The sequence below is a fragment of the Pantoea sp. GD03673 genome (genome assembly GCF_029844725.1).
In the GTDB taxonomy this organism is placed as follows: domain Bacteria; phylum Pseudomonadota; class Gammaproteobacteria; order Enterobacterales; family Enterobacteriaceae; genus Pantoea.
The window spans coordinates 400,506-456,854 of sequence record NZ_JAOCKJ010000004.1 but is presented as its reverse complement, the minus strand read 5'-3'; the positions used below and the strand labels follow the sequence as shown (position 1 = coordinate 456,854).

The 56,349-nt window shown below is 57.5% G+C and carries 56 protein-coding genes and 1 CRISPR repeat array (2 of these 57 running past the window's edge); of the genes, 35 read left to right on the top strand and 21 right to left on the bottom strand.

What is annotated here, in order from left to right:
• Positions 1-842 carry the 5' portion of an NCS1 family nucleobase:cation symporter-1 gene (locus N5J69_RS10390; protein ID WP_279770083.1) on the bottom strand. Its footprint begins 667 nt before the window's first position, so 842 of the gene's 1,509 nt are visible here — the first part of the coding sequence; the start codon lies at positions 840-842; its stop codon lies off the left edge, out of view.
• Positions 843-987: 145 nt separating this feature from the next.
• On the opposite strand from N5J69_RS10390, the gene N5J69_RS10385 reads away from it, so the two are divergent.
• The 3 genes from N5J69_RS10385 to puuE are packed head-to-tail and all read left to right on the top strand — an operon-like array spanning position 988 to position 3,424.
• Positions 988-1,710 carry a GntR family transcriptional regulator gene (locus tag N5J69_RS10385; RefSeq protein ID WP_279770082.1) on the top strand — a complete coding sequence of 241 codons (723 nt, stop codon included), beginning with the start codon at positions 988-990 and terminating at the stop codon, positions 1,708-1,710.
• Entirely contained in the window at positions 1,707-2,438 is a 732-nt protein-coding gene (gene hpxA / locus N5J69_RS10380) for an allantoin racemase (RefSeq protein ID WP_279770081.1), read from the top strand. Before N5J69_RS10385 ends, hpxA begins: the two co-directional genes overlap by 4 nt.
• A 32-nt stretch (positions 2,439-2,470) precedes the next feature.
• Complete coding sequence (puuE, locus tag N5J69_RS10375) at positions 2,471-3,424, top strand: allantoinase PuuE (protein WP_279770079.1); 954 nt, start codon at positions 2,471-2,473, stop codon at positions 3,422-3,424.
• A 51-nt stretch (positions 3,425-3,475) separates the two neighbouring features.
• On the opposite strand, the gene hpxZ is transcribed toward puuE, so the two are convergent.
• The 4 genes from hpxZ to N5J69_RS10355 are packed head-to-tail and all read right to left on the bottom strand — an operon-like array spanning position 3,476 to position 7,031.
• Positions 3,476-3,856 (bottom strand): oxalurate catabolism protein HpxZ, encoded by a 381-nt coding sequence (gene hpxZ / locus N5J69_RS10370; protein ID WP_279770077.1) that lies wholly within the window; start codon positions 3,854-3,856, stop codon positions 3,476-3,478.
• Complete coding sequence (locus N5J69_RS10365) at positions 3,856-5,253, bottom strand: AtzE family amidohydrolase (protein WP_279770075.1); 1,398 nt, start codon at positions 5,251-5,253, stop codon at positions 3,856-3,858. The genes hpxZ and N5J69_RS10365 overlap by 1 nt, the downstream gene beginning before the upstream one ends.
• Positions 5,250-5,432, bottom strand: a complete 183-nt coding sequence (hpxX, locus tag N5J69_RS10360; protein ID WP_033731661.1) for an oxalurate catabolism protein HpxX — start codon at positions 5,430-5,432, stop codon at positions 5,250-5,252. Before hpxX ends, N5J69_RS10365 begins: the two co-directional genes overlap by 4 nt.
• 12 nt (positions 5,433-5,444) lie before the next feature.
• The gene (locus tag N5J69_RS10355) at positions 5,445-7,031 is read right to left on the bottom strand and encodes a gamma-glutamyltransferase family protein (RefSeq protein WP_279770074.1); all 1,587 of its coding nucleotides are present in this window, start codon (positions 7,029-7,031) and stop codon (positions 5,445-5,447) included.
• Between the two features lie 138 nt (positions 7,032-7,169).
• Here N5J69_RS10355 and hpxU point away from each other — a divergent pair, with 138 nt between their 5' ends.
• The 9 genes from hpxU (at position 7,170) to uraH (ending at position 14,437) form a co-directional block, all read left to right on the top strand.
• Entirely contained in the window at positions 7,170-8,009 is an 840-nt protein-coding gene (hpxU, locus tag N5J69_RS10350; RefSeq protein ID WP_279770073.1) for a MurR/RpiR family transcriptional regulator HpxU, read from the top strand.
• A gap of 191 nt (positions 8,010-8,200) precedes the next feature.
• Positions 8,201-8,986: a transporter substrate-binding domain-containing protein gene (locus N5J69_RS10345; RefSeq protein WP_279770071.1), complete on the top strand. Its 786-nt coding sequence runs from the start codon at positions 8,201-8,203 to the stop codon at positions 8,984-8,986.
• 10 nt (positions 8,987-8,996) lie between these two features.
• Positions 8,997-9,665 (top strand): amino acid ABC transporter permease, encoded by a 669-nt coding sequence (locus N5J69_RS10340; protein WP_279770069.1) that lies wholly within the window; start codon positions 8,997-8,999, stop codon positions 9,663-9,665.
• A complete protein-coding gene (locus N5J69_RS10335) occupies positions 9,665-10,321 on the top strand; it encodes an amino acid ABC transporter permease (protein ID WP_279770111.1) in 657 nt (218 codons plus the stop codon). The genes N5J69_RS10340 and N5J69_RS10335 overlap by 1 nt, the downstream gene beginning before the upstream one ends.
• Positions 10,302-11,033 (top strand): amino acid ABC transporter ATP-binding protein, encoded by a 732-nt coding sequence (locus tag N5J69_RS10330; protein ID WP_279770067.1) that lies wholly within the window; start codon positions 10,302-10,304, stop codon positions 11,031-11,033. Before N5J69_RS10335 ends, N5J69_RS10330 begins: the two co-directional genes overlap by 20 nt.
• A gap of 89 nt (positions 11,034-11,122) precedes the next feature.
• Complete coding sequence (locus tag N5J69_RS10325; protein ID WP_279770109.1) at positions 11,123-12,358, top strand: alanine--glyoxylate aminotransferase family protein; 1,236 nt, start codon at positions 11,123-11,125, stop codon at positions 12,356-12,358.
• Positions 12,355-13,608, top strand: a complete 1,254-nt coding sequence (gene hpxK, locus N5J69_RS10320; RefSeq protein WP_279770064.1) for an allantoate amidohydrolase — start codon at positions 12,355-12,357, stop codon at positions 13,606-13,608. The genes N5J69_RS10325 and hpxK overlap by 4 nt, the downstream gene beginning before the upstream one ends.
• A gap of 2 nt (positions 13,609-13,610) precedes the next feature.
• On the top strand, positions 13,611-14,105 hold the full coding sequence (uraD, locus tag N5J69_RS10315; RefSeq protein WP_279770062.1) for a 2-oxo-4-hydroxy-4-carboxy-5-ureidoimidazoline decarboxylase: 495 nt from the start codon (positions 13,611-13,613) through the stop codon (positions 14,103-14,105).
• Positions 14,102-14,437 carry a hydroxyisourate hydrolase gene (gene uraH, locus N5J69_RS10310; protein WP_279770060.1) on the top strand — a complete coding sequence of 112 codons (336 nt, stop codon included), beginning with the start codon at positions 14,102-14,104 and terminating at the stop codon, positions 14,435-14,437. Before uraD ends, uraH begins: the two co-directional genes overlap by 4 nt.
• 22 nt (positions 14,438-14,459) lie before the next feature.
• On the opposite strand, the gene N5J69_RS10305 is transcribed toward uraH, so the two are convergent.
• Positions 14,460-15,227, bottom strand: coding sequence for an amidohydrolase (locus tag N5J69_RS10305; protein WP_279770059.1), 768 nt, complete (start codon positions 15,225-15,227; stop codon positions 14,460-14,462).
• Positions 15,215-16,375: a pyridoxal phosphate-dependent aminotransferase gene (locus tag N5J69_RS10300; RefSeq protein ID WP_279770058.1), complete on the bottom strand. Its 1,161-nt coding sequence runs from the start codon at positions 16,373-16,375 to the stop codon at positions 15,215-15,217. Before N5J69_RS10300 ends, N5J69_RS10305 begins: the two co-directional genes overlap by 13 nt.
• Positions 16,376-16,923: 548 nt before the next feature.
• On the opposite strand from N5J69_RS10300, the gene N5J69_RS10295 reads away from it, so the two are divergent.
• From N5J69_RS10295 to N5J69_RS10285, 3 genes are read left to right on the top strand one after another with little or no spacing between them, the layout of a single operon-like run.
• On the top strand, positions 16,924-17,538 hold the full coding sequence (locus N5J69_RS10295; protein WP_279770057.1) for a methylthioribulose 1-phosphate dehydratase: 615 nt from the start codon (positions 16,924-16,926) through the stop codon (positions 17,536-17,538).
• Positions 17,535-18,218, top strand: coding sequence for an acireductone synthase (gene mtnC, locus N5J69_RS10290; RefSeq protein WP_279770055.1), 684 nt, complete (start codon positions 17,535-17,537; stop codon positions 18,216-18,218). Before N5J69_RS10295 ends, mtnC begins: the two co-directional genes overlap by 4 nt.
• 1 nt (position 18,219) lies before the next feature.
• Positions 18,220-18,762 carry an acireductone dioxygenase gene (locus N5J69_RS10285; RefSeq protein ID WP_279770053.1) on the top strand — a complete coding sequence of 181 codons (543 nt, stop codon included), beginning with the start codon at positions 18,220-18,222 and terminating at the stop codon, positions 18,760-18,762.
• Positions 18,763-18,818: 56 nt separating this feature from the next.
• Here the strand turns inward: N5J69_RS10285 and mtnA are convergent, their stop codons facing one another.
• On the bottom strand, positions 18,819-19,841 hold the full coding sequence (gene mtnA, locus N5J69_RS10280; protein WP_279770051.1) for an S-methyl-5-thioribose-1-phosphate isomerase: 1,023 nt from the start codon (positions 19,839-19,841) through the stop codon (positions 18,819-18,821).
• A gap of 121 nt (positions 19,842-19,962) precedes the next feature.
• On the opposite strand from mtnA, the gene mtnK reads away from it, so the two are divergent.
• Positions 19,963-21,162 (top strand): S-methyl-5-thioribose kinase, encoded by a 1,200-nt coding sequence (gene mtnK / locus N5J69_RS10275; protein ID WP_279770049.1) that lies wholly within the window; start codon positions 19,963-19,965, stop codon positions 21,160-21,162.
• A gap of 171 nt (positions 21,163-21,333) precedes the next feature.
• Here the strand turns inward: mtnK and fadE are convergent, their stop codons facing one another.
• A complete protein-coding gene (fadE, locus tag N5J69_RS10270; protein WP_279770048.1) occupies positions 21,334-23,784 on the bottom strand; it encodes an acyl-CoA dehydrogenase FadE in 2,451 nt (816 codons plus the stop codon).
• Between the two features lie 253 nt (positions 23,785-24,037).
• Here fadE and lpcA point away from each other — a divergent pair, with 253 nt between their 5' ends.
• Both lpcA and N5J69_RS10260 read left to right on the top strand, forming a co-directional pair.
• The gene (lpcA, locus tag N5J69_RS10265) at positions 24,038-24,616 is read left to right on the top strand and encodes a D-sedoheptulose 7-phosphate isomerase (RefSeq protein WP_013356896.1); all 579 of its coding nucleotides are present in this window, start codon (positions 24,038-24,040) and stop codon (positions 24,614-24,616) included.
• Between the two features lie 51 nt (positions 24,617-24,667).
• Positions 24,668-25,435 (top strand): class II glutamine amidotransferase, encoded by a 768-nt coding sequence (locus tag N5J69_RS10260; protein ID WP_279770046.1) that lies wholly within the window; start codon positions 24,668-24,670, stop codon positions 25,433-25,435.
• Here the strand turns inward: N5J69_RS10260 and dpaA are convergent.
• Positions 25,406-26,149, bottom strand: coding sequence for a peptidoglycan meso-diaminopimelic acid protein amidase (gene dpaA, locus N5J69_RS10255; RefSeq protein ID WP_279770045.1), 744 nt, complete (start codon positions 26,147-26,149; stop codon positions 25,406-25,408). The genes N5J69_RS10260 and dpaA overlap by 30 nt on opposite strands.
• A gap of 244 nt (positions 26,150-26,393) precedes the next feature.
• Here dpaA and dinB point away from each other — a divergent pair, with 244 nt between their 5' ends.
• Complete coding sequence (gene dinB / locus N5J69_RS10250) at positions 26,394-27,449, top strand: DNA polymerase IV (RefSeq protein WP_279770043.1); 1,056 nt, start codon at positions 26,394-26,396, stop codon at positions 27,447-27,449.
• Positions 27,450-27,485: 36 nt separating this feature from the next.
• Here dinB and N5J69_RS10245 read toward each other — a convergent pair whose 3' ends face one another.
• The 4 genes from N5J69_RS10245 to pepD all read right to left on the bottom strand — a co-directional run bounded on the left by N5J69_RS10245 (position 27,486) and on the right by pepD (position 32,799).
• Positions 27,486-28,553, bottom strand: coding sequence for a sugar ABC transporter substrate-binding protein (locus N5J69_RS10245; protein ID WP_279770042.1), 1,068 nt, complete (start codon positions 28,551-28,553; stop codon positions 27,486-27,488).
• A gap of 25 nt (positions 28,554-28,578) precedes the next feature.
• The gene (locus N5J69_RS10240; protein ID WP_279770041.1) at positions 28,579-29,580 is read right to left on the bottom strand and encodes an ABC transporter permease; all 1,002 of its coding nucleotides are present in this window, start codon (positions 29,578-29,580) and stop codon (positions 28,579-28,581) included.
• Positions 29,577-31,082, bottom strand: a complete 1,506-nt coding sequence (locus N5J69_RS10235) for a sugar ABC transporter ATP-binding protein (protein WP_279770040.1) — start codon at positions 31,080-31,082, stop codon at positions 29,577-29,579. The genes N5J69_RS10240 and N5J69_RS10235 overlap by 4 nt, the downstream gene beginning before the upstream one ends.
• 259 nt (positions 31,083-31,341) lie before the next feature.
• The gene (pepD, locus tag N5J69_RS10230) at positions 31,342-32,799 is read right to left on the bottom strand and encodes a beta-Ala-His dipeptidase (RefSeq protein WP_279770039.1); all 1,458 of its coding nucleotides are present in this window, start codon (positions 32,797-32,799) and stop codon (positions 31,342-31,344) included.
• A 254-nt stretch (positions 32,800-33,053) separates the two neighbouring features.
• Here pepD and gpt point away from each other — a divergent pair, with 254 nt between their 5' ends.
• The 3 genes from gpt to crl all read left to right on the top strand — a co-directional run bounded on the left by gpt (position 33,054) and on the right by crl (position 35,433).
• The gene (gene gpt / locus N5J69_RS10225) at positions 33,054-33,512 is read left to right on the top strand and encodes a xanthine phosphoribosyltransferase (protein WP_031590376.1); all 459 of its coding nucleotides are present in this window, start codon (positions 33,054-33,056) and stop codon (positions 33,510-33,512) included.
• 115 nt (positions 33,513-33,627) lie between these two features.
• Positions 33,628-34,875, top strand: a complete 1,248-nt coding sequence (gene frsA, locus N5J69_RS10220; RefSeq protein WP_279770037.1) for an esterase FrsA — start codon at positions 33,628-33,630, stop codon at positions 34,873-34,875.
• A 156-nt stretch (positions 34,876-35,031) separates the two neighbouring features.
• Positions 35,032-35,433: a sigma factor-binding protein Crl gene (gene crl, locus N5J69_RS10215; protein WP_009091890.1), complete on the top strand. Its 402-nt coding sequence runs from the start codon at positions 35,032-35,034 to the stop codon at positions 35,431-35,433.
• Between the two features lie 428 nt (positions 35,434-35,861).
• Positions 35,862-36,866: direct repeats of the CRISPR family, unit length 30 nt; unit sequence GTGTTCCCCGCGCGAGCGGGGATAAACCGC.
• 124 nt (positions 36,867-36,990) lie between these two features.
• Here the strand turns inward: crl and ompC are convergent.
• Positions 36,991-38,103 carry a porin OmpC gene (gene ompC, locus N5J69_RS10210; RefSeq protein ID WP_279770035.1) on the bottom strand — a complete coding sequence of 371 codons (1,113 nt, stop codon included), beginning with the start codon at positions 38,101-38,103 and terminating at the stop codon, positions 36,991-36,993.
• Between the two features lie 238 nt (positions 38,104-38,341).
• Here ompC and proB point away from each other — a divergent pair, with 238 nt between their 5' ends.
• From proB to N5J69_RS10155, 11 genes are all read left to right on the top strand, one after another.
• Positions 38,342-39,445 (top strand): glutamate 5-kinase, encoded by a 1,104-nt coding sequence (gene proB / locus N5J69_RS10205; RefSeq protein ID WP_115758900.1) that lies wholly within the window; start codon positions 38,342-38,344, stop codon positions 39,443-39,445.
• A gap of 10 nt (positions 39,446-39,455) precedes the next feature.
• The gene (gene proA, locus N5J69_RS10200) at positions 39,456-40,709 is read left to right on the top strand and encodes a glutamate-5-semialdehyde dehydrogenase (protein ID WP_279770034.1); all 1,254 of its coding nucleotides are present in this window, start codon (positions 39,456-39,458) and stop codon (positions 40,707-40,709) included.
• 360 nt (positions 40,710-41,069) lie between these two features.
• Positions 41,070-41,801, top strand: a complete 732-nt coding sequence (locus N5J69_RS10195; protein WP_279770032.1) for a S24 family peptidase — start codon at positions 41,070-41,072, stop codon at positions 41,799-41,801.
• Between the two features lie 422 nt (positions 41,802-42,223).
• Entirely contained in the window at positions 42,224-42,502 is a 279-nt protein-coding gene (locus N5J69_RS10190; RefSeq protein ID WP_279770030.1) for a hypothetical protein, read from the top strand.
• 203 nt (positions 42,503-42,705) lie between these two features.
• A complete protein-coding gene (locus N5J69_RS10185; protein WP_279770028.1) occupies positions 42,706-43,173 on the top strand; it encodes a glycoside hydrolase family protein in 468 nt (155 codons plus the stop codon).
• Entirely contained in the window at positions 43,170-43,517 is a 348-nt protein-coding gene (locus tag N5J69_RS10180) for a hypothetical protein (protein ID WP_279770026.1), read from the top strand. The genes N5J69_RS10185 and N5J69_RS10180 overlap by 4 nt, the downstream gene beginning before the upstream one ends.
• Complete coding sequence (locus N5J69_RS10175; protein ID WP_279770025.1) at positions 43,514-43,807, top strand: hypothetical protein; 294 nt, start codon at positions 43,514-43,516, stop codon at positions 43,805-43,807. Before N5J69_RS10180 ends, N5J69_RS10175 begins: the two co-directional genes overlap by 4 nt.
• A 204-nt stretch (positions 43,808-44,011) precedes the next feature.
• Positions 44,012-45,766, top strand: a complete 1,755-nt coding sequence (locus N5J69_RS10170; protein WP_279770024.1) for a glycosyl hydrolase family 28-related protein — start codon at positions 44,012-44,014, stop codon at positions 45,764-45,766.
• 153 nt (positions 45,767-45,919) lie between these two features.
• Entirely contained in the window at positions 45,920-46,333 is a 414-nt protein-coding gene (locus tag N5J69_RS10165; RefSeq protein ID WP_279770023.1) for an Ivy family c-type lysozyme inhibitor, read from the top strand.
• Between the two features lie 304 nt (positions 46,334-46,637).
• Positions 46,638-46,850 (top strand): cold-shock protein, encoded by a 213-nt coding sequence (locus N5J69_RS10160; protein ID WP_003854408.1) that lies wholly within the window; start codon positions 46,638-46,640, stop codon positions 46,848-46,850.
• A 3-nt stretch (positions 46,851-46,853) separates the two neighbouring features.
• The gene (locus tag N5J69_RS10155; protein WP_279770107.1) at positions 46,854-47,024 is read left to right on the top strand and encodes a cold-shock protein; all 171 of its coding nucleotides are present in this window, start codon (positions 46,854-46,856) and stop codon (positions 47,022-47,024) included.
• Between the two features lie 297 nt (positions 47,025-47,321).
• Here the strand turns inward: N5J69_RS10155 and N5J69_RS10150 are convergent, their stop codons facing one another.
• From N5J69_RS10150 to N5J69_RS10140, 3 genes are all read right to left on the bottom strand, one after another.
• Positions 47,322-48,899 carry a methyl-accepting chemotaxis protein gene (locus N5J69_RS10150; protein ID WP_279770022.1) on the bottom strand — a complete coding sequence of 526 codons (1,578 nt, stop codon included), beginning with the start codon at positions 48,897-48,899 and terminating at the stop codon, positions 47,322-47,324.
• A 301-nt stretch (positions 48,900-49,200) separates the two neighbouring features.
• Positions 49,201-49,350 carry a hypothetical protein gene (locus N5J69_RS10145; RefSeq protein WP_279770019.1) on the bottom strand — a complete coding sequence of 50 codons (150 nt, stop codon included), beginning with the start codon at positions 49,348-49,350 and terminating at the stop codon, positions 49,201-49,203.
• Between the two features lie 78 nt (positions 49,351-49,428).
• Complete coding sequence (locus N5J69_RS10140) at positions 49,429-50,391, bottom strand: chemotaxis protein (protein WP_279770017.1); 963 nt, start codon at positions 50,389-50,391, stop codon at positions 49,429-49,431.
• 167 nt (positions 50,392-50,558) lie between these two features.
• Between N5J69_RS10140 and N5J69_RS10135 the strand changes: the two genes are divergently transcribed.
• Positions 50,559-50,951, top strand: coding sequence for a NirD/YgiW/YdeI family stress tolerance protein (locus N5J69_RS10135; protein WP_279770015.1), 393 nt, complete (start codon positions 50,559-50,561; stop codon positions 50,949-50,951).
• 36 nt (positions 50,952-50,987) lie between these two features.
• Here N5J69_RS10135 and dbpA read toward each other — a convergent pair whose 3' ends face one another.
• From dbpA to N5J69_RS10120, 3 genes are all read right to left on the bottom strand, one after another.
• Entirely contained in the window at positions 50,988-52,370 is a 1,383-nt protein-coding gene (gene dbpA / locus N5J69_RS10130) for an ATP-dependent RNA helicase DbpA (protein ID WP_279770014.1), read from the bottom strand.
• A gap of 737 nt (positions 52,371-53,107) precedes the next feature.
• Positions 53,108-54,496, bottom strand: coding sequence for an amidohydrolase family protein (locus tag N5J69_RS10125; protein ID WP_279770012.1), 1,389 nt, complete (start codon positions 54,494-54,496; stop codon positions 53,108-53,110).
• 90 nt (positions 54,497-54,586) lie between these two features.
• Positions 54,587-55,447, bottom strand: a complete 861-nt coding sequence (locus tag N5J69_RS10120) for a LysR family transcriptional regulator (protein WP_279770011.1) — start codon at positions 55,445-55,447, stop codon at positions 54,587-54,589.
• Between the two features lie 87 nt (positions 55,448-55,534).
• Here N5J69_RS10120 and N5J69_RS10115 point away from each other — a divergent pair, with 87 nt between their 5' ends.
• A protein-coding gene (locus N5J69_RS10115) for a cyanate transporter (protein ID WP_279770009.1) crosses the window boundary here: on the top strand, positions 55,535-56,349 show its 5' portion. 355 nt of this gene lie beyond the right edge of the window; the window shows 815 of its 1,170 coding nt (coding positions 1-815); it begins with the start codon at positions 55,535-55,537; its stop codon lies off the right edge, out of view.

The following is a 56,349-nucleotide window of genomic DNA, read 5'->3' as shown; positions in this document are numbered from 1 at the left end:
AACAGCAGGAAGTTAAACGGCAGGCCCCAGCGGTTGCCGCGACGAATCTCTGACATGTTTTTGCCGTAGCGTGAAAAGTCACCGAAGTTCAGCAACGGTCCGGAGAAGTAGGAGACCACCAGCGCCGTCGCCGTAATCATCTGCCACGTTTGCTCGCCTACGGTAAGTGATTTGCTGGCAAGGGTGAAGGAGATGCCATCAAAGCCGGTCTTGTATACAATCCAGCCCGCCAGCGCCACCATGACCACATAGACTGCCGGACCGGCAACGTCGATAAAGCGTTTAATGGCGTTCATCCCATGCCAGAACACCATCGCCTGCAGTAACCACATAATGCCGAAGCAGCACCAGCCCAGCAGCGACAGGCCCAGCCAGTGCGGCACGGTCATTGAGGTCAGCGAAGGCGCAAACTTCAGCAGCACCAGCATCAGGGCATTCGCCGCCAGATAGGTCTGGATACCATACCAGGCGAACGCGATCAGTCCACGGATCACCGCGGGAATGTTCGCACCAAACACGCCAAACGCCTGACGGCAGATGACGGCGTAAGGCACACCCGCCATCTGGCTTGGTTTTGCCACCAGATTTGCACAAATCTGCACGATGCAGATTCCGGCCAGCAGGCAGAGCAGCACCTGCCAGCTGGCTAATCCCAGCGTAAAGAAGCTGGCCGCTACCACGTAGCCGCCCATGCTGTGCACATCGGACATCCAGAAGGAAAAAATGTTGTACCACGACCAGTTCTGATCGCGTGTCGGTGCCAGGTCGTCGTTACAGAGCCGTGGGCTGTAACGGGTACTGGCTTCAGAGGCCGTGCTGGCCACCGTTGTTTGATTTGGCATGAAACCTGCTCCTCTACCCAAGAGTGAAATGAATAAATCTGGTAAATCGGTATTGCAGGATCCAGGCCAGATCTGTTTTCTTGTATACAATATTTACTTTTCACGTATACGATATGTGGCACACAGTGAGCGACCGGAGCAGGTAATGACGCGTAAAACAGGCCAGCGAGACGCCTCCAGGCTGCAGGATAAGGATGAAAGCATTTACCAGGCGTTAATGAACGCTATTGTTGAGCACCAGCTGCCGCCGGGCAGCAAATTGCCGGAAGAGGCCCTTTCCGGGGTCTTTGGCGTGAGCCGCACCGGTATCCGTAAAGTGCTGCAGCGCCTCGCGGCGGTGCAGATGGTGACCCTGACGCCCAAACGTGGTGCGCAGGTCGCCACACCCGGCGTTGAAGAAGCGCGGGACATCTTCTCAACCCGCAGTTTAATGGAGTGCGCCAATCTGCCAGCGGTGCTGGCACATCTGCAGTCGCCGCATCTGGTGGCGCTGGAGCAGCTCATCGCACAGGAGAACCAGGCGCTTACCGCGCATGATGGCCCGGCAGCCATCCGGCTCTCTGCGGCGTTTCATATTCAATTGCAGGCCATCTCCGGTAATCAGGTGCTCACTGGCATGGTGACCAGCCTGACACAGCGATCATCGCTGGTGATTGCCGCTTATGGCGCGCCCTGGCAGCGAGGCTGCCGCTGTGACGATCACGCCAGTTTGCTGACGTTACTGCGCGCGCGCGCACTGGACCCGCTGGTCCAGGCGCTGCAGCATCACTTTGAGCACATCGTTTCCAGCCTGCACTTTGAGCGCAGCGGGGAAACCCTGCCCGATTTTTCACGACTCTTTGCCGCAGGCTCTGGAGCTAACGTATGAGCCTGATTCAGGTCATTAACCCCAACACCAGCCTAATGATGACCGAAACCATCGGTCAGGCCGCACGAGCGGTTGCCGCACCGGGCACCGAAATTCTGGCTGTTTCGCCGTCTCAGGGGGTGCCTTCCATTGAAGGGCACTTTGATGAGGCGATCGCGGCCATCGGTGTCCTGGAGCAGATCAAACTCGGCAGGGACCGTGGCGTCAGCGGCCACGTTATTGCCTGCTTTGGCGATCCGGGCTTACTGGCGGCGCGTGAGCTGGCCAGCGGGCCGGTGATTGGTATTGCGGAAGCCGCGATGCATACCGCCACGCTGCTGGCGACGCGTTTTTCGATTGTCACTACGCTGCCGCGTACGCTGGTGATTGCCCGTCACCTGCTGCAGCAGTATGGCTTTACCCACCACTGTGCCGCCCTGCACGCTATCGATCTGCCGGTGCTGGCGCTGGAAGATGGCAGCGGACTGGCGCAGGAGAAAGTGCGGGAGCGCTGTATCCAGGCCAAACGGGAAGATGGCAGCGGGGCGATTGTGCTCGGCTGCGGCGGGATGGCGACGCTGGCCGCCTCACTGACGCAGGAGCTGGGCCTGCCGGTGATCGACGGCGTCAGTGCGGCGGTCAAAATGGTGGAATCGCTGGTGGCGCTTGGCTTCGGCACCAGCAAACACGGTGATCTGGCCTGGCCTTTGCAGAAACCTCTCTCAGGTGCGTTTGAGCATCTAAACTAACGGAACTTTCCCGAATCAAAACAGGTAGAGTGATGACTGACGCTGCAGAGAAGAAAGAGTACAACTTTAATAAAAACTATCCGCGCGATTTAATCGGCTATGGAGCCCATCCGCCGCACGCCGCCTGGCCCAACAACGCCCGTGTGGCGGTGCAGTTTGTTCTGAACTACGAAGAGGGAGCAGAAAACAGCGTGCTGCACGGCGATGCGGGCTCAGAGCAGTTTCTCTCCGATATCATCGGTGCCGCCAGTTATGCCGACCGTCACATGTCGATGGAGTCACTGTATGAGTACGGCTCCCGCGCCGGTTTCTGGCGCATCCACAATGAGTTCCAGAAGCGCGGTCTGCCGCTGACCGTTTTTGGCGTGGCGATGGCGCTGGCGCGTCACCCGGAAATCGTCGGGGCGATCAAACAGGCGGACTACGATGTGGTCAGCCACGGCTGGCGCTGGATCCACTATCAGGGCATGGATGCGAAGACAGAGCGTCAGCATATGCAGCAGGCGGTCGATGTGCTGGTGGATCTGTTTGGTAAAGCGCCAACCGGCTGGTACACCGGACGCGACAGCCCGAATACCCGTCGGCTGGTGGTGGAGCAGGGTGGTTTCAGCTATGACAGCGACTACTACGGCGACGATCTGCCTTTCTGGACCCAGGTCACCTGTCAGGATGGGACAGTGAAACCGCACCTGATTATCCCCTACACGCTGGAGTGCAACGACATGCGCTTCGCCTCGCCGCAGGGATTCAACACCGCCGAACAGTTCTTCACCTATCTGCGCGACACGTTCGATGTGCTGTACGAAGAGGGGGAGCGTGCGCCGAAGATGATGTCAGTCGGCATGCATTGCCGTCTGCTGGGTCGCCCCGGCAAATTCCGCGCACTACAGAACTTCCTCGATCACATCCAGCAGTATGACGATGTCTGGATCTGCACCCGTCAGCAGATCGCTGACCACTGGATCAACACGCACCCGGCACCGTAAGCCGGTTCCGGCGCTTGCCCTGCGTTGATCGGGCGAAGCGCCGGACGGGTATCAGCTCATCAGACTGACCTGCGCTGCCACGATGCACCAGCCGTGGGGCATTCGCACCCATGTCTGTTGCTGACGGCCAATTTTGTCGCTGCTGGCGCGGGTAAATTCGGTGCTGCAGACCGCATAATCCTCGCCGAAGGTGGTAATCACGGTGTTGCGCAGCGTCCGGTTCAGCCCGGCTGACGGACGTGCGGCACGGAAGGCCCGAATCTCCTCAATGCCATACAGATTCTCACCTGCGCCAAGGCGCACGGTGCGCGGGTCGTGCCAGAACAGGGCATCCAGTTCGGCCACATCATTGCTGACCAGCGCCTGCTCGTAGCGATAAAACTGCGCCGTCACCTCGGTGAGCACGTGCGGTAAATTAATCTCTCTGTTCATCAGGCTCCTGCCATCGTGATCTGCGGCATGGTGATGCCGCGTTGTTCCAGTGCCCAGGCGGCACGTAAAACCGCCTCTTCGTTAAACGGACGGGCGATAAGCTGTAAGCCAATTGGCAGACCACTTTTGGTCGCCAGCGGTACGGTACAGACCGGTAATCCCAGGAACGATATGGGCTGCGTCAGCATCCCCATGCTCGCTTTGGCGGGCAGTGACTCACCCTGAATTGTCAGCGTCTGCTGACCAATAGCGATCGCACTGCAGGGCGTTGCCGGGGCAATCAGCACATCGAACCGATCAAACAGCGGTAACACCTGCTGCTGAAAATGGCGACGGAAGCGCTGTGCCTGCACATACCAGGCCCCTGGCATCATGGCACCGGCCAGCAGACGCTCACGTGAGTTCGGTTCAAACTGCTCAGGCACCTGGCGCAGGGCGGGCAGATAATGATTACCGCCTTCTGCAGCCGTCATAATAAACGCCGCCGAGCGTGCCAGCTCCGCTTCCGGCATCAGCACCTCTTCCTGCGCATTCAGCGCGGCCGCAACCACCGCGACGGCCGCACGGGCATCCTCATCGCACCAGCGGGCAAAAAAACCGCCCAGCACGCCGCAGCGTAATCCCTCGCTGCCCTGTGATAGCCCCGACAGCGTCGCGGCCAGCGGACGATCGGCCTGAAACGCATCGGCACGATCAGCTCCCTGCAACTGGTCATAAACCAGCGCCAGGTCTTCAACCCGCCGGGCCAGCGGGCCGATATGGTCAAGGCTGGCGACAAACGGATGGCTGCCGCTGCGTGACAGACGGCCAAAAGTGGGCTTGAGGCCGAAAATACCGCACAGCGACGCGGGCACCCGGATCGAGCCATTGGTGTCAGTGCCGAGCGAAAAGTGGACCAGGCCGGCGGCCACTGCGGCGGCCGAACCGCCTGACGAGCCACCCGCCACACGGCTTAAATCGCGCGGATTGTGCGTTGCACCATAGTGGCTGTTTTCGGTGGTAAAGCCATACGCATAGGCATCCATATTCAGCATGCCCGACAGCAGCGCACCAGCGTGACGCAGTTTATCGACCGCAAACGCATCTGCCTCTGCCGCAGGGCGATCGCTGAACAGGCTGGCACCTGCCAGTGTGCTGTGACCCGCCACATCAAACAGATTTTTCACGGCATAAGGGATGCCCGCCAGCGGTGGCAGGGTTTCGCCGCGCTGACGCTGTGCATCAATGGCGCTGGCCTCTTTCAGCATGCGTGGCCCGGTGACTTCCGTCCAGGCGTTCAGCGCCGGATTGTGCTGTTCAACCGCCTGCAGCGTGCTCTTTGCCACCTCCAGCGCGCTGATCTCGCCCTTTTGAATCGCCTGTTGCAGCGTCTGAATTGAAACGTCACCTAATCTCATGCCTGATACACTCCTGCCACTTCCAGCCGATCATCCAGCGGGAATGCCATCAGCGGCGCAGCCATCTCCGCAATGCGCGACAGCTGGATCAGCAGTTCAGCGCGGCGGGCCTCATCCAGTTCCAGTTGCAGGATCTGCTCCATATGGCCGATGTAGCTGGCCCAGTCGTGTTGATTCATGATTCGCTCCTGTTAAAAACCGGCGGCGCTGCCGTTACTGCGTGGATCGCTTGCGCCTTCAAACATGCCGTTGCTGTGGCGCACAATCGCGCCTGCATGGCCCACGGATTCGCTGAAGTCCGGCAGCCGTTCCACCTCATGCCCCCACAGACGCAGCATCAACACCGTTTCGTCGTCAAACCGGCCTTCCAGTTTCAGTGAGTCGGACGATTGCCCCCAGGTGCGGCCGAGCAGCCAGCGCGGCGCACTGACCGCCTGCTGTAACGGCAGGCCCTGAATCACATGGCGGGTAAAAATTGCGGCCTGCGTCTGCGGCTGCCCATCGCCGCCCATCGCGCCATAGACCATCGTACGGCCATCTTTCAGCCGCGCGGCGGCGGGATTCAGGGTATGAAACGGCTGCTTGCCGGGTGCCAGCGCCAGCAAATGGTCAGGGTCCAGTCTGAACGCAGCGCCCCGATTCTGCCAGGTAATGCCCGTGCCGGGCAGCACCACGCCGCTGCCAAACTCGTGATAGATGCTCTGAATGAAGGAGACGGCCAGACCGCTGCTGTCCATTACGCCCATCCAGACCGTATCACCCGGCCCGCGCCCGTTGCCCCAGGCTGCGGCCTCGCCATCGACGATCTGGCTGGCGAGCGTATCGAGGTGATCGCTATCCAGCAGCGCCTGCACATCTTCGGTGACGTGACGCGGATCGGTGATGTGCTGGTCGCGCAGCGCAAAGGCTTTTTTGGTGGCCTCAACAATGCGGTGTACGGTCTGCGCGTCGTCAGCGCCCGCCATCTCCAGACGATCGGTGATGCCCAGGATCGCCAGCGACACCACGCCCTGAGTCGGCGGAGCGATATTCCAGATGTCGCCCTCGCGATGAGACAGATGCAGCGGTATCGTGCGACGGGCGCGATGCTGCTGCAGATCGGCCAGCGTCACCGGCATGCCCAGCGTGGCCATCTCATCAGCCATATGGTGCGCCAGCGGGCCGCGATAAAAACTGTCGAGCCCCTCTTCAGTAAGCTGACTCAAGGTGTTCGCCAGTGCGGGCTGGGTAAAACGGCTGCCCGGCTGCGGCACATCGCCGTCAGGCATAAAGGTGGCGCTGAAGCCGGGCTGATGCTGCAACTCACTGCGGAACGTCGCGGTAGCGGCGGCCTGTGAAGCGGTCACCGGGATCCCGTCGGCGGCATAGCGAATGGCATCGCGCAGCAGACGGGCCAGCGGCAGCGGGGGTGTGCCCAGCTCTGCGGAGAGCGTCAGTGCCTCCTGCCAGCCGCTGACGGTTCCGGCCACGGTCAGCGCTGCTTTGGGGCCGCGATGTGGGATCTTCGGGTGATCGGCGTAAAAATCGCGGTGAGCCAGCGAACCGGCCGCGCCGCTGGCGTCGATAGCAACAGGATCGCCGCCGGGCGGCAGAATCAGCCAGAAACCATCGCCGCCCAGTCCGTTCATGTGCGGGTAGACCACGGCGATGGTCGCCGCCGCCGCCACCATCGCGTCAATCGCGTTACCGCCATCACGCAGCACCGCGAGCGCACTTTCACTCGCCAGATGGTGCGGCGTCACCGCCATCCCCTGCGGGGCCATATTGCTTTGAATCATTTTCTTCTCGTTATCCGGGTGACAGAACCCTTTACAAAGCAAGAGCTGTTCCAGTTTTCAGACTGCGCTGACAATGTGGCGGTTAACCTGGCGTAAATTGTGCTAGCTTCTGCTGAAACAAAAGTTACAGGACGCGTTATGAAACAGCTTGATGAACGACTCAGAAGTCACTATCCCCAGCTCTCGCCCCAGGAGCAGCGCATTGCCGACTTCGTGTTTGACCATTTTGACGATCTGATCAGCTACAACAGCGCCGAACTGGCGCGGCTCAGTGGTGTGTCGAAAGCCACGGTCAGTCGGTTGTTTAAGCGTCTGGGCTACGAAAAGTACAAGGATATGCGTGATGAGTTACGCATCCTGCGCCAGAGCGGTATGCCGCTGACCGATAACCGTGATGCCGTCCAGGGCAATACGCTGCTGGCGCGCCACTACAAGCAGGAGATGGCTAACCTGACGCAGTGGGTGAACAGCCTGGATGCCCGGCACTTCAATGAAGTGATTCAGCAGCTGGCGCAGGCTAAGCGCGTCTTTATCATCGGTATGCGCAACGCCTATCCGGTGGCGCTGCATCTGCGACAGCAGCTGGTGCAGGCGCGTTCGCAGGTGCATATCCTGCCGCAGCCCGGCCAGACGCTGGCTGAGGAGCTGGTGGATATGACGCCTGAGGATATGGTAATCGTGATGGCGTTTCGTCGCCGTCCGCGCATCATTCGCCCGCTGATGCAGCAGATGCAGGCTGCCGGTATCCCGCTGCTGGCGCTGTGTGAGCCGCAGGCGCAGACGGTGATTTCGCTGGCCCGCTGGCAGCTCTGTACGCCGCTCGACAGCGTTTCCGCCTTTGACAGTTACAGTGCAGCCATGAGCCTGGTGAACCTGATTGCCAATGCCCTGCTGCATGAAATGCTGGCACAGGGACGTCAGCGAATTCACCAGATCGCCGACCTTTATCAGCAGTTTGACGAGCTGGAGCACCGTTAACAGGCACCATTTTGGTGCTTTGCCCCATTTCAGAACACCTCTTCTCCGGCGTAGTCACCCCGATTACGCCCGATTTATGCTGAACTCTCTGCCGCTTAACCCTTTTTTTGTTAACGCCCGGATTGGCACATTAGTTGCAGATTGCATGTCAAAGAATCTTTTGTTTCACGTTAATCTCACCGGGGTGCATAATGAAAAAAGTTTTAATGGCGGTTGCGACGGCGGCATTACTGATGGCTCAGGCGGGAAGCGCGCTGGCCGATCAACTGCAGGACATCCAGAAGCGCGGCGTTATCCGTATCGCCGTGCCGCAGGATTTCCCGCCGTTTGGCTCGGTCGGTACTGACCTGCAGCCGCAGGGTTATGACATCGACACGGCAAAATATCTGGCAAAGCAGATGAAACTTAAGTTGCAGCTGGTGCCGGTCAGCAGTGCCAACCGCGTGCCTTATCTGCAAACCGATAAGGTCGATCTCGTCATCTCCAGCATGGGTAAAAATGCTGAACGCGAAAAAGTGATCGACTTTACCCGTGCCTACGCGCCGTTCTTCCTGGGCGTATTCGGTCCGAAGGGCGATGAGATCAAAGCGGCATCTGCCCTGAGCGGTAAGTCGATTGGCGTCACGCGCGGTGCGGTAGAAGATATGGTGCTCAGCGAAGTGGCACCGAAAGATGCGCAGGTTAAACGCTACGAAGATAACAACACCACCTTGTCTGCGTATCTCTCGGGTCAGGTGCAGTATGTGGCGACCGGCAACCTGGTGGTCGCCGCGATTGCGCGACAGAATCCGGCCAAAGCGCCCGTTGCGCAGTTTATGCTGAAAGATTCTCCCTGCTATATCGGCCTGAAGAAAGATCAGCCTGCGCTGAAAGCGAAAGTGAATGAGCTGATTGAGCAGGGCATCAAAGATGGCACCCTGAATAAACTGTCCGAAGAGTGGCTGAAAGCGCCGCTGCCCGCCAGCCTTGGCGTCTGAGGACGGATTCATGACCGGGCAACTGAACTTTCCCGCCCTGTGGCCTTACTGGCCGGAGCTGCTCTCCGGCCTGTGGGTCACCATCCAGCTGACGGTGCTGGCAACCACAGGCGGTGTGGCGATCGGCATTGCAGGCGCAGCGCTGCGCAGCGGTAAACCCAGCTGGATAAGCCGCCTGTGGGGCATCTATGTTGAGCTGATCCGCAATACGCCGTTTGTGGTGCAACTGTTCTTTATCGTTTTCGGTCTGCCCGCTCTGGGGCTGAAACTTACCGCTGGCGAGGCCGCCCTGCTGGCGATGCTGATCAACCTCGGGGCTTACAGCACTGAGATTATCCGCGCCGGGATTCAGGTGACGCCAAAAGGGCAGTGGGAAGCGGGACGGGTGCTGGGGTTAACCCGCAGCCAGACGTTTCTGCGGGTAGTGCTGCCGCCTGCGCTGCAGCGCATTTATCCGGCGCTGGTCAGTCAGTGCATCATCGTGATGCTGGGGTCGTCAGTGGTGTCGCAGGTCTCCTACGAGGAGCTGACCTTCGCCGCTAACCTGATCCAGTCACGCACCTTCCTGAGTTTTGAGGTCTATCTGGTGACCACGCTGATCTATCTGGCGTTGTCGATTGCGATGCGCCATCTGCTGCTGGCGATTGGCCGTAAATGGTTTGGAGTGCAGCCATCATGATGACGACCTTTACCGACTGGGACATCCTGCGCAACCTGCTGCTGGCGGCGCGCTGGACCCTGTTACTGTCGCTGGTGGCCTTTGTTGGCGGAACGCTGGTCACGCTGCCGCTGCTGTTTATGCGTCTGCTGCAGCGTAAGTGGCTCACGCGTGCAATACGGGGTTATACCGCGCTGTTTCAGGGCACGCCGCTGCTGATGCAGCTGTTCCTGGCGTTTTTTGGCGTCGGCCTGTTCGGCATTGATGTTGCCCCCTGGACCGCCGCCTCGCTGGCGCTGACCTTCTACACCAGCGCCTTTCTGGTGGATATCTGGTACGGCAGCATCCGCGCGCTGCCGAAAGGGCAGTGGGAAGCGTCGCGCTGCCTGGGCCTGACTTTTGGTCAGACGCTGTGGCGGGTGGTGGCTCCGCAGGCAATCCGCATCGGTATTGCGCCGACAGTGGGATTTGCCGTGCAGGTCATCAAGGGCACTGCGCTGGCGTCGATTATCGGTTTTATCGAGCTGACGAAAGCGGGCACCATTCTGAACAACGTGACCTATCAGCCGTTTAAAGTCTTTGGGCTGGTAGCGCTGGGCTACTTCCTGATGTGTTATCCGCTGTCTCGCTACAGCCAGTATCTGGAGAAAAAATTCAATGCCGCTCATCACCATTAATCAGGTGCAAAAATATTACGGCGACAACCATGTGTTGAAAGGCGTGGATCTGGATATCGACATGGGCGAGGTGATCTCCATCATCGGCCGCAGTGGATCGGGTAAAAGCACGCTGCTGCGCTGCATGAACGGACTGGAAGGCTATCAGGAAGGCAGCATTAAGCTCGGTGGGATGACCATTACCGATCGCGACTCGCAGGCGCGTGAAATCAGCCGCTCGGTGGGGATGGTGTTTCAGAACTTCAACCTGTTCCCGCACATGACGGCGCTGGAGAACGTGATGCTGGCACCGCGCCGAGTGCTGAAAAAAAGCGACGCCGAGTGCCGGGCGCTGGCGGCGCAGATGCTGGAGAAGGTCGGGCTGGGCGAACGCCTTAACTACTATCCTGCCAGCCTCTCCGGCGGTCAGCAGCAGCGTGTGGCGATCGCCCGTGCGCTGGCGATGACGCCGAAAGTCTTACTCTGTGATGAGATCACCTCCGCGCTCGATCCTGAACTGGTGGGCGAAGTGCTCAAAGTTCTGGAGCAGCTGGCGGCAGAGGGCATGACCCTGATCCTCGTCACGCATGAAATGAACTTCGCCCGTGACGTGGGCGATCGTGTGGTCTTTATGCATCAGGGGCGCGTCTGGGAGCAGGGCGACAGTAAAACGCTGTTCGCACAGCCGCAGTCGCCAGAGCTGAAGCAGTTTATCTCTTCGGTTCGTCTCTAATTCAATGGTCTGACAGGCACAAAATGTCACGGCCCAGGGCCAGAATGGCAAACACAACGGCCTGCCAGACGTTATAAAAGGAAAAGATGATGGATATTACGCACTACCCGCAACTGAATCCGCCACAGCGTCTGCTGATGGGGCCGGGGCCAATCAACGCCGATCCACGGGTGCTGCGCGCCATGTCGAGCCAGCTGCTGGGTCAGTACGATCCTGCGATGACCCACTACATGAATGAAGTGATGGCGCTTTATCGCGGCGTGTTCCGCACAGAGAACCGCTGGACGCTGCTGGTTGATGGCACGTCACGTGCCGGTATCGAATCTATTCTGCTGTCGTCTATCCGCCCCGGTGACAAAGTGCTGGTGCCGGTGTTTGGCCGCTTCGGGCATCTGCTGTGCGAAATTGCCCGCCGCTGTCGTGCAGACGTTCATACCATTAACGTGCCGTGGGGCGAGGTCTTTACCCCCGACCAGATTGAAGATGCGATCAAAAAAGTCCGACCGCGCCTGCTGCTGACGGTGCAGGGCGACACCTCGACCACCATGCTGCAGCCGCTTGAGCAGCTGGGGGCGATCTGCAAACAGTATGGCGTGCTGTTCTACACCGATGCCACCGCGTCGCTGGCGGGTAACGCACTGGAAACGGATGCATGGGGGCTGGATGCGGTGTCAGCGGGCATGCAGAAATGCCTGGGCGGCCCATCGGGCACGTCGCCGATCACCCTGAGCGCAGAGATGGAAGCGGTGATCCGCAAACGCAAATGCGTGGAGCAGGGGATCCGCACCGAAGCGCATCAGGATGGCGAAGAGGAGATGATCTACTCCAACTATTTTGATCTCGGCATGATCATGGATTACTGGGGCCCGGAGCGGCTCAACCATCACACCGAAGCCACGAGTGCGCTGTTTGGTGCGCGTGAATGCGCCCGGCTGATCCTGCAGGAGGGGCTGGACAACGGCATCGCCCGTCACAAACTGCACGGTGAAGCGATGCTGAAAGGCATTCAGGGGATGGGACTGGAAACCTTCGGCGATCTCAAAAACAAAATGAACAACGTGCTGGGCGTGATGATCCCGTCAGGGGTTAATGGCGATCAGGTGCGCAAGCTGATGCTGGAAGATTTCGGCATTGAAATTGGCACCTCGTTTGGCCCGCTGCATGGCAAAGTGTGGCGCATCGGCACGATGGGTTATAACGCCCGTAAAGATTGCGTGTTGCAGACGCTATCAGCGCTGGAAACGGTACTGACTTACGTCGGCCATCGCACGCCGCAGGGCGCGGGCGCGCAGGCCGCCTGGGATCACTACGGGAGCCAGGCATGATGATGAGCGCCAGCGAAGCCCAGGTCGCGGCACAGCGCGTGATGGCACGCTGCGACGCGCTGGCCGCGATCAGCGAAACGGGCGAGGGGCTGACCCGCGTCTACCTCTCGCCAGAACATCTGCGCGCCAACGCCTGCGTCGGTGAGTGGATGCAGGCGGCGGGCATGCGGGTGTGGCAGGATGCGGTTGGCAATATCTGTGGGCGCTACGAGGCAGCAGAAGCCGGTGCGCCCGCGCTGTTGCTCGGCTCGCATCTTGATACGGTGCGCAACGCCGGTCGCTACGACGGGATGCTGGGCGTGCTCAGCGCCATTGAAACCGTGCAGTGGCTTAACGAACATCAGTGTCGCCTGCCGCTGGCGATTGAAGTGATTGGCTTCGGCGACGAAGAGGGCACCCGTTTTGGCATTACGCTGCTTGGCAGCCGTGGCATTACCGGCAGCTGGCCGCAAAGCTGGGTGACCCATCCTGATGGCAACGGCATTACCGTGGCGCAGGCGATGGCCGATGTTGGTCTCGACAGCGAGGCGATCCAGACGGCGGCGCGGCGGGTTGAGGATATCGTCGGGTATCTTGAGCTGCACATTGAGCAGGGCCCCTGTCTGGAGCAGGCAGATCTGGCGCTGGGTGTGGTCACGGCGATTAACGGTGCGCGCCGCCTCAACTGCCGTTTTACCGGCGAAGCGGGGCATGCGGGAACGGTGCCGATGACTCACCGCAAAGATGCACTGGCTGCTGCCGCTGAATGGATGGTCTTTATCGAGCAGACCACCCGTGAGCAGGACCCGCAGCTGGTCGCCACCGTCGGTACGCTTAACTGTGCGCCGGGTGCGGTGAATGTGATTCCAGGCGAGGTTTCGCTGTCGCTGGATGTGCGCGGTCCGCTGGACACGCCGCTGGAGACGCTGCTCTCCAGCCTGTTAACCCAGGCGGAGGCGATAGCGCTGCGGCGTGGGCTTCAGTTTGAATCGAACGAATATTATCGCATCGGCGCTACCGCCTGTGACTCCGGGCTGCAACAGGCGCTGAGCCATGCGGTGGAAACGGTGCAGGGCCGCAGCCTGTCACTGCCGAGTGGTGCCGGGCATGACGCCATCGCCATCGCTGAACGCTGGCCGGTCGGCATGTTATTTGTGCGTAACCATCGCGGCATCAGTCACCATCCGGCAGAGTCGGTGGCGGCAAAGGATGTGGCACCTGCTTTGCAGGCCTATTTACAGGCGGTCACGCTGATTGCCGGACGGAGCTGAACATGGAATTAGCCACATTTAATCAGCTGGCGGCTGACGAGGCCCAGGTGGCCATCCGGCACTGTGTGGCGATCCCGCACTGGCAGCAGTCGCTGGTGGCGGCAAGGCCTTTTGCCACCACCGACGCGCTACTGGCCACCGCCGATGCGCTTGCCCGCCAGTGGCAGCAGCCCGATCTTGCGGCAGCCCTGTCGGCGCATCCCCGCATTGGTGAACGCGCCGCTGGTGCAGATAAAGAAGCGACCCTGTCGCGTGGTGAGCAGTCTGCGATGCAGCAGGCCGGTCACGCCCTGCAGCAGGCGATGCAGCAGGGCAATCAGGCGTACGAAGCGCGTTTTGGCCGGGTGTTTCTGATTCGCGCAAAAGGGCGCAGTGGCGAGCAGATGCTGGCAGAGTTGCAGCGTCGGTTGCAGAATAGCGATTCTGCTGAGCAGCAGGAGGCGCTGGATCAGCTGCGCGAAATTACCCTGTTACGCCTTAAGGAGACGATGCAATGAGTACCGTTACCACCCATATTCTGGACACCGCGCTGGGCAAACCCGCCAGCGGCGTGGCGATTTCACTGGAGCAGAACAGCCCGGAAGGCTGGTTTCCCGTTTCACAGGGTCAAACGGACAGCGACGGGCGTCTGAAAGATCTGACGCCAGAGCCGCTGACGCCGGGCCATTACCGTTTAACCGCAGAAATTGGCGACTATTTTGCCGTCGCTGGCCGGGATGCGCTCTACGTCAGTGCGCAGATTGATTTTATGATTGCCGAGGCGGGCAGCCATTTCCATCTGCCGTTTCTGATTTCGCCCTGGTCCTGGTCAACGTATCGCGGCAGCTAGGGGTAACTGCCGCGCCCGTGATTTACAGCGAAAAACGATCCGCATCCTGCCAGGCCGGGAAACGCTCGCGGTAAGCCTGAAGCGCCTCAAGCGACAGCACGGCATCCAGCCGGGCGCGCTGATGCGGCTCAGCCGCGCTGAGAATGTCACCCTGCGGTGAAATAATCTGGCTGTCGCCGCTGTAGTGATGCTGATTGCCGTCACTGCCGACGCGATTACAGCCAGCCACATAAGCCTGATTTTCAATTGCCCGCGCTAACAGCAGCGCCTGCCAGTGCAGAGCGCGTGGCGCAGGCCAGTTGGCGACATAGAGCGCCAGATCGTAATCGTTGCGGTTGCGCGAGAAGACCGGAAAGCGCAGGTCGTAACAGATCTGCGGCAGAATGCGCCAGCCGCGCCACTCAACCACCTGACGCTGATCACCAGGCAGATAGTGATGATGCTCATCCGCCATGCGGAACAGGTGACGCTTATCATACTGATGCAGCGTGCCGTCCGGTTCGACCAGCAGGAAGCGGTTTACCGCGCCGTTGTCGGTCTGAATAGCCGCGCTTCCGCCGACCAGTGCATCAGTGCGGCGGGCATGCTGATGCAGCCATTCCACCACCTGCGCCTGCGGCAGCGAGCTTTTTGCCGCTTCCATCGCAAAGCCGGTGGTAAACATCTCCGGCAGTACAATCAGATCGCGGCCGGTGAGTCCGTCCAGCTGTGCGTCAAAATGGCGCAGGTTGGCTTCGCCATCCATCCAGCTCAGCGTCTCCTGCAAAACGGTAATTTTTAAAGCTGACATAAGCGCTCCGCGGCGGCATCTAATGTCGCCGGTTGTTTGGCAAAACAGAGACGAATCAGTTTATGCGGGAAAGGATCGGCGCAGAAGACCGACAGTGGAATAGCGGCGACGCCCACTTCGCGTGTCAGCCACTGGCAGAAACTGACATCATCCCGATCGGAGATGGCGCTGTAATCCACCAGCAAAAAGTAGGTGCCCTCGCAGGGAAGGACGTTAAAGCGGCTGCTGCTCAGGGCCGTTGCCAGCCGATCGCGGCGGTCACGATAAAACGCGGGCAGCGCAAGATAGTGTTCCGGATGCTCACGCAGCATATCGGCAATCGCCAGCTGTGCTGGCGTGTTTACCGAGAAGGTAAGGTACTGATGCACCTTGCGCAGTTCAGCGCTGATCGCCGCAGGGGCAATGCAGTAGCCCACTTTCCAGCCGGTCATGTGGAAGGTCTTGCCAAACGACGAGACCGCAATGGCGCGCTGACGCAGTTCCGGATGGGCCAGCACGCTGGCGTGTCCCGCCTCATCGAAGCAGATGTGCTCATAAACTTCGTCGCTCAGCACATAGACCGGCAGCCCGGCAATTGCCTGCCACAGCGCGGCAAAATCCTGCTGCTGCCAGACGGTCGCCGAAGGATTATGCGGCGTATTCAGGATCACCAGCCGGGTTTTGTCACTCAGCAGCTCAGCAAATGCCTGCCAGTCCACCCGGAAGGCGGGCGGCTGCAGCGTAATGCGTTTCATGACGCCGCCTGATAACGTCACCGCAGGCGCATAGCTGTCGTAGCTGGGATCAAAGCAGATGACTTCATCACCCGGCCGCACCAGCGCGGTAATCGCCGCATAGAGCGCTTCGGTTGCGCCCGCCGTCACTGTAACGTCCGTTTCCACATCAGGACGATAGTCATACAGCCGGGCGGTCTTCTCTGCAATTGCCTCACGTAACGGCAGCGCACCGGTCATCGGGGCATACTGGTTCGCGCCCTGGCTGACGTGATACGCCAGCCGCTGCTGCAGATAGTCCGGGCCGCTAAAATCGGGAAAGCCCTGCGAGAGATTAATGGCGTTGTGCTGCTGTGCCAGCGCACTCATCTGGCTGAAAATCGTGGTGCCGAGTAAAGGAAGCTTACTCTCGGGGATCAGGTTGTGCTGCGTCATGGTGTCAGGCCTTAAGCGCGAAGATTGATGCGGTGTCACCCGGTGTTTGTGCCACTATAAACAGGATGGTAGTATTTGGCAATCAAGACGCTTAGACGGCTAAATGCGTCATGCTCCACCTCTCTTCTGCGTTGGTTGCGCTTGCTTACCCCGGTCACTTACTCATGTAAGCTCCGGGGATAAGCGCACTTGCCGCCTTGTCCTGCCGACATGCTCCGTGCGTCAGCGGCGTTGGCTGCGCTTGCTTACCCCGGTCACTTACGCATGTAAGCTCCCGGAGATAAGCGCACTTGCCGCCTTGTCCTGCCGACATGCTCCGTGCGTCAGCAGCGTTGGCTGCGCTTGCTTACCCCGGTCACTTACTCATGTAAGCTCCCGGGGATAAGCGCACTTGCCGCCTTGCTGACACACGGATCATTTGGCAGGACCTGGAGAAGAGGATTCGAAAGTCACGTACGCTTGCTGGCTGTTTAACATTTTTGCGCTGTTGTATTTTCATTATCATTATCTGAGCCACCTGTGATCACATTTCACCGCAAGGAACCTTTATGTCGCAGAGTCTTCCGTTAGATCAGCTGGTCGCCGCCTGTCACTGGATTGGGGCGAAAGGCTGGGCACCGGCCACCGGCGGGAATATGTCCGTGCGCCGCGATGAGCATGTCTGCCTGCTGAGTGAATCGGGCAAAGATAAAGGCACGCTGACGCGGGATGACTTTATCGAGGTCGATATTGCCACCAGCCAGTCGCTTTCTGGCCGTAAGCCGTCGGCAGAAACCGGTCTGCACACGATGATCTATCGCCTCTTTCCTGAAGCGGGTGCGGTACTGCATACCCATACGGTAAATTCCACCGTGCTGTCGCGGGTGGAGCAGGGCGCGGCGCTGCTGCTGCACGGCTACGAGATGCAAAAATCGCTAAGCGGCCAGCACACGCATCTGGATACGCTGGCTATTCCCGTGTTCGATAACAGCCAGGGTATTGCGGCGCTGGCGTCAGAAATTGAAGATTACGCCGCCCGCTTTCCGCTGCGTTACGGTTTTCTGCTGCGCGGCCACGGTTTAACCTGCTGGGGCCGGGATGTCAGCGAAGCGCGCCGTCATCTGGAAGGTCTGGAATTTTTATTTGAATGTGAACGTCAACGTCGCCTGCTGGAGAAAGCATGATTCGCGCCATTGTTACTGATATCGAAGGCACCACCAGCGATATTCGCTTTGTACATAACATCCTGTTTCCCTATGCCCGTCAGCATCTGCCTGCCTTCCTGCGTGACAATGCCCAGCAACCTGAAGTTGCGGCGGCGCTGCAGTCAGTGCGTGAAGAGGCCGGTCAGCCGCAGGCTGATCTGGCTGCCGTGACGGATATTTTGCTCGGTTTTATGGATCAGGATCGTAAATCAACCGGCCTGAAAGCGCTGCAGGGCATGATCTGGCGCGACGGCTACGTGAACGGCAGTTTTACCGGTCATCTCTACCCCGACGTCCAGCCTGCGCTGCGCCGCTGGAAGGCGCAGGGCATTGAACTTTATGTATATTCCTCTGGCTCGGTTGCGGCGCAAAAATTGTTATTTGGCTACAGCGACGAAGGTGATATTACTGGCCTGTTCAGCGGCTATTTTGACACGCATGTGGGTGCCAAACGCGAGGTTTCAGCCTATCGCGCTATCGCCGCTGAAATTGGCCAGCCAGCGGCGCAACTGCTGTTTCTCTCCGATATTCATCAGGAACTGGATGCCGCCGCAGAGGCGGGCTGGCAGACGCTGCAATTACTGCGTGGCGATGCGGACGGCGAGAGCCGCCATCGTCAGGTGACGGATTTTTCCCAGATTAACCCGGAGTCGATTTAGGATGAGCGCACTGACTATTTTTACCGACCGCGAAGCCAGCCAGCCGGTATGGCAGAGTACCGATGCGGACGCGATTCGTGAACGCCTGAACGCCAAAGGCGTCCGTTTTGAGCGCTGGGAAGCCGATCGCGATTTGGGTGAAAACCCGGATGCGGAAACGGTGATCAACGCCTATCAGCATGCGATCGACCGGCTGGTGGCGGAGAAGGGCTATCAGAGCTGGGACGTGATTAGCATGCGCGCCGATAATCCGCAGAAAACCGTGCTGCGCGAGAAGTTTCTCAATGAGCATACGCACGGCGAAGATGAGGTGCGTTTCTTTGTTGAGGGCGCCGGGCTGTTCTGTCTGCATCTGGATGGCGAGATCCTCCAGATCCTCTGTGAAAAGAACGATCTGATCTCGGTGCCCGCAGGCACGCCGCACTGGTTTGATATGGGGTCGTCACCGCACTTCACGGCTATCCGCATTTTCGATAATCAGGAAGGCTGGGTAGCGAACTTCACCGGCGATAAGATTGCGGATGCCTATCCGCGTCTGGCGTAGTCAGCCTGTCGATCAGGCGAGGCGTTTACCGTGAGCGGCACACGCCTCGCAGAGGGTTACTGTGGCTGGAAGATGCCATCCCGTACCTGGTCAGGCGTGACCACGCCGGTATCCAGTACCCAGCCGCTGATCAGGGCGGCGGGCGTGACATCGAACGCCGGATTACAGACTTTCGCTGTTTCCGGTGCCCACTGCACGCTGCCAAAACTGCCTGCCACGCCCGTCACTTCGCTTGCGGCGCGCTGCTCAATGGGAATCGCTGCGCCGTCAGGGCAACTGCGGTCCAGCGTGGTATGCGGGGCCGCTACGTAAAACGGAATCTGATGATAATGGGCGAGCACTGCCAGGCTGTAGGTGCCGATTTTATTTGCGACATCGCCATTGGCAGCAATGCGGTCAGCGCCGACCCACACCGCATCCACTTCTCCACGGGCCATCAGGCTGGCAGCCATGGAATCGGTAATCAACGTGTAGGGCACCGCCAGCTCGCCCAGTTCCCAGGCGGTTAACCGGCCGCCCTGCAACAGCGGGCGGGTTTCATCCACCCAGACATTCGTGATCAGACCCTGCTGATGCGCACGGGCAATGACGCCCAGCGCCGTGCCTGTGCCAGCGGTGGCCAGCCCGCCGGTATTGCAGTGGGTCAGCAGCTGGCTGTTGGGTTTCACCAGCGTGCAACCCGCCTCCGCAATGGCGTCACACAGCTGCTTATCCTCTTGTACCAGTCGCCAGGCTTCCTCAGCCAGCGCGGAGATAAAGTCCGGCTGCGCCAGCGCCAGTTTCATCCGGTCAAGATTGTTCATCAGGTTGACAGCCGTCGGACGGGCGGCCCGCAGGGTCTCCAGCGCCTGCGCCAGTTCCGTATGCGTTTGTCCCTGTTCTGCCAGCAGAGCCAGCAGCAGCGAGGCGGAGAGGCCGATCAGCGGTGCACCGCGCACCCGCAGCGCATGAATATGTTCAACCAGCCCGGCCACGCTGTGCGCGGGCAGCCAGTTTTTTTGCTGCGGCAGCGCCTGCTGATCGAGGATCCAGAGCTGATTATCACGAACCTGTAAGCTGGTGGTTTGAAGTGTCTGCATTGTGGGTGAAATCCATGTTGCGTTAATGATGCGTATTGTGCCAACATGCTGAACGGATGTATAGACGTCTGAACGGCTTATTACACCTGAGTGACCCCCTTCGAATGATGAGGAACAGGCAATGTCGCAATACCGTACTTTTACTGCTGCTGATGCTGTGGAATATGCCCGACAATTTGGCGGCGTGGACAATCCTGCCGCGCTGAGCAGCGCAGAAGAGATTGGTGATGGCAACCTCAACCTGGTGTTTAAAATCTATGACGATCAGGGCAGGAGTCGGGTGGTGGTTAAGCAGGCGCTGCCGTATGTGCGCTGCGTGGGGGAGTCCTGGCCCCTGACGCTGGATCGGGCGCGGCTGGAAGCGCAGACCCTGGTCGAGCACTATAAATATTGTCCGCAGCACACGGTGAAGATCACCCATTATGATGCGGATCTGGCGGTGATGGTGATGGAAGATCTCTCCAGCCATCGCATCTGGCGCGGCGAGCTGGTGAAGGGCGCTTATTACCCGGAAGCGGCTCAGCAGTTAGGCAACTATCTGGCACAGACCCTGTTTCATACGTCCGATTTCATTCTGCATCCGCACCAGAAAAAAGCGGAAGTGGCGCGTTTCATTAATCCGGAAATGTGTGAAATCACCGAGGATCTTTTCTTTAACGATCCCTACACCGATCATGAGCGTAACAGCTACCCTGACGCGCTTGAGCCGCTGGTCGCCAGCCTGCGGAATGATGATGCGCTACGCATTGCCGTCGGCGGTCTGAAGCATCGCTTTTTTGCGCATGCCGAAGCGCTGCTGCATGGTGATATTCACAGTGGCTCGATTTTCGTGGCTGACGGCAGCCTGAAGGCGATCGATGCGGAGTTCGGGTATTTTGGTCCGGTGGGGTTTGATGTTGGTACTGCGGCAGGCAACCTGCTGATTAACTACTGCGCGCTGCCGGGCCTGCTGCCTCCGCGTGACGCTGCCGATGCTCGTGAGCAGCGTCTCAGCGATGTTCACACCCTCTGGTCAACCTTTGCGTCAGGCTTCCTGGCGCTGGCAGCAGAGAAAACCCGCGATGAGGCACTGGCTTATCCTGGCTATGCGGAGGCGTTTTTACGTAAAGCCTGGGCCGATACCATCGGTTATTGCGGCACCGAACTGATTCGCCGCACGGTGGGGATGTCACACGTGGCGGATATGAAGCTGATTGCCGATCCGGCGATGCGCACGGACTGCATTGGTAACGCGATTAACCTGGGACGCACGCTGATTCTGGCGGCCGATCATGTTGATGATGTGGATGCGCTGATTGCCCGCATCCGCCAGGCAGGATAAAAAAAGGCCGACAGGATGTCGGCCTCGAAAAACAGTACTGTCTCAGGGAGCCTACGCCCTCCGTAAAGACGCCAAAAACGCCATCCCTGGCCTGCTACGCTTTACTCCGGGCGCAGGCGCCCATCGCTTTAAGTTCAGTACCCGGTGCCGACATCACATCGGCACTGAATCCTATGCCGCCTCGCTGGTGCGCGACGCGGGCTGAGGGGCTTTCTCCGGCACCGGAACTGCCAGTGCATCTGGCTCAAACTCATCCACGTTGATGGAGCGCAGACGGCTGGCCTCAGCACGCTGTAACACTTCCGCTTCCTTCGCATCAATCCAGCCCTGTTCCAGCGCACGCTTCGCCAGCGCATCCAGGCGGGTAAAGGAGAGGTGCTGCTTCGTCTGTTTGCACAGCCTGTCATGGATCACTTCTGCCGCCATCACATCCTGCAATGCCTGTTCCAGCTGACCGGCAGGGTTGTGCTCACTCGGCGTCAGGTACATGCCACGACCCAGACGGCTGCGGGTGGCTGACGGCTGCTGCAGCATTTTTGCCAGCTGATGATCCAGACGGTCAGACGGCGCAGGGCAGTGATGCCCGCCTGCAAAAATGGTCATCCGCAATGCACCCGCCACCAGACGGTTCGGGAAGTTGCGCAGCAGGTCGTCGATGGCGACTTCCGCCTGATGCAGCGCATCCTGCACGCCCCAGTGAACCAGCGGCAGATCGGCTTCGTTGCGACCTTCATCGTCATAGCGTTTCAGCGTCGCGGAGGCGAGATAGAGCTGGCTCAGCACATCGCCCAGACGCGCCGAGATACGCTCACGACGTTTCAGGCTGCCGCCCAGTACGGCCATCGACACATCAGAGAGCAGCGCCAGGTTGGCACTGATGCGGTTCAGGTGCTGATAGTAACGGCGAGTGCCATCGCGGGTCGGGCTGGCGCTGGTGCGTCCGGCGGTTAAGCCCAGCCACAGGCTGCGCAGGGTGCTGCTGCCGACATGACCGATATGGCTGAACAGCGCCTGATCAAACGCGTTCACATCGTTGCTGGCTGCCGCCGCCATCTCCTGCAGCACATAAGGATGGCAGCGAATAGCACCCTGTCCGAAGATAATCATGCTGCGGGTCAGAATGTTAGCGCCTTCCACGGTGATGGCGATGGGCGCACCCTGATAGGCACGGGCCAGGAAGTTGCTGTTGCCGAGCATAATGCCTTTACCGCCAGCAATATCCATGGCGTCGATAATGGCGCGCTGACCGCGATGGGTGCAGTGATATTTCACAATCGCCGACAGCACCGCTGGTTTTTCACCCTGCATAATACCGGCCGTAATCAGCGTGGCCGCCGCATCCATCACATAAGCGTTACCGGCAATGCGCGCCAGCGGCTCTTCAATTCCTTCCATTTTACCGATTGATACCCGGAACTGACGGCGGATATGGGCATAAGCGCCTGTCGCCAGCGCCACCGTTTTCAGGCTGCCGGTTGAGTTCGATGGCAGCGTAATGCCGCGTCCCACTGACAGACATTCCACCAGCATCCGCCAGCCCTGACCGGCCATTTCCGGGCCGCCGATAATATAGTCAATCGGCACAAAGATGTTGTTGCCGCGTGTCGGCCCGTTCTGGAACGGCACGTTAAGCGGGAAGTGGCGATGGCCAATTTCCACGCCGGGTGTATGGGTTGGGATCAGCGCACAGGTAATGCCAGGATTTTCGTTGTCGCTGAGCAGATGATCCGGGTCGGAGAGTTTAAAGGCCAGACCCAGTACGGTAGCGACAGGTGCCAGCGTAATGTAGCGCTTGTTCCAGGTCAGTCGCATGCCCAGCACCTGCTGACCCTGCCATTCGCCCATGCAGACTACGCCGGTATCGGGGATTGCACCGGCATCTGAACCTGCTTCCGGGCTGGTCAGCGCGAAGCAGGGGATCTCTTCACCGCGTGCCAGTCGCGGCAGATAGTGATTTTTCTGCTCTTCCGTACCGTAGTGTTGCAGCAGTTCGCCCGGACCGAGTGAGTTAGGCACGCCCACGGTAATCGCCAGGATCCCTGAGACGCCCGACAGTTTTTGCAGCACGCAGGCCTGCGCATAAGCGGAGAAATTCAGTCCGCCATACTCTTTTTTGATGATCATCGCGAAGAAACGATGCTCTTTCAGGTAGGCCCAGAGTGCCGGTGGCATATCGGCCAGCTCATGGGTGATCTGAAAATCGCTGGCCATGCGGCAGGCTTCTTCAACCGGGCCATCAAGAAACGCCTGTTCTTCGGCGGTCAGGCGCGGCTGCGGGTAGTTATGCAGCTTCTGCCAGTCCGGTTTGCCCTGGAACAGATCGCCCTCCCACCAGGTGGTGCCCGCATCAATCGCTTCTTTCTCGGTGCGCGACATCGGCGGCATCACCTTTTGGAAGCGCTGGAAGATCGGCTTCGAGAACAGGCTGCGACGCAGCGATGGCAGGTTAAACGGCAGCAGGATGATCGCCAGCGGCAGCAGAAGCCATGGCGTCCAGAGGTGCGCGACAGCCATCGCGGCAGTCCACAGCAGCAGAATCACGCTGCTGAGCTGCAACGACAGGCGGTGATAGAACAGGGCGCCAATTAGCGCCACCGTGGCAAGTATCGAAACAACCATCATAATGAACCGCTCCAAGTAGTAAGAGGTCTGACCTGTTATGTAGAGAGGTTTAGAGCAGTTGGAGGGATTTATCAATTTGTTTACATCGCAATTACAACCTGCCTCACAAAAACCGTTTTTAGCCCATTTTTGCATCAATGGTGGCAATGATAATCGCCGCCGTGGCCTGGCCGGACATGGCATGACGCTTTGCGCTGACCGGCCATTCCGTTAAACTTGCTGCGATTAACCTCTCCTAAAAAAGGACATCCCTATGTACCAGGACATCATCCGCTCTGAGCTTAATGAAGCTGCTGATACGCTGACTAAATTCCTCAGCGATGACGCCAATATTCATGCGATCCAACGTGCTGCGGTGCTGCTGGCCGACAGCTTCAAGGCGGGCGGCAAGGTGCTTTCCTGCGGAAACGGCGGTTCCCATTGCGATGCAATGCATTTCGCCGAAGAGCTGACCGGTCGCTACCGTGAAAATCGTCCTGGCTATCCGGCGATTGCCATCTCAGATGTCAGTCATCTCTCCTGCGTCAGTAACGATTTTGGCTACGACTATGTCTTTTCGCGCTATGTGGAAGCGGTAGGGCGTCCGGGCGACGTGCTGCTGGGCCTTTCAACGTCCGGTAACTCTGCCAATATCATTAAAGCGATTGAAGCTGCCCGTGCGCAGGGGATGAAAGTGATCACCCTGACCGGTAAAGATGGCGGTAAGATGGCAGGCAGTGCCGATATTGAAATACGCGTGCCACACTTTGGTTATGCTGACCGTATCCAGGAGATTCACATTAAAGTGATCCACATCCTGATGCTGCTGATTGAAAAAGAGATGGTGAAGTAATTGTGCTGGCCTCCTGCCGGACGGGAGGCCGCTTAATTTAAGGCGGTGGCTATGTGCGAATTGCTCGGGATGAGCGCCAATGTTCCCACGGATATCTGTTTCAGTTTTACCGGACTGGTTCAGCGTGGCGGTGGAACCGGGCCTCACAAAGATGGCTGGGGCATTACCTTTTACGAAGATAAAGGTTGTCGTACGTTTAAAGATCCGCTGCCGAGCTTTAACTCGCCGATTGCGCGTCTGGTTCAGGAGTACCCGATCAAATCGCATTCGGTGGTGGCGCATATTCGCCAGGCGAATCGCGGTCAGGTGTCGCTGGAAAACACCCACCCGTTTACCCGCGAGCTGTGGGGCCGAAACTGGACCTATGCGCACAACGGGCAGCTCAGGGGCTATCGTCAGCTGGAAACCGGCACATTCCGGCCTGTGGGCGAAACGGACAGTGAAAAGGCGTTCTGCTGGATCCTGCATCAGCTGGCGACGCGCTATCCGCGCACGCCGGGCAACTGGCCTGCTGTGTTTCGTTTTATCGGTGAGCTGGCCGGTGCGTTACGGCAGAAGGGCGTGTTTAATATGCTGCTGTCAGACGGCCGTTATCTGATGGCCTTCTGCTCCACCAACCTGTTCTGGATCACCCGCCGCGCACCGTTTGGCCGGGCGCAGTTACTGGATCAGGATGTGGAGGTTGATTTTCAGCAGCACACCACGCCGCATGACGTGGTGACGGTGATTGCGACGCAGCCACTGACGGCCAATGAAACCTGGCAGCGGATTGCGCCAGGTGAATGGGCGTTATTCTGCCTTGGAGAGCGCCAGGAATGAACGTGAAGCGGCTTCGGGACTGGCTAAAACCGGTGCCGGGCTGCTGTTCATTACATATTTCCCGCTGGCAACATTGACCATCGGCGGCTGGTGATATTTCGCAAAATAAGCGTATCCCGGCTGCAGCTGCTGCCAGAAACTGGCATAGGTGGAGTAGCGGTGACGCTGCATGTTGCTGTCGGTCATGCGGAACGGATAGATGCTGATGCTGACATCCTGCTGGCCGTTTCGCAGCGCGGCATTCACGTAGGTAAAAATCTCATCCATGTAGGCGTTGGTCATGGCATAACAGCCAATCGACTTGCAGTCGCCATGAATCATCAGGTAGTTGCCGCTGTAGCCCTGATTACGATCGTACTGATTCGGGAAGCCAATGTTGATCGCACGATAAAAACGGCTATCCGGCTTCAGCTGATTCAGCTTCACGTTGTAAAAACCTTCCGGGCTTTTGAAATCGCCTTCACGCCGTTTCGGGCCAAGGCCACCAGAAAAGTTACAGATGCGATAGGTATCCAGCAGGCGGAATTCGTTACCGATTTTGCCGTAGAGTTCGAGCGTGCGTTCTTCCTTGAAGATCTGGATATAGACCGGGGTGCCGAGTAACTGCTTCTTTAATTCTTTGCTGACCGGTGCCGCTGAGACGGGTTCGGGAGTCATTGCCATGCTGAGAGCTGGCAGTAAAATCATCGCAAACAGGAGTGCGATTTTGCCCATGCTGTGTATACCTTGAGGTGAAGAGAACATGACGCAAATTGTGCGTCTTTGTTTGCATTATCGGAACTGTCCGCTACCGCAGCGCAACATTAAACATTGTCTGTTTTTTTAGCAAGACGCCGACGGTCAGATTCGCGATTTACTGAAAGATATTCGGCGAGAAATTTGTAAACTTTAATCGTCGGCGCGACAAATATTGCAGTTACCCCTGACAACTGTATACTTATCCAGTGCCGGAGGGGGTATGCGTAAAATCATTCATGTCGATATGGACTGCTTCTATGCCGCGGTGGAGATGCGTGATAATCCCCAGCTGCGCGATATCCCGATCGCCATTGGTGGCAGCCGCGAACGCCGCGGGGTGATCAGCACGGCTAACTACCCGGCCCGTAAATTTGGCGTGCGCAGCGCCATGCCAACCGGTATGGCCCTGAAGTTATGCCCGCATCTGCGTCTGCTGCCGGGCCGGTTCGACGCCTACAAAGAAGCCTCCGCGCAGATCCGCAACATCTTTACCCGCTACACCCCGCTGATTGAACCGCTCTCCCTTGATGAAGCCTATCTGGATGTCACCGACAGTCCGCACTGTCACGGCTCTGCCACGCTGATGGCGAAGGAAATACGCGCTACCATCTACCGCGAAACCGGACTGACCGCTTCGGCGGGCATCGCCCCGATCAAATTCCTGGCGAAGATCGCCTCGGACCTGAACAAGCCGGACGGGCAGTATGTGATCACGCCGCCGGAGATGGCCGGCTTTCTGCTGACGCTGCCGCTGGCGAAGATTCCCGGTGTCGGTAAGGTCTCAGCCAAAAAACTGGAAGAGATGGGGCTGGTCACCTGCGGGGATGTGCAGAAGGCAGACTTAGCGCTGCTGCTGAAACGCTTTGGTAAGTTTGGCCGGGTGCTGTGGGAGCGCAGCAATGGCATTGATGATCGTGACGTCATCGTTGAGCGCGAGCGTAAATCGCTGGGGGTGGAGCGTACGCTGGCGGAGGACATCAGCGACTGGGATGCCTGCCTGGAGATTATCGATTTTCTCTATGCGGAACTGGAGCGACGGCTGACGCAGATCCGCCCTGACAGGCAGGTCGCACGGCAGGGCGTCAAACTGAAGTTCAGCGATTTTCAGCAGACGACCCAGGAGCATATCTGGCCGGTGCTGAATAAAGAGGACATGATCGCCATCGCCCGTAAAACCTGGGATGAGCGTCGAGCCGGGCGGGGCGTGCGGCTGGTAGGACTGCATGTCACCATGGTGGATCCCCAGCTTGAGCGTCAGCTGCTGCTGGGTCTGTAATTGTCAGCCTCACCCCACGGCGAGGCTGACAGCGCATTACTTCTTATATTTGGCCGCCAGAGTAGCAAACCACGGCGCGACGAAATCCTGATTGCCGCCCCAGCCTGGAATGATCGTGTTCAGCGACGCGACGTTTACCGCGCCAGCCTGACTGTTCAGCTGCTGCTGAGAGATTGACGCCGCTGCAAACTGGTAGGTTGCTGGCGTCTCTTCACCGGCAATCTTTTTCGCCACCAGACGCATATTGACCGCGCCGATGGTTTTAGGATCGACCGCCACCGTCTGCACCCACGGGCTGTTTTTCTCGCGCATCAGCTGCAAATCCTGATTCGAAACATCAATGCTGTAGAGCTTTATCTCAGTGCGGCCATTTTCCTGCAGCGCTTTGTAAGCGCCCTGGCTGAAGGCATCCCAGGCACCCCAGATTGCGTCGATTTTGCCTTTCGGGTATTTCGCCAGAATCGCGCCAATTTTGTTGGCGGTGTCGCCCTGAACGTCCGTTGAAACCGCCCCGATTGACTCCAGCTGATGAATGCCCGGATTCTCTTTCAGCAGTTTTTCATACACCACCTGACGGCGCTCCATTGGCGGGAAACCCGCGACCCACAGCTTGACGATGTTCGCCTTGCCGTTGAAATCATGGATGAGCTGGCCCAGCGATAGCTGCGCCAGTGAAGCGTCATCCTGCGCGGTGACGGTCACGCCCGGAATCGGGCTATCCACCGGCGTATCAAACACTGACAGTTTGATGCCCGCATCGGCAATCCGCTTCACCAGTCCGCTGGCATAAGGCGCTTTACCGTGTGACAGCACAATGCCGTCATATTTCTGGCTGATCGCCTGATTCACGAAATCCTGGAAGCGTGCGTCATCGCCGTTGCTCAGAAAGGTGCTGACTTTGAAGCCCAGCTGGCGACCCTGCTGAATGGCACCGGCGACGAACTGGGTGGTGTTGTCATCGGAGCCGAGATTGCGGATCACCGCAATACGGATCGGGCCATCATGGCTGGCAATAGAAGCAGGCACCGGGGTGACGGTCTCCGCGAAGGCGGCGCTGGCGTTCAGCAGGCTCAGAGCCAGCAGCGAGAGTGTTATTTTTTGCATTGTTATCAACTCCGGTAAACGCGCCTCAGCGGCGCTGGATATAGGTGATCGCCAGTGCTAATGCCAGCACCAGCCCTTTAATAATGTCCATGGCGTAGTAGGGAACAGAGAGCATCACCAGGCCGTTTTGCAGCACGCCCAGGATCACCGCGCCGACCAGCGTGCCCAGCGCATTTGGCTTGCCGGAGCCTGCCAGTGAGAAGCCAATCCACGCTGCCGCGACTGCGTCCATCAGGTAACCGCTTCCGGCGTTAACCTGCGATGACCCAATACGCGAGGCGAGCAGGATGCCCCCCAGACCGGCGAGCAGGGAGGCAATCACATACGCCAGCACGCGATAGCGTGTCGTACGGATGCCGGAGAGACGCGCCGCTTCAGGATTACCGCCCAGCGCATACATCCGGCGACCATGTTTAGTCAGCGACAGCGCCAGCTGCGCGGCGACGGTGACCACCAGCATAATAATGACGATGGTCGGCACCTGACCGAGCAGGCCAAACGCAGCCGGGATGGTGCCTTCCGCCATGTCCCCGCTCGGCAGCACCATGTTCTCGGTGATCGACCCGCCAAAGCTGTAGGTCATCGCCACACCCTGAATCACGAACAGCGTCGCCAGCGTCGCCAGCATGTCGGGGATGCGCAGGATGACAATCAGGAAGGCATTGAACAGCCCGACCAGGGTGCAGAGCGCCAGGGTGATCAGGATCGCGGTGGTGGTGCCGAAGCCGTACCAGACAAACAGCGAAATCACCAGCGCATTGGCCAGCGAGGCGGTCGAGCCGACCGACAGATCAAAGCCACCCACGGTCAGGGAGATCGACACGCCGATCGCGATCACCGTGACAATGGCAATCGAACGCAGAATATTGATGATGTTGCCAGGCTCAAGAAAGCTGTCGGAGGCAAGACCAAAGGCAGCGATCAGGAGGACCACCGTGAGCAACATGCCCCATTTATAGAGAAAGTCGAACAACTGGTGACGCCACGGCGAGGGGGTCAGATTCAGGCGGGTTTCTTTACTGCTCACGCAGGGGTTCCTCCGGTGGAATAGAGCAAAAGCGTCTCTTCGGTGACGTCGCGTGCAGCCAGCTCGGCCACAATGCGTCCATCCCAGAGCACGCAAATCCGGTCGCACAAGCCGACCAGTTCAGAAAATTCACCTGACGCGTAGATAATGCCTTTCCCCTCGCGCGCCAGGGTGTCGATGAGCGTAAACAGCTCGGTTTTAGCTTTAATGTCGACGCCTTTGGTCGGCTCATCGAAAATCAGCACGTCAGCGTTATTGCGCAGCCATTTGCCAATCGCCACCTTCTGCTGGTTGCCGCCAGAGAGACGGCGCAGCAGTTGTGCCGGACCGGTGGTGCGCACCTGCAGCTGCCGGATGACCTGCTCCGCCCAGCGCCACGCCTGACGATGCCCGAACAGGCTCCAGCGCGAAAAGCTGTCGTCCGCGCTAACGCTCAGGTTCATCGCGACCGACTCATCAATAAAGATCCCCTCTTTACGCCGCTCCTCCGGCACCAGCGCCATGCGGCGGCTGACGGAGTCGTGCGGGGAGCGGGGCTGCCACGGCTGACCGTGCAGTTCACCGCGACTGACGCGGCTTTTGCTGGCACCAAACAGCGCCTTGCACAGTTCGGTTTTGCCCGCACCGGCCAGGCCTGCGATGCCCAGAATTTCCCCTTTGTGCAGCCGCAGTGAGATAGCCTGCAGCAGCTGTTCATCGTGAAGGTCTTCCACCGCCAGCAGCAGCGGCTGTGCCTGCTGCGCACGGCGGGCCGGAAAAATATCGGTGAGCTGATGGCCCAGCATTTTCTCCACGATCTGCTCGCCGCTCAGCGCCGCCATCGGGCCGGTTTCAATCAGACGGCCATCACGCAGCACCGTCAGCTGGTCGCAGATGGCTTTCAGTTCATGGATGCGGTGAGAGATAAAGACAACGCCGATACCGCTGGCCTGCAGACGGCGCACCACGGTAAACAGCCGCTCGCTTTCATGCTGATCCAGCGGGGCAGTAGGTTCATCCAGGATCAGGAAGCGGCAGTGGTGTGACAGCGCCCGTGCCAGCAGAATTTGCTGTTTTTCAGCCAGCGTACAGCGCTCTGCCAGCCGGTTAACGTCAAGTGTTACGTCGAGCTGTGCCAGCAGCGTCCGCGCCTGATGGCGGATGTCGCGCCAGCGATAGCGGTGACCGGGCTCGGCCAGCCGATCCAGCAGAATGTTTTCCGCTACGCTGAGCTGCGGCACCAGCGCCACATCCACTTCCTGCTGAACCAGATGAATACCCAGCCGCTTAGCATCACGCGGCGTGCGGATGGAGACCGGCTGACCATCCAGCAGAATGTCGCCGCTGTAATGGCTGTGCGCGCCGGAAAGGATGGCCATCAGTGTCGATTTGCCTGCACCGTTTGCGCCGGTCAGGGCATGAACCGAATGGCCGTCACTGCGGAAATCCACCGACCATAGCGCGGCAAACCCGCCAAAAGCGATGGAGATGTTACGCATCTCAAGGCAGTTTAACCCTGGCATGTCATTACTCTCCTGAAGAATCACTGGCCGCATTTTTTCCTGAACCTTCAGGCGCGGCAACAGCCGAAAGCGCATAAGCTAGCACGAAATCTTATTAGCCATCCAGACATCTGGACATAATGGCGGCTATAACCAGCGAAGCGCGGGAACGTGGCGGAATAGCAGCGGAAAGCGCGGAAAAGGCAGCGAATTATGCTGGTGAAAAGTCACAGGCATAAAAAAACCAGGCCGGAGCCTGGTTCTTTTTTTGGCGACAGAATTACTTTTCTGGCACCACATTCAGCAGGGTGGTCAGCAGTTTCCAGTAAAGGCCAACGCTTTCGATGTGAACCTGCTCATCCGGCGAGTGCGGCCCGGTGATGGTCGGCCCAATCGACACCATATCCATGTCCGGGTAAGGCTTTTTGAACAGACCACACTCCAGACCGGCGTGAATCACCTGAATGTTCGGCGTCTTGTCAAACAGCGCGACATAGGTCTGACGGGTCAGCGCCATGATGGCGGAGTCCGCATCCGGCTGCCAGCCTGGGTAGCCGCCTTTCGCTTTGGTCTGAGCACCAGCCAGCTGGCCCAGCGAGGTCAGCATCTGCACCACATAATCGCGGCCGGTGTCGATCAGTGAACGGATCAGACAGTTGATCTCTGCGTGGTCATCTTCCATCGTAACCACACCGATATTCAGTGAGGTTTCGACCACGCCTTTCGCGACGTCTGAATTGCGGATAACGCCGTTTGGCGTGCTGTTCAGCAGATTCAGGAAGCGATCGCGGCTGTCAGTGCTCAGGGCATCACCCTGATGCGCCAGCGGCTCGGTAACCAGTGCGATGTTTGGCTCTTTAACGCCGTGCTCGTTTTTAATCGCGCTCAGGAAGTTTGCCGCGGCGGATTTCAGCGCATCCGCTTTGTGGCTTTCGACCGCTACGGTAGCAAAGGCTTCACGCGGGATCGCATTACGCAGCGTACCGCCGGTGAACGCCAGCAGACGCAGATCCAGTTCAGCCGCGTGTGCCGCCAGGAAGCGTGCCAGCAGTTTGTTGGCGTTGCCAAGACCCATGTGAATATCGGCACCGGAGTGACCGCCACGCAGCCCTTTCAGCGTCAGCTTCAGGGTCTGGAACTCAGCAGGCACAGCTTCACGGGTCAGCGGCAGGGTAGAGACGAAGTCGATACCGCCTGCACAACCCATGTAGATCTCACCTTCCTCTTCAGAGTCGGTGTTGATCAGGATTTCAGCCTGCAGCCAGTTGGGTTGCAGACCGAAAGCGCCATCCATGCCCGTCTCTTCAGTCATGGTCAGCAGCACTTCCAGCGGGCCATGCGTCAGGCTGTTGTCAGCCAGCACCGCCAGCGCAGACGCCATACCAATGCCGTTGTCCGCACCCAGTGTCGTGCCACGCGCCTTCACCCACTCGCCGTCAATCCAGGGCTGAATCGGATCTTTGGTGAAGTCATGAACGGTGTCGTTATTTTTCTGCGGCACCATATCCAGATGCGCCTGCAGCGCAACCGGCGTACGGTTTTCCATGCCTGCGGTAGCGGGCTTACGAATCAGGATGTTGCCGACCTGATCGCGCTCACACCAGAAGCCCTGCTCTTTAGCCCAGCCGGTGATGTAGTTCGCCAGCGCTTCTTCGTGAAAAGAGGGATGGGGAATAGAGCAGATCTTAGCGAAAATATCCCACAGTGGCTGTGGAGAGAGTTGAGACAATTCAGACACGACAGGTCTCCTGTGTCAGTGTACCGGCGAGGCCGGACATCGCGAGTTTCCAGTGAAAAATCGCCGTCAGAGAATCTGACGAGCCAGGCCTGAGAATATCACTGTTTCCTGACAGGTGCGCTCTCAGACGCGCTAAAAAGCCGCAACCAGCGTGCGGGTGCTGGTTTTTAGTGCGTCAACTCCTTATAATCTCGCGCAACCTTTTCCCCGTTGCACATTTTTACGCCACTTCGGTTGGCTGGGATTTCTATTCTATGAGCGAAAAATACGTCGTTACCTGGGACATGCTTCAGATTCATGCCCGCAAACTAGCCCAGCGCCTGCTGCCTGTTGAGCAGTGGAAAGGCATCATCGCGGTAAGCCGCGGCGGCCTGGTACCGGCTTCGCTGCTGGCACGTGAACTGGGTATCCGCTACGTTGATACCGTCTGCATCTCCAGCTATGACCACGATCATCAGCGCGAAATGAAAGTCCTGAAGCGCGCAGAAGGCGACGGTGAAGGCTTTATTGTGATCGATGACCTGGTGGATACCGGGGGGACGGCACAGGCGATTCGCGAGATGTACCCGAAAGCGCGTTTCTGCACCATTTTCGCGAAACCTGCCGGTCGTTCGCTGGTTGATGATTATATCGTCGATATTCCGCAGGATACCTGGATTGAGCAGCCGTGGGATATGGGTGTGGTCTACATCCCGCCGATTGTAAAAAACTGATTGATACACATCAGACAACGCCCGGTTTTCCGGGCGTTGTGCTTTCTGAGCCTCGCACCCCGAAATGCCGTACAGTACACTTAGCCATCGCCGTTATGTTGCAGGAGAAGTGAGTATGTCGAGCAAAAATCTCAGCGAGGAGCTATTCAAACCCCGCTTTAAGCATCCTGAAACCTCTTCCCTGGTTCGCCGTCAGCATCACGCTACCCCGGATGTCCACTCAGCCCTGGATGGTGACAGCCAGCGTGGCTGGTATCGCATGCTGAATAAGCTGATGTGGACGTGGCGCGGCCTGACGCCGCAGGAGATCAGCGAAGTCCTGGCGCGTATCGCCATCAGTAACGTTGAACACACCGATGAGACGCTGCTCGACACGGTGATCGGTTTCCGCAGCGGCAACTGGCATTTCGAATGGTGCAAACAGGCGGGCATCTGGCAGCAGAAAGCGCTGGAGGCTGCCGATGACAGCGAGGCGGGCGAAGACTGGCTGCATGCGGCGCACCTCTACAGCGTTGCCGCTTATCCTTATATAAAAGGAGATGAGCTGGCCGACCAGGCACAGACGCTGGCCAATCGCGCCTATGAAGAGGCAACTCAGCGGCTGCCAGGCGAGCTGAAACCCCTGACGTTCGCCATCAAGGGCGGCAGTCCGGTCAGCGGCTTTCTGCACATGCCGCCGGATGTTGACGCGCCTTATCCCACCGTCCTGTTCTGCGGCGCGCTCGACTCGTTACAAAGCGATCACTACCGCCTGTTCCATGACTACCTCGCCCCGCGCGGCATTGCGATGCTGACCATTGATGTGCCGTCGGTGGGTAACTCGGTGAAATGGACGCTGAATCAGGACACCAGTTTTCTGCATCAGCAGGTGCTGCGCGATCTGGAAAATGTGCCCTGGGTGGATCATACCCGCGTGGCAGCGTTTGGTTACCGCTTTGGTGCCAACGTGGCCGTGCGGCTGGCCTATCTGGAATCGCAGCGGCTGCGTGGGGTCGCCTGTCTTGGCCCGATTGTGCATGCGCTGCTGACGCAGACGGCGTTGCAGGATGAGATCCCGGATATGTACATGGATATGCTGGCCAGCCGGTTAGGCATGGCGACCGCCTCCGACAGTGCGCTGCGCACCGAACTCAATCGCTATTCACTGAAAACGCAGGGATTGCTGGGCCGCCGGACGCCAACGCCGATGCTGTCGGGCTACTGGCAAAACGACCTCTTTAGCCCGGAGGAGGAGAGCAGGCTGATCGCTAACTCGTCGTCAGACGGCAAAGCGTTGCTGATTCCGGTGAAGCCGATGATGGCCAGTTTCGACAAGGCGCTGAATGAAATTTGCGACTGGCTGGAGAAGCGTTTAAAAAGGTAACTGGCAAAATTTACAGTATTTGCTACAACTAGTAGCGGAATTCTTCCGGGCTGCCGTCGAGCGGCAGATGACGTCACCTTGCCCCGATGGCACGACGTCACGCAGGCCGTCCGGAAATCAGGACTGTATAGCGGTCAAAACCTATGGAGAATCAGCATGACGTTACCAAGTGGTCATCCCCGCAGTCGCCTGCTCAAGCGTTTTACAGAGCTTGGCCCTTATATTCGCGATGGGAAATGTGGCGAAACCCGGTTCTTCTTCGACTGTCTGGCGGCCTGCGTCAATGTGAAACCGGCACCGGAACTGCGTGAGTTCTGGGGCTGGTGGATGGAGCTGGAAGCGCAGGCTGACCACTTTACCTATGTCTACCATATCGGTCTGTTCGATAAAGAGGGTGACTGGTCGGTGGCAACCATCAAGGGCAAAGAGAACACGGCTCGTGTGGAAGAGACCTTACGGAATTTCCATACTCGCCTGAAGGCGATGCTGAAGGAGTTAGATCTGGACCTTATTCCGGCCAGCGACTTCGATGAGAAACCGGTGAAGCTGAGCGCCTGATAGGGTGTTTCAGAGGAAAAGGGCGAGTGGAAACACTCGCCTTTTTTTTTGTCAAAGTCTTGCCTGGTTCGCTGTGGAGCCGAGTCTGCGAAGGGAGCACGGTACTAGCGGGAAGATGTTATCGCCAGTCTCATACCGTTCGTTCCGCGCAATTATGTACCACATTCATTGGGCTCACAGCCGGGCCAATGCTCCCGGTGTTTTTTCCGGGTGGCGGGATGTTTTCCTCTTTTCCCAGCGTTTTGCGTTGCGACAGGATCCGCTCTGATAGGGGGGTGCTGACACCCTTCAGGCTTTCATTGCGAGCGCTTTTTGCGCCAAAGTTTGTACCGGAGAATAAATGTACATTCAGGTTACGTTCGGGTGTAAAATTCGGTGGAATTTTTTGGTGTGGAAAAACGCATTGTAATCAGCTGGATAACTTTAGAGTGTTCCCCGCGCGAGCGGGGATAAACCGCACTCCCCTCCGAGGTAACAAACCAGCCCACCGTGTTCCCCGCGCGAGCGGGGATAAACCGCTGGTAACAGCGAAAGATTTAACCCGTGAAAGGTGTTCCCCGCGCGAGCGGGGATAAACCGGTTCAGTACCTCACTCATTCCGTAAATGGGTAGTGTTCCCCGCGCGAGCGGGGATAAACCGCTAAAGTAACGAACAACCCCAATCAGATTGAAGTGTTCCCCGCGCGAGCGGGGATAAACCGCAGCTGGAATTCACGTTATCGCTGATCGACAAGTGTTCCCCGCATGAGCGGGGATAAACCGTGTTGAAGCAAAATTTGAGTGGAAAGCACGGGGTGTTCCCCGCATGAGCGTGGATAAACCGCGCGCGTTGTTTAACCCCCTGACCAACTCAGCGTGTTCCCCGCATGAGCGGGGATAAACCGTGGTCTGGTCTCATCGCTATGGACCGCGCCAAGTGTTCCCCGCATGAGCGGGGATAAACCGCCCTCTCCATCGATCGTTTCGCCGTCTATGGTGTGTTCCCCGCATGAGCGGGGATAAACCGTAGCCAGTTCTCTGGATCTCGATGTTGAGCAGGTGTTCCCCGCATGAGCGGGGATAAACCGCTGCGTCATAAGCCTGCGCCTCGAATTCCTGCGTGTTCCCCGCGCGAGCGGGGATAAACCGTCAATTTATATTGATACATGCAACGTGATCGCGTGTTCCCCGCGCGAGTGGGGATAAACCGCATCCGGGCGGGATCTATTAACCAGATTCAGGGTGTTCCCCGCGCGAGTGGGGATAAACCGGCGAAACGATGATGATGTCACGTAGCAAAACGGTGTTCCCCGCGCGAGCGGGGATAAACCGGTGTGGGAAACGAGCCTGATTGCAGAAGTAGCGTGTTCCCCGCGCGAGCGGGGATAAACCGTAGTTACGCAGGATTTCCAGCGCAGGTTTTACGTGTTCCTCGCCCCAGCGGGGATAAACCGGCCAGTGCTACCGCTGAATGCGTGCTGGTGATGTGTTCCCCGCACAAGCAGGAAGAGCCAGGCGTTGTCAGCACGCTGTGCCTGAAGCCTGACTCTTCCCATGCCGGGTGGTTTGCGCCTGAAATCAGAACTGGTAAGTCACACCCATCGCCACCACGTCATCGTTGTTAAGCGACAGCGCGTTGTCATCATCCAGCTGGTTGATTTTGTAATCCACGAAAGCCGACATATTTTTGTTGAAGTAGTAGGTCGCGCCCACGTCGATATATTTCACCAGATCCGCATCGCCGATACCGTTTTCGATATCTTTGCCTTTGGTCTGCACATAGCCAATAGAAGGACGCAGGCCAAAGTCGAACTGATACTGCGCCACCAGTTCAATGTTCTGCGCTTTGTTGGCGGCACCCGCAACGGATGCGCCGGTGTTGCGGTTGGTGCCGCTGATTGGCGTCATGTTGCGGGTATCGGTGTAGATCGCTGCCAGGTAAACGCTGTTGGCATCATACTTCACGCCTGCGCCCCAGGAATCCGCACGGTCACCGCCGCCATAGGCACGCGCCTGCTGCTGGTTGGTGCGGTCAGATGAGGTGATCGCACTCATCAGGCTCACGCCGCTGTCACCCAGCGCATAGCCCAGAGAGGCACCGTAACCGTCGCCGTTCTGGCGGTTAATATCGGTACGGCTGTTGGTGCTGGTCGCATCATTTTTGCCCTGATATTGCAGGGCAAATTTCAGCCCATCGACCAGACCAAAGAAGTTGTTGTTGCGGTAAGTCGCAACGCCGGTGGCGCGCTGGGTCATGAAGTTATCGGAACGGGCCGTGCCGTCACCACCAAATTCCGGGAACACGTCGGTCCAGGCCTCAACGTCATACAGCACGCCATAGTTACGGCCATAATCCACGGAACCATACTGTGAGAATTTCAGACCGGCAAAACCGAGGCGGGTTTTGTTGCCGTTATTGGCGTCGCTGCCTTCAGAGTTATTTACGTTGTACTGATATTCCCACTGACCGTAACCGGTCATCAGGTCATTAATCTGCGTCTGGCCTTTGAAGCCAATACGGGTATAAGACTTGTCACCGTCTGCGCTGGCATTATCGCTGATGTAATGCTCAGCTTTAACTTTGCCGTATAAATCCAGTTTGTTGCCATCTTTGTTATAGATTTCGGCAGCGTGCGCGGCAGAAGCCAGCGTCAGCGTGGAGACGATCATGGCCAGTGTGCTTTTCTTCATTTGCTATCAATCCCAATGTGAACGCCGTAAAAAAATGAAAGTTTTTGTAAAGCACCGACTTTTTACCCGTCAGTGATGAACTTTTTATGACACTTTTCCGGATTTCTTGTTAATGCTGAACTTTTGGTCTACGCCCTTGTCCGCGTAAATTCGTGCTTTTCCCCCGCTGCCTGTTGGCTTCCTTATCGACTCCTGTTAAAACGTCCTTTCGTAAAAATTTTTCACTACGGCAGGAAATATGAGTGGCAGTCAGACCTTAGTGGTCAAGTTGGGTACCAGTGTTCTTACCGGCGGTTCTCGCCGGTTGAATCGGGCACACATGGTGGAGCTGGTTCGCCAGTGCGCGCAGCAGCATGCCGCAGGCCACCGCATTGTGATCGTCACCTCTGGCGCGATGGCCGCCGGACGTGAACATCTGGGCTATCCCGAACTGCCACCTACCATCGCCTCAAAGCAGCTGCTGGCTGCGGTGGGGCAGAGCCGTCTGATTCAGCTGTGGGAACAGTTATTCTCTATCTACGGCATCCACATTGGTCAGATGCTGCTGACCCGTGCCGACATGGAAGACCGTGAACGTTTCCTCAATGCGCGTGACACGCTGCGCGCGTTGCTGGATAACCACATTGTGCCGGTGATCAACGAGAACGATGCGGTGGCCACCGCCGAAATCAAAGTAGGTGACAACGATAATCTCTCGGCGCTGGCCGCCATGCTCGGCGGGGCCGACAAACTGCTGCTGCTGACCGATCAGCAGGGCCTGTTCACGGCCGACCCGCGTAACAATCCAGAGGCTGAGCTGATCAGTGACGTCTATGTGATTGACGATGCGCTACGTGCTCTTGCGGGGGACAGCGTATCCGGTCTCGGCACCGGCGGCATGTCGACCAAGCTTCAGGCGGCAGATGTTGCCTGCCGCGCCGGTATTGATGTGATCATCGCGTCGGGCAGTCGCAGCGGTGTGATCAGCGATGTGATTGACGGCAAGCCGGTTGGCACGCGCTTCCATGCACAGCAATCGCCGCTGGAGAACCGTAAACGCTGGATTTTTGGTGCGCCACCGGCGGGTGAACTCACCGTCGATGATGGTGCGCTGGCGGCCATCATCGAACGCGGCAGTTCGCTTCTGCCGAAAGGGATCCGTGCTATTCAGGGCAATTTCTCACGCGGTGAAGTAATCCGCATCCGCAGCCTGCAGGGCCGGGATATTGCTCATGGCGTTTCACGCTACAACAGCGACGCGATGCGGATGATCGCCGGTCATCACAGCCAGCAGATCAGTGAAATCCTGGGATATGAATATGGCCCGGTGGCGGTTCACCGCGACGACATGATCGTCAGTTAAGGAGCGGACAATGCTTGAAGAGATGGGAAAAGCGGCACGTGCCGCAGCTTACACCGTTGCCGAACTGTCGACGGCTGAGAAGAATCAGGTTCTGATGACCATTGCTGACTGCCTTGAAGCGGAAAGCGCTGAGATTCTGGCAGCCAATGAGCTTGATTTGGCCGATGCGCGTCAGAACGGCATGAGCGCCGCGCTGTCAGACCGGCTGGCACTCAACCCGCAGCGCCTGGCCAGCATCGCCAGCGACGTGCGGCAGGTGTGTCAGCTGGCCGATCCGGTGGGACAGCTTATTGACGGCGGTCAGCTCGACAGCGGCCTGCGCATTGAACGTCGTCGCGTGCCGCTGGGGGTGGTTGCCGTCATTTATGAGGCGCGCCCCAACGTCACGGTTGACGTCGCCAGCCTGTGCCTGAAAACCGGCAACGCCGCCATACTGCGCGGCGGGAAAGAGACCTGGCGCACCAATGCGGCCACCGTTCGGGTGATCCAGAAGGCGCTGAAACAGCACGGTTTACCAGCGGCTATCGTGCAGGCCATTGAGAATCCGGATCGCGAGCTGGTGAATCAGCTGCTGAAGCTGGATCGTTACGTCGATATGCTGATACCGCGTGGCGGAGCCGGTCTTCACAAGCTGTGCCGGGAAAACTCCACCATTCCGGTGATTACCGGCGGCATCGGTGTCTGTCACATCTATATTGATGAAACGATGGAGATTGATCCCGCACTTGATCTGATCGTCAACGCCAAAAAGCAACGTCCCAGCGCCTGTAACTCACTGGAAACGCTGCTGGTGGATCAGGCCATTGCCGAACGTTTCCTGCCCGCCTTCAGCGCACGTATGGCGCAGGAAGGCATTGCACTGCATGCTGACAGCAACGTGCTTACGTCGCTGCAGCAGGGCCCGGCACCGGTTAAGCTGGTGAATCCACAGCAGTACGATGATGAGTGGCTGTCGCTGGATCTTAACGTCAAATTAGTGGCGAACATGAATGAGGCGATCGATCACATCCGCACGCATGGCACGCAGCACTCAGATGCTATCCTGACCCGCAACACCCGCAATGCGGCGCGTTTTGTCCGTCAGGTCGACTCTTCTGCGGTCTATGTCAACGCCAGCACCCGTTTCACCGATGGCGGACAGTTTGGCCTGGGGGCGGAAGTGGCGGTCAGCACCCAGAAACTGCATGCGCGGGGACCCATGGGATTAGAGGCGCTGACGACCTACAAATGGATAGCCTGGGGCGACGACACGCTCCGGCCGTAACTACGATAATTTTTAACAAAACGGGCGTCTTTCAGAGACGCCCGTTTTTTTTGGCGCTGAATTCCGGTCCAGTAAAAGATAGAGTTTTCTGCCCATCCGATTAATTTTCATTTCGATCCCCTCATCGTTGCCCGTTATGCTGGCTGAATTTCACGCAGTTTCTTACAGAACATTCCTGAAAGCCGGGGCTGTATGCGGCCTGAGGCAATATTTTTTGTTCAGCTGCAGGCTGAAGCGGATAATGATAATTAGAAATGCTTGATAAAGCGGTTAGGTAGTAAACGAGCGGTAATATAAAATGAACTGGTAGCAATAATGAAAATAACATCCAGTATCTCTTCTATGGCTGATTATTAACTAATGGTTAAAAAAGAAAGTACAAGACAAGCTTTCACCACCAGGCTGATAGCGGCCTGTGAGAGTGCCGGCATTGTCGGACACGGACGAAACAAACAGGTTGCCAGAGCCCTGCAGCAGCAAGGCTGTAAGATTTCAACGCCAGGAGTGTGGAAGTGGTTTAACGCGCAGTCAGTCCCTGATGGCGGCAATTTACTGGCACTCAGTCAGTTACTGGGCGTCAGAGTTGAATGGCTGCAGTACGGTATGGATCAACCCGCTGAGCCGGTGACGCTGAGCACGTTCACCGGCCATAAGAACGTGTTTCGGGTTGATAGCCTCGATATCGGGCAGCGAAGCGCTGCGGGTCTGCCCGCGCGTGATGAGTTTGTGGAGACCATCCAGGCAATCGAATATGGTCTGGATGAGGCGCGGGTGCTGTTCAACGGACGCCCGGCGGAGAACATCCGGTTAATTGCTATCAACAGTGACTCCATGGCTGACACCTTTGCGCCGCGCGATCAGCTGTTTGTGGATATCAGCGTGCGGATGTTCGACGGTGACGGCATCTATATTTTCACCCTGGATGAGCAGCTCTATCTCAAGCGCCTGCAGCTACAGCATAAGAAAATTGCTGTAATATCAGACAATAAACGTTATGAAACCTGGTATCTTAATCATGATGACGTCACCAGCCTGAAGGTCCTGGCAAAAGTGATCATGAGCCAGGCGCGTCACTATCAAATCCTCGGCTAAGGCCGCTTTTGCTGCTTTTCTCAGACGTGCTGCAAAAAAATAATCGGCATAAATTCATAAATTTAACCAGCGGTAAATAAAAAATTAACCAACAGTGTTTGATAAAGCATAAGAACCTGTTAATAATTTGGATATGGATGAACGAAACAGTTCTTTCACGGATGAGCCGCTCTTAAACAATTGAGGCGCTGCACAAGCGCGAATCATACCACCCCAAAGTCAGTGAACTTTGGGATGGGGTGGATGCGCAAAATGCAGCGTCGTCAGATGCCGTTTATTTCCCCTCGCTTACTTTCCACCTGGCTGCTAACGCAGCCGGGCGGCGAGCGTGCGAGCGCGATACACGTCATTCGGGCCCGTTCGGATCACCGAAAGCTCGCGCCTGCCACCCCATCGCCAAAGACTCATTCACAGGAGGAGTTATGGCGATAATTCACTATGGCAAAAGCGTTTTTGCGGGCAACGCACGTACTCGTCGCCATCGGCGGCGCCAGCCTCTCAGCAGCCTGAAACAGAGCATCGACCAGGCCCTGAATTTCCCCACTGAACCCCCGGTTCTCAGACGTGCAGAGCAAATCTGCCAGCGTCAGGTCGCTCCACGCGTTGACCGCGCAATCACCGCCCCCCGCATGACCAGTCAGGAAACACCCAGTTTCGATAATTGCTGTCTTCCGGACATTCACCTTTACGCCGTGAGCTGAAAGGCGAAAAAGCCTGCTTTTTCGTCCCGGCTGGAGCCTGTCTCTCTCCAGCTTTCACTGGGCGCAATCTGCTGCATTACTGTTCAGTTTTGCTGCAGGGTCAGTCAGGTCTTCTGCTGCCCCTTACAGGGTAATGATCAGCGGGCGTTATGTATTTCATTTCACAGGGCCAGATGGCTTTAACCCGTCATTAAGGAGTTGTTATGAGCCAGATAATTGCAGTACTGAATTTCGAAGAGGGATACGTCGACACGCCTTATCTCGACACGCTGGGCTTTCCTACGGTGGCGGGCGGTATCCGCATCGGGCCGAAGGGGGCCTCGCTGAGTAATTACACGTTTCGCGTGCCACGGCGCGCCGGGGATGTCTGGAAGCAGTGCATTCTGGAAAACAAAATTCAGGAGATGCAGAGCAGGGATTTGCTGCGTAATGCGCTGGCGAAGTGCAACGACGCCCGAACGGATGTTTTGCTGAGCATGGCTTATCAGCTGGGCGTTGAAGGTGTCCTGCAGTTCAAAAACATGCTCACCGCCATCGTGGCTGAGCAGTTTAATGAGGCAGCTGACGCAATGATGAACAGTCTCTGGGCCCGCCAGACGCCGGGCCGCGCCAGACGTCACGCCGAAATGATGCGCAGCGGAACCTACGCGGTTTACAGGGGGCTGCTATGAGATGGCTCATGTTTCTCGTTGCCGTGCTGACGGCAATCATCATTCTGCTGCTTTTGCAGCGCTTCACCACCCTGCAGTTCGTCTCGCATGCCCGCCTTCTCTTCAAAACCTGGTCCGTCTGGCTCGCGTCGCTGGGATCCATGCTCAGCGCCTGGGCGCAGTCGTTTCCTTCTGCCGCCGTCGAGGCCTGGAGCGCACTTCCTGAAGACGTCAAAGCCATTCTGCCACACAACTACCTGGGGCTGGTGGGGGCGTTCATGGTGGCGATGGGGGTTATTGCCCAGTTTGTTCGTCAGAAAAATCTGCTCAGCGCGAAAGAGCAGGCTGAAGGAGCGAAACCATGACTCTGATAACCACTTTACTGGGCGGCGGCTGGCACTGGCTTGCCGCACTGGCTGCCGTCATCGCGGCGCTGGGAGCCAGTTATTACGGCGGCAGGAAAATCGGCAAAGTGCAGCAAAAAGCGCGATCTGACGTCGAAAACGCGCAACAAGAGGCGTCCCGCGTCAGCGCGGTGGCGCAACAGCAACAACACAACCGCGAGGAGGCTAACCGTGTGGCGACAGACAACCACAGCCTTGATGACGCTGCTGCTCGCGACAAGCTGCAGCAGTCGAAATACCACAAACCCTGAGCCGGTGGCGATCACTGACTCTGCCTGCGTACTTTTTTCCCCTCTTTATACCTACGGCGATGACGCGCAAAAAATGGACGTTCGAACGGTGCGCGCCATCAACACCCACAACGACATGTGGGACACCCTTTGCGGCCATCCGGCTGCGGCGAAGTAGTGCGCTGATAATCAGCGCGATATCCCAATGATCCTGAGGAGGATTCTATGATCGAAGTTAACTCTTTTGCTGAACTGCGTACCACAGTCCCACCAAAATCAGGTGAAGTGGCGAGCCTGAAACGCTATTACGACAAAGATTCCAGCTTCCGTGGCGGCGCTGATTTTGTCGGCTTCCTCAGCACCACCCCGCTGAAGGATGATGGTGGTACGGTGGCGGTGGGGAACGGTTTCTACTGGAAGCGCACCATCAACGATCCCACTGAAGTGAATATCCTGCACTTCGGCGCGAAAGGGGATGGTGTCACCGATGATACCGACGCCTTTAAGCGGATGCTGGCATGGACACAGACCTATAACACCTACGTGAAATCGCTGCCGGTGCGTTTTCCGGGGGGCCGCTTCCTGATTTCACCTATCGATCTCAGTGATACGGAGACGGCGTTTTTTGGTATTCAGGGTGATGATAGCGATCTTGGATCGTCACCGCGCACCACCATTATTTCCGACAAAAGCGCGAACACGGTGTTTAAGGTTAATGCGCGCCGAATCGTCATCAAAGGCATCTGCTGGCACGGGCAGGCTAACGCCGGTACTGTCGACACCACGGCCAAAGTGACCGTCACGCCTGAGCAGTGCAGCAACAATCAGCCGTTCTTTGAAAATACGATTGTTGGCGGCCAGATCGTCAATATCTTCTGCTTTAAGGCGCAAAGTACCGGCGGAACCGTCTTCAAGCTGCAGGATACCCTCGACAGTAAATTTGACCAGATTTACAGCTCAAGCACCTTCTCACGCGTGTTTGATGTCGGCTGGTCAAACACACCGAAGGGGAACTGGGACCACTCAACCGCCATTGAGCTGTGCAATGCCAACTTCCAGTCGGGCTATGGCGACGCCACGCTCTATATGCCGCGCGTCACCCAGGGGATTATGCGCAACGTCTGGATTGAGCACACCACGAACCCAGGGGATCTGTCGGACGGCGGCTGGACCATTGATACGCTCAACATTGAAGATTGCGGCACGCCGCTCAATCTCAACAATGCCCGCGTCCTGATGCGTCATATCAACCTGCAGGCCGGGGCGAAAATCACCAATGACGTGGCCGGGAGTAAATGGCTGTCGACCTTTGAATATGGCTATCGCCGGGATGAAAACTACGGCTCCTTCCTGACCGGTTCGCTGCGCGCTGGCTATTACAGCGGCTATAAGGTGGTGAACAACACCGACACCGACAACTGGTATCGGCTGGGACAGCTCTATTTCCCGGCACCTAACCAGCAGTGGGTGATGGAGTTAATCGGTAAAGCGGATGCCACCGCGCCCTCCGGCACCGCCGGTTCGCCGGTGAACGTCGCGGGGACGGGTAAGACGCTGATCAACCTGCAGCGACTGGAGACGGTCTGGGCCGATGCGTACCACATGGGGCAGCCTTCCGTGCTGGACATCCGCTATGGCCGGGTAGGGACCACCTATGCTGTTATCTGGGTCAAGCTGAAAGCCAACAGCGGCGAGACGATGTTCAACCTGAAGACCACCGGTCCGACCCGTTTCGACACCGGCTCCTGCTCGCTGTTCCAGTCCGACATGTCAGTGGTGACAGACGTCACCAAAGTTGGCTCGCTGAAACCCGCTGCACGCTTCGGCATGCACAACGGACTGGCGGGCATCGGAGCCAACGAAAAAGGCGTGGTTACGCTCGCCACCGCAGCGGGAACACCCGCCAACAAGACCGCGCCAACCGGTTTTGTGCTGATCAATATCAACGGCGTTGACCGCAAGGTTCCTTACTACGATTGATGATCGGCATGCTTTGGGCGAGGCTCCGGCCTCGCCCTTTTTTGATCGGCCTGCCTGACGTTTCAATAAAAGCCTTTCATTACTGACAACGCGTGGCAAAGCCGATAATGTCCTGTTGACGCAGACACACTCAGGTAAGAGGAAGGAAACGCGATGAAGAAAGGTCTTATAGTGGCAGCATTAGCTGGCGTGCCGATGTTAGTAAGTGCGGCAACCCAGCCCTATCTGTTTGATTTCAGTGCGAACAAAGAAACCGGAAAGGCGTATCAGCGTCTTATTGCCGGGCATAATTTCCCGGCATGGGTTAAGCAGGGCGGGACCAGTACTCCTGCCACTACCGTTACCTTCAGGGGGGAAACCTGGCAGGCACTTTCCGGCTGTAAGCCGCACAACTGTCCGGCACAATCTATTGCCATTCTTTACTCGCCGGAGAAAGGGGAGATTCATGGTGTTTACTCTGACTACGATGAAAAAACGGATCGTCAGACGCTTACCTGGCTCAATCTCAATCCAACAGAAGATGCGGGGATGCGAAACATTCTGTTCAGTCGGCTGAATGGTGACTGAGCAGCGTGATTTTTCCTGCCCGGCGACAGTACAGGGCAGGCTATCACACCGTCGCGGCACTGCGCCGCTCTCGGATGACGCTATTTGCGTTTAATTTGAATTGCGGCTTGCGCCACCGTAAGAACTGTGGCTTAATGAATTGTCGGTTTGATTAACAGACACTATCAAAGTAAGTAACCAAAGCAGTTCTCATCTCTAAGTTTGTCGCGAGACATCCCTTCTTTTTGAGTCTTCTCTTACGTTCTGATTAAACTCTGTTCTCAGGCCATTACGCCGGAAGGCTCGATATATTAAGGATTTAAGCATGTCTAACAAAATTCGCGGTACCGTTAAATGGTTTAACGCTGAGAAAGGCTTCGGTTTCATCTCTCCTGCAGACGGCAGCAAAGATGTATTCGTACACTTCTCTGCAATCCAGGGCACCGATTTCCGTTCATTAGACGAAGGTCAGCAAGTTGAATTCACAGTAGAAAATGGTGCCAAAGGCCCAGCTGCTGCGAACGTTGTTGGTCTCTAAGGACTGAAAATTACTTTTAAATGTCCTCACTGTAATGGCTCACAGTTTCGTACATCACATTTTGATGTTACAAGAGCCAACCCGCATGGAGCGAAATGCATTTTCTGCAAATCTGTCGTTGTTCAGGTGAACACGGCGAGGAGTGCAATTCAGAGCCAGCTTCGCGCGCTCTGATAACGGCTAGTGAGCTATATGGCGTTGTTGCATTTACAGTAATAAAAGGCTGCCTCTGGCGGCCTTTTTTGTTTATGCGTTTTCCATGTTCAGCGCTCAACCTCTAAACGCCAATCTTCAAACTCCAGCCTCCAGCCTCCAGCCTCCAACCTTCAACCTTCAGCCTCCAACCCCTTCCCCTACCAGCCGGTTTACCTTTGTTTTCTTGTGTCACTCACATGGCGAGCGGCCTGTCATCGCTTTGCGGGCTTTTATCACGCAAAAAAAAGCCCGCCGGAGCGGGCCATTTACAGGGGATTAGCGCAGGACGGGTTGCAGTGAAAGCTTGCCGGTATTGAACACGCTCATTGCCTGTGCCATACGTTCAGCCTGATCCTGCAGCGCTTGTGAGGCAGCTGACGCTTCCTGAACCAGCGCGGCGTTCTGCTGCGTTACCGCTTCCATCTGGGTAATTGCCTGGTTGATTTCATGGATGCCACTGCTCTGCTCACTGCTGGCAATGGTGATTTCGCTCATGATATTCGCCACGCTCTGCACGCTGTTCACCACTTCACCGATGGTTGAACCGGCATGTGTTACCAGTTTGCTGCCCTCATCGACTTTAGCGACAGAATCTTCAATCAGCACCTTAATCTCTTTGGCTGCGGAGGCTGAGCGCTGCGCCAGATTACGCACCTCGCTCGCGACCACCGCAAAGCCACGACCCTGTTCACCCGCACGTGCCGCTTCAACCGCTGCGTTCAGGGACAGAATATTGGTCTGGAAGGCAATGGAGTCGATGACGCTGATGATGTCGACAATCTTGCGTGAGGAGAGGGCGATCGCTTCCATTTTCTCGATGACCTTCTCCATCACCACGCCACCTTCACGTGCTACGCTGGAAGTGGTTGAAACCAGGTGATTGGCTTCACGCGCATTATCGGCGTTGTGTTTAACGGTTGATGTCATCTGCTCCATGGCAGAGGCGGTCTCTTCCAGCGAGCTGGCCTGCTGTTCGGTGCGGGTTGAAAGATCAAGATTGCCGCTGGAGATTTGATTCGAAGCCACCGCGATGGTGTCGGAGCCGGTACGCACTTCGGTTACAATCGACAGCAGGTTATCGTTCATGCGCTGCAGCGCCTGCATCAGGACGCCAGTTTCATCACGTGAGGTTACCTGAATCTGTGAACTCAGATCGCCAGCAGCAACGCGTTCAGCGACGTCAACAGCCGTAACCAGTGGACGCACAATAGAGCGGGTCAGGAAGTAGCCCAGCATAATCGAGGCCAGAATCGCCAGTGCGGCGAAAATCAGCGTGATGGTGATAGCTGACTGACCATTTTCCACAATGCCCTGGCCTTCACTGCGAAGCTGTGAGTCCTGTGAGTTGGCAAAATTCACGGCATCCTGAAGAAACTTATTCTGCGTAGCGGTCATCGATTTCAGCACATAAGTGCTGGCCGCATCAAAATCCCCGGCTTTAACCAGGGCGATCAGTTCCGCTTTAACTTTCTCAAAGGCCTGAGAGGAGGCCAGCAGACCGGCAATCTTTTTCTTACCAATCGGCGTGACCTGAATATCCTCAATCTTTTTCATGGCGATGTTGGTGCGTTGTGTGGCTTCATCCAGCTGACTGTAACGCTTCGCATTCATGTCGGGGCGTGTTGTGTCGATCACCATGCCGCGCAGGTATTTGATCTGATCGTTGACGCCATCGCGCACATCAAATGCCAGTCGTACTTTCACATAGCGATCGTCAATGATCGATGAGATCGCGGTATTAATACTGTTAATTCTGGTAATGGATGTTACGCCAATCACTATCAGTAACGTCACGATAATACCGAAGGCTGCTGCGAGCCGCATTCCCACCTTCATATTCCTGATACTGAACATGTTCTCCTCCCCGTTTTATTATTAATCAATTTGTTAGCACCAATCAGGTTCTCTGCTGTTGTGCGTAGTGCCTTGCTGATGTCTGTGGTCACAGCCGCAGGCAAAAAGGTAATCTCGCGCATACAGTTATCGGAGCAATAAGATGTACCTTTAATAATTTTTAAGTAATAACGGTGCGTGAATAAATAGTCACGGAAAAACATCAGGAAAGGTTAACAAATAGACAGAAGGGAAATTCAGGTAAAAAAAAGGGCCGTCAGCAGGAATGCTGACGGCCCGATCCAGACAAACATGAATGGATTCAGAAAATTAAGAAATAGAGACCGGCCCAGAATGCAAGACTTAAGGTGACGGCGGTAATCCAGGCCAGCTGGCGTAAACGGCCACGCAGCACCTTCTGCGGTGAAGGCGCAGCCGGTGCCGGGGTAACGGGTAATGTTTCAATGTGCATAGTCAGTTCCTGATCAGATCAGCCATTCCGCTGGCTGAAGTGAAAGCGCGCCGGGCATTCTTAGCGGCCCGGATTCGTTTAGCGGGCAGCGTCAAGGACGTTGAAAATCACGTCTGACAGCTCATTCAATTCAAACTTCGCCACATAACCGTCGGCACCGACTTTGCGCACATGATCTTCGTTGGCGCTGCCAGAGAGTGAGGAGTGAATCACGACCGGCAGAACCTTAAGTACCGGATCGCGTTTGATGTTGCGGGTCAGCGTAAAGCCATCCATCTCTGGCATCTCCAGATCGGTCAGGACCAGCGCAATTTTGTCGTGAATCGACTCGCCCGCAGACTGGGCTTCCTGGCTCATGAGCTTGAGTTTTTCCCAGGCTTCCAGACCGGTATTGAACATCAGCGCCGGGATGCCCATGCTCTTCAGGCCCTGCTCCAGCAGCTGACGCGCCACTTTGGAATCTTCTGCGACAATTGCCACCGCACCGGGGCGATAGTTGAAGGCACGCGGTCTGGCCGCTTCCGGTTCAACGCCGCGCACGGACGGGATGATGTCATACAGAATCTGCTCAACGTCCAGCACCATCGCCAGCTCGTTGCTTTGCTTGTCACTGTCCAGGCAGGCGATGCTGGTAATATTGCGGCCGCCGATACCGGCTTCAGCGGTGTGCACCTGGCTCCAGTCGAGACGCACGATGTTCTCTACTGACTCCACGGCAAACGCCTGGGTGTTACGTGCATACTCGGTTACCAGCAGCAGGTTAAGACCGGTTTCCGGCACGCAGCCCGCTACCGCAGGCAGGTCGATCACCGGAATAAACTGGCCACGAATACTCGCCATACCCAGCAGCGGCGAACGCATGCCTGCGGCTTTGGTGATGGTCGGCATCGGCACAATTTCACGCAGCTTGAAGACGTTAATGCCAAACAGTTCAGACTTGCCTTTCAGCTGATCGGAACCTAAGCGAAACAGCAGCAGCTCAAACTTGTTTGATAACGCGAGGTTCGCTCTTTCATCGATCTCTTTTTGAAAATTATCCATGGTTGCCTCTGCATTAACGCAGCTGGTGAAATAGGGTGTGAACAGGTTATCGGCAGCAAATGGAAAAAGGTGAGAAGAGAAGGGCGAAATAAAACGAACTCCGATTATTGTGCCAGGCTTAATCCTGAAGGTTCAACATGGACACCTTTCCAATAAAGGAGTGTGAAATGAGAAAAGTGATTTTAGCGTCGTTGCTGGTGATGATGAGCGCAGGCGTGTCGGCTGAAGAGGGTGGATTCAAAGCGGGCGATACGCCACCGCCGCAGCATAAGCAGGATGCGGGCTATAAAGGCTCAGAAGATACCGGGCAGACCCACATCGATCAGATCCGCGATTTCCGTCAGGGCGGTTATGTGACGCTGGAAGGTTACATCGTGAAGAAAGAGCAGGGAGAGCGGTATCAGTTCCGCGATAACACCGGTACGTTACCAATTATCGCCGCGAAGAAGACCTTTGATGGTAAAACCTACACCGCAGAAGACAAAGTGCGCGTCAGCGGTAAGGTACAGGGCAAAGGGGATAAAACCACGCTGCATGTGACACGCATCGAAGAGCCGTAACAAAGCGGGCGAGGTAATGACCTCGCCCGTTTTCATTCAGTCTTTCAGCAGAATCGCCCGGCAGGTTTTGCCTTTGATTTTTCCCTGCTTGAGTTTGACCAGCGCCGCTTTGGCCTGATTTGCCTCAATTGCCACGTAGGCATGGGTCGGCGTCAGGACAATTTTGCCGATCTGATCGGCGCGATACCCCGCTTCACCGGTCAGCGCACCCAGAATATCGCCCGGACGTATCTTGGCTTTACGGCCACCATCAATGCACAACGTCATCATGGCGGCAGGCAGAGGCTTGCTGCTGCCCTTTTTTAGCGTGCTGGCAGAGACCCACGGCAGCTTCTGCTGCAGGAAATCTTCCAGTGCATGCGCACGCGCCATCTCATCGGCAGCCACCAGGCTGACCGCAACGCCATGCTCGCCTGCGCGTGCGGTACGACCGATGCGGTGGAGGTGGACTTCAGGATCCCAGGCGAGCTGATAGTTAACGACCATTGCCAGCGATTTGATGTCGAGTCCGCGTGCGGCGACATCAGTGGCGACCAGTACGCGACCGCTGCCGTTTGCAAAGCGGATCAGCACGCGTTCGCGATCGCGCTGCTCCAGGTCACCGTGCAGGGGCAGGGCGCTGATATCGCGTGCGTTTAGTGCGGCGGCGACGTCATCACATTCACGTTTGGTGTTGCAGAACACCACACAGGATGCGGGCTGACGATCGCTGAGCAGGGCTATCAGCAGACCCAGTTTTTCATTGTGGCTGGCTTCAAAGAATTGCTGGTCGATTGAGGGCAGTTCGCTGACATCTTCAGTGACGACGCTCAGCGCATCACGCTGAAAACGCGTGCTGATGGCGGTGATGCCGTCGGGCCAGGTGGCGGAAAAGAGCAGCGTCTGGCGTGAGGCTGGCGTTGCGTCAATGATCGTTTCCATATCATTGAGGAAACCCATCTCCAGCATCCGATCTGCCTCATCCAGTACCAGCATGTTGAGCTGGTCCAGCCTGAGGTTTTCGCGATTGATGTGATCGAGGATACGACCCGGCGTGCCGACCACGATATGCGGAGGATGCACCAGGGAATCACGCTGTGCGCTCATCGGCTGCCCGCCACACAGGGTAAGGACTTTGATGTTGCGGGTGAAGCGCGCCAGCTGGCGCAGCACGTTGCCTACCTGATCCGCCAGTTCACGCGTCGGACAGAGGATCAGTGCCTGAGTCTGAAAGCGGGTGCTGTCGATATGGTGCAGTAAACCAATACCGAAGGCAGCCGTTTTACCGCTGCCGGTTTTTGCCTGCGCGCGCACGTCGCGTCCCTGCAGAATGGCGGGCAGCGTAGCGGCCTGAACGGGCGTCATGCTGGTGTAACCCATCTCGCGCAGGTTATCGAGCTGGCTGTCGGGAAGCGAATTGAGGGTAGAAAAAGCGGTCACGGGCGCGGCCTCTGAGGCTGAAAGTGTCGGGCATTATTGCGGGGCAAGTCTGGCAGAAAGCACGCCTGACAGCAACGGGAACCTCGATGGTTAGCGGAATGAAACTATATCTGCCGGTACGCTTAGGAATAAACTGAACTTTGCCGGAAAAAGGTGGTTTTTTTTAATCGTTCGGTGAGGTGTAAAGGTTTTCATTTCAAAGTGATAACTTATCAATACCAGTCATTATTTTATAAGTTGTCGTTTTTAAAAATTAATTTCATTGTTAATCAGATGATTCCTTAATAATTACTCCAGTAATAGAATTAATCATTAAAAAATATCGCTCTCTGTGCCGATAAAAATCCTGAGCTAATTGCTTTATATTTAGCGCGCCATATTCCTGGTACAACGACCGGTAGAGGGTATTTGCATTGAGTAATCGCATCCAGGGACCACATGAAAATGTGCTTAAAATAGTAGGCCGCGCCGTACTGACACTGCATGTTCACGGAGAGAGCTTATCAGCAGATAAGATCGCTTCGATGATTGCGTGTTATGCGGAAGATGAGCCCTGTGATCAGGAAGATCGTCGCTTATACGCGCTGGCAATGGAACTTATGTCGAATGATAAATGGGCCAAAAGCGCGTAACCCGCACTCCGCTCAGGTAAATGCAGAGCCTCCCTTGTGGAGGCTCTGTCGTTTCTGGCGCTCAGGGTGTGTTGCGTCCGGGGAGCAGGTGAGAGCGCAGCGGTTTCAGGCCGGGGCCAGCGCAAACACCGGTTTACCCTGTGAGAAGGTCGCCACCACGGGCGACATGCGTGCCACGGCTTCGGCGGAGCAGCTCGCCGCCACCAGCATCATGCTTGCGTCATCCCCCGGTGCTGGCCACTGGCGCTCCCCCTGGGCCGAGAGCGGGAGCCGATCGCCTGTGGCAATCCCCAGCGCCCGCGACAGCGAAAACTCATCTGAACCGCGATAGAGCTGCGCATAAAGGTTCGCTTTTTCCAGCATGCTGCCGGTGCCAAACGGGGACCAGTGATCGATGACGCTGTCGGTGCCGGTCATCACCCTGATGCCCGCCGCCTGTAGCTGGGGAATCGGCATGGTGAGCTTACCAATGGGGAGCGTGGAGGCGACGCTGAACTGCTGCTCCGCAAGCCCTTCGATCATCTTGTCCAGCGCACTGCCAGTCAGCGTCGCCAGCGCAAAACCGTGGCTCAGCGTCACTTTGCCTTTCAGCGCCGGATGCGTCGCCACGGTGTCAATCATGTACTGAATTGCCGCCACGCCCGCCGGTGAGGTTTCATGCAGATGAATGTCCACGCCGCGCTGATAGTCGAGCGCAATCTGAAACATGGCATCCAGCGATTTTTCCATCGCGCCATCCACATTGGTCGGATCCAGTCCGCCGACATAGTTAACGCCGAGCTGCATCGCCTCACGCATCAGCCCGTCGACCTGTGAGTGCAGCAGGCCGTGCTGGGGAAAGGCGACGATCTCGCACGAAAAGGCAGGATGACGGGCTAACGCCGCCTGCAAATGCTCCAGGCTTTTCAGGCCGCTGACCGGATCGATATTGCAATGGCTGCGTGCGCGGGTTGTGCCTTTGGCGTTAAGCAGGGCGATCAATCCTTCGGCGCGGGCCTGGGCGTGCGGCAGCAGCTGTGGGATCAGTACCTGTTCGCGCGCAATCATATCCATGATGGTTTTACCCTGACGCGGACGCGGTGCCTGCCACGGGCCGCCATAAAAGGTTTTATCAAGATGGATGTGCATGTCCTGGGTGGCGGGCAGCAGCAGGGCATCCTGCGCATCCCATGACGGCAGCGTGCTCTCCCCCTGGCCCGCGGGCGTCAGCTGGTCAATTTTACCGTCGCGCACGCTGATGTCGTAACGTCCGGTCCGGGTGGCGATAATCTCCTCATCCTCGCGGATAAAGCCCTCCTCCAGGCGCACATTGCGCAGCAGGTAGTGATCCTGCCGGGGCAGGGCGGCGGGCCGATCGGCATCGATAGCGGGCAAAGAGGCGGGGGTGGCGGCACCGGACTGACCGAGACCGGCGGCCAGCAAGCCGCCTGCGGCGGTCCAGCGCACGCTTTGGCCCAGGAAATCACGGCGGCTCGGCGAAGAGGAAATGGGCATCAGAGGCTCCTGCAAAGTGAACAATGTCTTAATCTGACAAACGCTGCTTTCCCCTGCTGCGTTATTTTCCACTGACCACTATTCAATATCTCACTGCCAGCGCAACTGGCCGAACGCCGCCAGTGACGTCGCCAGTTCACGCTGCAGCGGATCCTGTGGATGACGGCAGAACAGCGCCAGTTCAAAGGTATCAATCACCGGCAGACCCTGTTCGGGACCCAGTACCCGATGTTGCGGCAGGCGACAGCTGGCTGGCAGTAACGTCAGCCCCAGTCCCTGGGCACTGGCGGCGGCCAGCGCGACCAGGCTGGCGCTGCTGTAACCAATGCGCCAGCTTCTGCCCAGCGCGTCGAGCGTCTGACACACCTCGTCGCGATAGAGCCCCTGCTGGGGAAACAGGACCAGCGGCACCGGCGTCTGCTCAAAGCAGGGCCACTCTGCGCTGTCGAGCCACAGCAGCGGTTCGGGACGCGACGCCAGCGGACGCTCGCCCCAGGGCTGCTTAATCAGCATGATGTCCAGCTCTTCACGCTGCCAGGCACGCCGCAGCTCCACCTGCATTCCGCTCATCACATCCAGCCGCAGCTGGGGATGGTCGCGACTGAAGTGCGCCAGCAGACCGGCTGTGGGCGCGGCGAAATCTTCGGGCACGCCAAGACGCAGCACGCCGTCGCGCCACTGATCGCTCAGCACATCGTGCGCTTCGCCATTCAGGGCAATGATCCGCCGGGCGTAGCCTAAAAGTTTTTCGCCCTCTTCGGTGATCTGCACCTGATGTGAGGAGCGGATGAGCAATGCTTTACCAACCATCTCCTCCAGTCGCCGTACCTGCTGGCTGACGGTGGACTGTGACAGGTGCACCCTGTCGGCGGCGCGGGTAAAGCTGGTGGTTTCGCACACCGCCACAAAGCTGAGCAACTGCTGCGGGGTGAACATCGGTTGACGATTCATTTTTCCACTACCTGACAGAGTAATATTTCATTTCCAGATAGTAGCGACTGCTGCCAGGCTGGCAACTTTTACCGGTGTGGATCTCAGATGAAGAAAGAGAACAACCTCCTGCTGGCAGCCCTGGTGCTGGCAGGACTGAATATGCGGCCGCTGATGACCTCGGTCAGTCCGTTACTCAGCCAGCTGCGGCAGAGCATCGGTCTATCACCGCTGGCGGCGTCGCTGCTGCCTGCGGTGCCGATGATCATGATGGGTGCCATTGCGTTAATCAGTGCTCCGCTGATGCAGCGCTTTGCGGTGCATAAATTGCTGTCCGGGGGGCTGATCCTGCTGTTGCTGGCACTGGTGAGTCGGGGGATTGTGGTGGACGGACGCGGGCTGGTGCTCAGTACCGTGCCGGGTGGGGCGGGTATTGGCATCGTGCAGATGGCGATGCCGGGATTGATTCGTCAGCGCTTTGGCAGCCGCAGCGCTGGTGTGACCGGCCTGTGGGCAGCAGCGCTGATGGGCGGCGGCGGGATTGGCGCGGCGATCTCACCGTGGCTGACCGCGCAGCTTGGCTGGCAGGGCGCACTGAGCAGCTGGGCGCTGCCGGTGGTGCTGGCCATAATCCTCTGGCTGATGATTACCACTGCCCCCGCCGCCCGAACGGAGGCCGTCGCGCTGCCGCCGCTGTGGCGAAAAACCCGCGCCTGGACGCTGGCGCTGAGTTTCGGTCTGGTTAACGGCGGTTACGCCATCTGCGTCGCCTGGCTGCCGGACTTTTACCATCAGCTTGGCTGGCGTGCGCAGGCGGGCGGTTCACTGCTCGGCATGATGATTGGCTGTCAGGTCGCCGGGGCGCTGCTGCTGCCCCTGCTGGCACGGGGCCGCGATCGCCGCCCGTTATTGCTGCTGACACT

Coding starts and splice junctions, on each gene's coding strand:
- N5J69_RS10285 (WP_279770053.1), top strand. CDS start 18,220: ATGAGCGCACTGACTATTTTTACCGACCGCGAAGCCAGCCAGCCGGTA.
- N5J69_RS10385 (WP_279770082.1), top strand. CDS start 988: ATGACGCGTAAAACAGGCCAGCGAGACGCCTCCAGGCTGCAGGATAAG.
- N5J69_RS10160 (WP_003854408.1), top strand. CDS start 46,638: ATGTCTAACAAAATTCGCGGTACCGTTAAATGGTTTAACGCTGAGAAA.
- ompC (WP_279770035.1), bottom strand. CDS start 38,103: ATGAAGAAAAGCACACTGGCCATGATCGTCTCCACGCTGACGCTGGCT.
- N5J69_RS10355 (WP_279770074.1), bottom strand. CDS start 7,031: ATGATTCAAAGCAATATGGCCCCGCAGGGGATGGCGGTGACGCCGCAC.
- N5J69_RS10295 (WP_279770057.1), top strand. CDS start 16,924: ATGTCGCAGAGTCTTCCGTTAGATCAGCTGGTCGCCGCCTGTCACTGG.
- dinB (WP_279770043.1), top strand. CDS start 26,394: ATGCGTAAAATCATTCATGTCGATATGGACTGCTTCTATGCCGCGGTG.
- N5J69_RS10235 (WP_279770040.1), bottom strand. CDS start 31,082: ATGCCAGGGTTAAACTGCCTTGAGATGCGTAACATCTCCATCGCTTTT.
- hpxA (WP_279770081.1), top strand. CDS start 1,707: ATGAGCCTGATTCAGGTCATTAACCCCAACACCAGCCTAATGATGACC.
- N5J69_RS10260 (WP_279770046.1), top strand. CDS start 24,668: ATGTGCGAATTGCTCGGGATGAGCGCCAATGTTCCCACGGATATCTGT.
- uraH (WP_279770060.1), top strand. CDS start 14,102: ATGAGTACCGTTACCACCCATATTCTGGACACCGCGCTGGGCAAACCC.
- N5J69_RS10125 (WP_279770012.1), bottom strand. CDS start 54,496: ATGCCCATTTCCTCTTCGCCGAGCCGCCGTGATTTCCTGGGCCAAAGC.
- N5J69_RS10170 (WP_279770024.1), top strand. CDS start 44,012: ATGATCGAAGTTAACTCTTTTGCTGAACTGCGTACCACAGTCCCACCA.
- N5J69_RS10165 (WP_279770023.1), top strand. CDS start 45,920: ATGAAGAAAGGTCTTATAGTGGCAGCATTAGCTGGCGTGCCGATGTTA.
- N5J69_RS10180 (WP_279770026.1), top strand. CDS start 43,170: ATGAGATGGCTCATGTTTCTCGTTGCCGTGCTGACGGCAATCATCATT.
- N5J69_RS10325 (WP_279770109.1), top strand. CDS start 11,123: ATGGATATTACGCACTACCCGCAACTGAATCCGCCACAGCGTCTGCTG.
- N5J69_RS10340 (WP_279770069.1), top strand. CDS start 8,997: ATGACCGGGCAACTGAACTTTCCCGCCCTGTGGCCTTACTGGCCGGAG.
- N5J69_RS10190 (WP_279770030.1), top strand. CDS start 42,224: ATGGCGATAATTCACTATGGCAAAAGCGTTTTTGCGGGCAACGCACGT.
- puuE (WP_279770079.1), top strand. CDS start 2,471: ATGACTGACGCTGCAGAGAAGAAAGAGTACAACTTTAATAAAAACTAT.
- N5J69_RS10335 (WP_279770111.1), top strand. CDS start 9,665: ATGACGACCTTTACCGACTGGGACATCCTGCGCAACCTGCTGCTGGCG.
- uraD (WP_279770062.1), top strand. CDS start 13,611: ATGGAATTAGCCACATTTAATCAGCTGGCGGCTGACGAGGCCCAGGTG.
- proB (WP_115758900.1), top strand. CDS start 38,342: ATGAGTGGCAGTCAGACCTTAGTGGTCAAGTTGGGTACCAGTGTTCTT.
- lpcA (WP_013356896.1), top strand. CDS start 24,038: ATGTACCAGGACATCATCCGCTCTGAGCTTAATGAAGCTGCTGATACG.
- mtnC (WP_279770055.1), top strand. CDS start 17,535: ATGATTCGCGCCATTGTTACTGATATCGAAGGCACCACCAGCGATATT.
- hpxX (WP_033731661.1), bottom strand. CDS start 5,432: ATGAATCAACACGACTGGGCCAGCTACATCGGCCATATGGAGCAGATC.
- N5J69_RS10135 (WP_279770015.1), top strand. CDS start 50,559: ATGAGAAAAGTGATTTTAGCGTCGTTGCTGGTGATGATGAGCGCAGGC.
- hpxZ (WP_279770077.1), bottom strand. CDS start 3,856: ATGAACAGAGAGATTAATTTACCGCACGTGCTCACCGAGGTGACGGCG.
- N5J69_RS10245 (WP_279770042.1), bottom strand. CDS start 28,553: ATGCAAAAAATAACACTCTCGCTGCTGGCTCTGAGCCTGCTGAACGCC.
- N5J69_RS10365 (WP_279770075.1), bottom strand. CDS start 5,253: ATGAGATTAGGTGACGTTTCAATTCAGACGCTGCAACAGGCGATTCAA.
- proA (WP_279770034.1), top strand. CDS start 39,456: ATGCTTGAAGAGATGGGAAAAGCGGCACGTGCCGCAGCTTACACCGTT.
- N5J69_RS10140 (WP_279770017.1), bottom strand. CDS start 50,391: ATGGATAATTTTCAAAAAGAGATCGATGAAAGAGCGAACCTCGCGTTA.
- mtnK (WP_279770049.1), top strand. CDS start 19,963: ATGTCGCAATACCGTACTTTTACTGCTGCTGATGCTGTGGAATATGCC.
- hpxU (WP_279770073.1), top strand. CDS start 7,170: ATGAAACAGCTTGATGAACGACTCAGAAGTCACTATCCCCAGCTCTCG.
- fadE (WP_279770048.1), bottom strand. CDS start 23,784: ATGATGGTTGTTTCGATACTTGCCACGGTGGCGCTAATTGGCGCCCTG.
- N5J69_RS10175 (WP_279770025.1), top strand. CDS start 43,514: ATGACTCTGATAACCACTTTACTGGGCGGCGGCTGGCACTGGCTTGCC.
- N5J69_RS10330 (WP_279770067.1), top strand. CDS start 10,302: ATGCCGCTCATCACCATTAATCAGGTGCAAAAATATTACGGCGACAAC.
- frsA (WP_279770037.1), top strand. CDS start 33,628: ATGTCGAGCAAAAATCTCAGCGAGGAGCTATTCAAACCCCGCTTTAAG.
- N5J69_RS10195 (WP_279770032.1), top strand. CDS start 41,070: ATGGTTAAAAAAGAAAGTACAAGACAAGCTTTCACCACCAGGCTGATA.
- N5J69_RS10305 (WP_279770059.1), bottom strand. CDS start 15,227: ATGTCAGCTTTAAAAATTACCGTTTTGCAGGAGACGCTGAGCTGGATG.
- N5J69_RS10120 (WP_279770011.1), bottom strand. CDS start 55,447: ATGAATCGTCAACCGATGTTCACCCCGCAGCAGTTGCTCAGCTTTGTG.
- N5J69_RS10300 (WP_279770058.1), bottom strand. CDS start 16,375: ATGACGCAGCACAACCTGATCCCCGAGAGTAAGCTTCCTTTACTCGGC.
- N5J69_RS10345 (WP_279770071.1), top strand. CDS start 8,201: ATGAAAAAAGTTTTAATGGCGGTTGCGACGGCGGCATTACTGATGGCT.
- N5J69_RS10185 (WP_279770028.1), top strand. CDS start 42,706: ATGAGCCAGATAATTGCAGTACTGAATTTCGAAGAGGGATACGTCGAC.
- N5J69_RS10145 (WP_279770019.1), bottom strand. CDS start 49,350: ATGCACATTGAAACATTACCCGTTACCCCGGCACCGGCTGCGCCTTCA.
- mtnA (WP_279770051.1), bottom strand. CDS start 19,841: ATGCAGACACTTCAAACCACCAGCTTACAGGTTCGTGATAATCAGCTC.
- hpxK (WP_279770064.1), top strand. CDS start 12,355: ATGATGATGAGCGCCAGCGAAGCCCAGGTCGCGGCACAGCGCGTGATG.
- dpaA (WP_279770045.1), bottom strand. CDS start 26,149: ATGGGCAAAATCGCACTCCTGTTTGCGATGATTTTACTGCCAGCTCTC.
- N5J69_RS10150 (WP_279770022.1), bottom strand. CDS start 48,899: ATGTTCAGTATCAGGAATATGAAGGTGGGAATGCGGCTCGCAGCAGCC.
- gpt (WP_031590376.1), top strand. CDS start 33,054: ATGAGCGAAAAATACGTCGTTACCTGGGACATGCTTCAGATTCATGCC.
- crl (WP_009091890.1), top strand. CDS start 35,032: ATGACGTTACCAAGTGGTCATCCCCGCAGTCGCCTGCTCAAGCGTTTT.